Here is a 51447-nt window from a genome sequence, read left to right as displayed (position 1 = left end):
CTGCCAGGACCACCTGGTAAGCCTAAATACTTCCTGATGACCGATAGTGAACGAGTACCGTGAGGGAAAGGTGAAAAGCGCCCCGGTGAGGGGTCGTGAAATAGTACCTGAAACCGTGTGCCTACAAGCCGTAGGAGCGTAGTCGTCTTCGGGCGGCTGTGATGTGACTGCGTGCCTTTTGAAGAATGAGCCTGCGAGTTATGGTGTGTGGCGAGGTTAACCCGTGTGGGGGAGCCGTAGCGAAAGCGAGTCTGAATAGGGCGCCTGGAGTCGCATGCTGTAGACCCGAAGCGGGGTGATCTACGCATGGGCAGGTTGAAGCGTGGGTAAGACTGCGTGGAGGACCGAACCCACCAGGGTTGAAAACCTGGGGGATGACCTGTGTGTAGGGGTGAAAGGCCAATCAAACTCCGTGATAGCTGGTTCTCCCCGAAATGCATTTAGGTGCAGCGTTACGTGTTGCTTGCCGGAGGTAGGGCTCTGGATGGCTGATGGGCCCGACAAGGTTACTGACGTCAGCCAAACTTCGAATGCCGGTAAGTTGAGCGTGGCAGTGAGACTGCGGGGGATAAGCTCCGTGGTCGAGAGGGAAACAGCCCAGATCACCGACTAAGGCCCCTAAGCGTGTGCTAAGTGGGAAAGGATGTGGAGTCGCAGTGACAACCAGGAGGTTGGCTTAGAAGCAGCCACCCTTGAAAGAGTGCGTAATAGCTCACTGGTCAAGTGATTCTGCGCCGACAATGTAGCGGGGCTCAAGTACACCGCCGAAGTCGTGGCACTACCAGTTCTGCTGGTGGTGGGTAGGGGAGCGTCGTGCGAGCCGGTGAAGCCGCCGAGTGATCGTGTGGTGGAGGTCGTGCGAGTGAGAATGCAGGCATGAGTAGCGAGTCAGAAGTGAGAATCTTCTGCGCCGGATGACCAAGGGTTCCTGGGGCAGGTTCGTCCGCCCAGGGTAAGTCGGGACCTAAGGCGAGGCCGACAGGCGTAGTCGATGGACAACGGGTTGATATTCCCGTACCCGCTGTGATGCGCCCATATCGAATCCAGTGATACTAAGGGTCCTTAGCCCGGTTGGCTCTTCGGAGCCGGCGTCAGGGTGAACGCCTGGCCTGATCTGGTAGTAGGTAAGCGATGGGGTGACGCAGGAAGGTAGCCCAGCCCGGGCGGTGGTTGTCCCGGGGTAAGCATGTAGGGCGAGAGATAGGCAAATCCGTCTCTCATTAAGCCTGAGGTGTGATGCCGAGCCGATTGTGGCGAAGTGGGTGATCCTATGCTGCCGAGAAAAGCCTCTAGTGAGTGTCGCGGCGGCCCGTACCCGAAACCGACTCAGGTGGTCAGGTAGAGAATACCAAGGCGGTCGGGTGAACTGTGGTTAAGGAACTCGGCAAATTGCCCCCGTAACTTCGGGAGAAGGGGGACCTTTACTGGTGATGAGACTTGCTCTTTGAGCTGGTGGGGGTCGCAGTGGCCAGGGGGAAGCGACTGTTTACTAAAAACACAGGTCCGTGCGAAGTCGTAAGACGATGTATACGGACTGACGCCTGCCCGGTGCCGGAACGTTAAGGGGACCGCTTAGCACTCTTCGGGGTGCGAAGGTGAGAACTTAAGCGCCGGTAAACGGCGGTGGTAACTATAACCATCCTAAGGTAGCGAAATTCCTTGTCGGGTAAGTTCCGACCTGCACGAATGGCGTAACGACTTCCCCGCTGTCTCAACCACAGGCCCGGTGAAATTGCAGTACGAGTAAAGATGCTCGTTTCGCGCAGCAGGACGGAAAGACCCCGGGACCTTCACTACAGCTTGACATTGGCGTTTGGAGCGTCTTGTGTAGGATAGGTGGGAGACTGGGAAGCTCTGACGCTAGTCAGGGTGGAGTCATTGGTGAAATACCACTCTGGTCGTTTTGGACGTCTAACCCGCGCCCGTGTATCCGGGTGGGGGACAGTGTCTGGTGGGTAGTTTAACTGGGGCGGTTGCCTCCTAAAAGGTAACGGAGGCGCCCAAAGGTTCCCTCAGCCTGGTTGGCAATCAGGTGTCGAGTGTAAGTGCACAAGGGAGCTTGACTGTGAGACTGACGGGTCGAGCAGGAGCGAAAGCTGGGACTAGTGATCCGGCATCGGCGTGTGGAAGCGGTGTCGCTCAACGGCTAAAAGGTACCCCGGGGATAACAGGCTGATCTTCCCCAAGAGTCCATATCGACGGGATGGTTTGGCACCTCGATGTCGGCTCGTCGCATCCTGGGGCTGGAGTAGGTCCCAAGGGTTGGGCTGTTCGCCCATTAAAGCGGTACGCGAGCTGGGTTTAGAACGTCGCGAGACAGTTCGGTCCCTATCCGCTGCGCGCGCAGGAGACTTGCGAGGGGCTGTCCCTAGTACGAGAGGACCGGGACGGACGAACCTCTGGTGTGCCAGTTGTTCCGCCAGGAGCACGGCTGGTTGGCTACGTTCGGTAGGGATAACCGCTGAAAGCATCTAAGCGGGAAGCTCGCCTCAAGATGAGGTCTCCCACCACGAGAGTGGGTAAGGCCCCCTAGAGATGATGGGGTTGATAGGCCGGAAGTGGAAGCGCAGTAATGTGTGGAGCTGACCGGTACTAATAGGCCGAGGACTTGACCATATTATGCTCGCGTTCACTATGTGATCTCAGAGACAGCAGCCAGGTTGGTTGTGTGTTTCATGGGGTTACGGCGGTTATAGCGGCAGGGAAACACCCGGTTACATTCCGAACCCGGAAGTTAAGCCTGTCAGCGCCGATGGTACTGCACCGGGGACGGTGTGGGAGAGTAGGACGCCGCCGGACAATTTTGTGGAAGGGCCATCCCGTTTGGGATGGCCCTTCTTTTTTGTCCCCAGCCAATCGGCCTGATCGGTCGCTAGGGTTACGGGAGTGACCGAGCGACTCATCCGTGCGCTGGCCCGCCACCTGCCCGGCTACGTGGTCGGCAGCGTCGTACGGCTGGGCGAGGGACAGGACAACGCGGCGTACGAGGTCAACGGTGAGTTGGTCGTGCGACAGAGCAAGGTCGACGATTCGGTGCTGCGCGGGGAAGTCGTGCGGCGAGAGGCGGCGTTGCTCGCCGCCGTGAGCGAGTTGTCCCCGTTGCCGGTGCCGCGGACGGTCTTCGTCGACGAGGAGGCGGGGCTCCTCGCGTACGGCAAGTTGCCCGGTCGTCCGCTGCACCTTCACCCGGTGAGGGACCCCGTGCGCCTGGCGGCTCCTCTGGGCGGTTTCCTCAGCCGGCTCCACACGGCGCCGGTGGAGCGCATGAACGCCTTCGTGCCGCACGACGCCTTTCCATTGAGCGATCTGCTGGAGGAGGCCGAAGGCCACTACCGCGAGATCGTGGCCCACGTGCCGACGGCCGCGCGACGGCTGGTCGAGGGGTTTCTCGGCACCGCGGCCCCCGCGGAGCCCGGTGTGCTGACGTTCTGTCACAACGACCTGGGCAGTGAGCACGTGCTGGCGGACGCCGAAACGAGCACCGTGACGGGGATCATCGACTGGACGGACGCGGCCATCGCCGATCCCGCCTACGACCTCGCACTGGTCTACCGGGATCTCGGTTCCGAGGTCTTCGAGCGGACGCTGGCGCATTACCAGGGGCGCCTCGACGACGCCGGCCACGAGCGGGTCGTCTTCTACGCGCGGTGCGCGCTGCTGGAGGACGTGGCATACGGCCTGCACACGAACGCCCGGTCCTACGCGGATGCCGGCCTGGCCCACCTCGCTCGGGTCTTCTCCCGGAACGAGGACGGTCTCACCCGCTGACCAGCCGGTAGCCGACTCCCCGCACGGTCTGGATCATCGCGTCCTCCACGTCGCCCAGCCGGGCGCGCAGGCGCTTCACGTGGACGGCGATGGTGTTGGTCGACATGCCGTCGGTGGAGTGCCAGACGTTGCGCATGATCTGTTCGCGGGTGACCGTTCTGTCGGCGTTGCGCATCAGGTAGTGCAGCAGCTCGAACTCGCGCAATGGCAGGTGCACGACGCGCCCGCCGACCTTCACCTGGTACGCCGTCACATCGAGTTCCACGTCGCCGATCGTCAGCACGCTCCGCTGGCCGTCCTGGCGCCGGAAGGCGGCCTGGACGAGGGGGAGCAGCTCGGGCACGCGGTACGGCCTGGCCACGCAGGCCGTCGCGCCCGCCTCCAAGGCCTGAAACGCCTGCCCGGCATCGCCCCCGAGGTCGACGCCGAGCAGGACGGGCACGGACCGCATGAGCCGTACGGCGCGGACGAAGTCGACGGGGCCGACGATGGGGAGGGAGGCGCAGATCAGCACCGCGTCGGGCCGGAGCGCCCCGGCCTGCAGCAGCGCCTGGGCGCCGTCAGAAACGCCGGTCACGTCGACGCCCTCGGCCTGCATGGCGGCCGAGAGCTGCCGCACGAGTCCCGCGTCCGGATCGGCCACCAGGAGCATGGGCGCCGTCCGCGTGTCCCCCTCCACTGCGGGTGCCGTCACCCGGGTCCCTCCAATGCTGTCAGCCGGATGCGGTGGTCGGCCGAAAAGGCGGTCGTCAGCCGAAGCGGCCCGTGATGTAGTCCTCGGTCGCCTTCTCGGCCGGATTCGTGAAGATCTTCGAGGTCTCGTCCATCTCGACCAGCTTGCCGGGCTGCCCCTGCGCGGCCAGGTTGAAGAACGCGGTCTTGTCGCTGACCCGGGCGGCCTGCTGCATGTTGTGGGTCACGATCACGATCGTGTAGTCCTGCTTGAGCTGGGAGATCAGGTCCTCGATCGCCAGCGTCGAGATGGGGTCGAGGGCCGAGCACGGCTCGTCCATCAGCAGCACCTGCGGGCGTACGGCGATCGCGCGGGCGATGCACAGGCGCTGCTGCTGGCCGCCGGACAGGCCCGCGCCCGGCTTGTTCAGCCGGTCCTTGACCTCGTTCCAGAGGTTGGCGCCCTTGAGCGACTCCTCGACGATGCCCTCCAGCTGGGAGCGCGAGTGGCGGCCGTTGAGCCTCAGACCCGCCGCGACGTTGTCGAAGATGGACATCGTGGGGAAGGGGTTCGGCCGCTGGAACACCATGCCGATGGTCCGGCGGACCGACACCGGGTCGACGTCCGCGCCGTACAGGTCCTGCTCCTCGAGGCGGACCTTGCCCTCGACCCGGGCGCCGGGAATGACCTCGTGCATCCGGTTGAGGGTCCGCAGGAACGTGGACTTCCCGCAGCCCGAGGGGCCGATGAAGGCCGTGACCGACCGCGGCTCGATCGTCATCGAGATGCCCTCGATCGCCTTGTGCGAGCCGTAGTAGGCGTCGAGTCCCGCGACTTCGATCTGCTTGGCCATTTCTTACCTCCTCCTCGCGGGCGAACGCCACCAGGTGATGAGGCGTGCGACCAGGTTGAGCAGCATGACGATCAGGATCAGCGTGAGCGCGCCCGTCCAGGCCCGGTCGATCGCGGTGTCCGTGGGACGGCCGGCCTGATCGAAGACGTACAACGGAAGCCCCATCTGGGGCCCGTTGAACGGGTCGTTGTTGATGGAGTCGGTGATGAAGACGGTCAGCAGCAGCGGCGCGGTCTCGCCGGCGACGCGGGCGACGGCCAGCATGACGCCGGTCACGATGCCGGTGAACGCCGTGGGCAGCACGACCTTGACGATCGTGCGCCACTTGGGCACACCCAGTGCGTACGACGCCTCGCGCAGCTCGCGGGGGACCAGGCGGAGCATCTCCTCGGCGGACCTGACCACGACCGGCATCATCAGGATCGACAGGGCGAGCGCGCCGGCGAAGCCGGAGAACGGCATGCCGAGCACGAGGATCCAGAAGGCCAGGACGAACAGTCCGGAAACGACGGAAGGGACGCCGGTCATGACGTCCACGAAGAAGCTGATCGTGCGCGACAGCCGCCCGCCCTCGCCGTACTCGACGAGGTAGACGGCGGTGAGCAGGCCGATCGGGACCGCGATGAGCGACGCGAGCAGGACCTGTTCGAGCGTGCCGATGATGGCGTGGTAGGCGCCGCCGCCGGCGTCACGCGCCCCGATGTTGCGCATCGAGTGGGTGAGGAACTCCATGTCGAAACGGCCGATGCCGTTCTTGACGACGAGCCACAGCACCGACAGCAGCGGGATGACCGCGAGCGCGAACGCCAGGTAGACGAGCACCTGGACGATGCGGTCCTTGGCCCGCCGGGCCGCGGAGATGGGCTGGATTCCGGTCCGTATCCGGATTTCGGTCTGTGCGGTCACGCTGCGGCCCTCGCGTACTCCTTGCGGCGGGCGATGACGAAACGGGCGGCCATGTTCACCAGCAGGGTGATGAGGAACAGGACGAGACCCGAGGCGATCAGCGCGCCGCGGCCCACCTCGGTCGCCTCGCCGAAGCCGTTGGCGATGTTGGCGGCGATGCTGTTGCCGTACGGGCCGAGGATCCGGAACGAGATCGTGAACGTCGCCGGGAAGATCAGCGCGACCGCGATCGTCTCGCCCATCGCGCGGCCGAGGCCGAGCATGGCGGCGCTGATGACGCCGGGCCGGCCGAACGGCAGGACCGACATCCTGATCATCTCCCAGCGCGTCGCGCCGAGTGCGAGCGCGGCCTCTTCCTGCATCTTGGGGGCCTGCAGGAAGACTTCGCGGGAGATCGCGGCGATGATCGGCAGGATCATGATCGCGAGCACGAGCGACGCGGTGAGCATGCTCTTGCCGACCACGGTGTCCCCGCCGAACAGCGGGATCCAGCCGAGGTAGTCGTTGAGGAACTTCGACGGGCCGAGCATGAACGGCACGAGGAAGGTGACGCCCCACAGGCCGTACACCACGCTGGGGACCGCCGCGAGGAGGTCCACCACATAGCCCAGGACGGAGGCGAGCCGCCGGGGCGCGTAGTGCGAGATGAACAGCGCGACCCCGACCGCCACCGGGGTGGCGATGACCAGCGCGAGCAGCGAGCTCAGCACGGTGCCGAAGGCGAGCGCCCCGATGCCGAAGACGGGCTCGGTGGCGTTCGGCTGCCAGGTCGGCTCGGTGGCGAAGTGGGAGGTGTTCGCCTGGAGGGCGGGGACGGCCTTGACGACCAGGAACACCCCGATGGCGGCCATGATCGCCAGAAGGACGACCCCGGCCCCGGTCGAGGCGAAGCGGAACGGGCCGTCGCCGCGGCTGCGCCGGAAGGCGGACCGGCGCATGGCCGGCCCGCTCTCCCTGGTTCTGGTTGACGTCGCCATCTGGTTAGGCGATCGCCTCGACCGCGCCGCGGACCTTCGTGAGCAGGCTCGACGGCAGCGGGGCGTAGCCGAGGCTGGTCAGCGCCTGCTGGCCCTCGTCGCTCGAGGTGTAGCCCAGGAACGACTTGACCAGCTTCGCGTCCTCGGCCGTCAGGCCCTTCTCACAGGTGATCTCGTACGTCACGAGCACGATCGGGTAGGCGCCCGCGGCCTTGGTGGCGTAGTCGATCTTCAGCTTGAGGTCGTTGCCGGTGCCCGCGATCTCCGCGGCCTCGACGGTCTTGCCCGCGCTCTCCGGCGTGAGCTCGACGTACTCGCCCGCGCCGTTGGCGACCTTGGCCTTCTGCAGCTGGGAGTTCTCGGCGAAGGAGAGCTCCACGTAGCTGACCGCGCCCTCGGTGCTCTTGACGCTGGAGGCGATGCCGTCCGAGCCCTTGGCGCCCTGGCCCTGGGCCTCGGCGGGCCACGCCTTGGCCGGCTCGTACGGCCAGTCGGCGTCCGCTGTGGCCTTCAGGAACTTGGTGAAGTTGTCGCTGGTGCCCGACTCGTCCGAGCGGTGGAACGCCTGGATGGCGGTCGAGGGAAGCTTCGCGTCGGGGTTGTCCGCCTTGATGGCCGGGTCGTCCCACTTGGTGATCTTGCTGTTGAAGATGCCGGCGATGGTCTTCGGCGACAGCTGGAGGCCGTCCACGCCAGGCAGGTTGTAGACGACGGCCACCGGGCCGGTCACCATCGGCAGGTTGATCGCCTTGCCGGTCTTGCAACGGGCGTCGGCCTGGGCGGGCTCGCCCTTCTCGTCGTTCAGCGCCGAGTCGGAGCCGGCGAAGGCCACCGTGCCCTGGATGAACGCCTGCACGCCGGCGCCGGAGCCGCTCGGGTTGTAGTTGATGCTGACGCCGGGGTTCGACGACTGGAAGTTCTTCTTCCACTCCGCGATGGCGTTCGCCTGGGCCGAGGAGCCGGCGGCGTTGATGGTGCCCTTCACGGTGTCGTCGCCCTGCACGGGAGCGGCGGCGCTGGAGGTGCCCCCCGCGGTGCTCGTATTGTCATCGGTCCCGCATGCGGCGAGCGAGAGCACGCCGGCGATGGTGGCGGCGGCGAGCCGGCCTGCATACTTCACGGTTGTTCCTCCCCATGTCTTCTCAACAGCAGGGACGGTAAGGAGCCAAGGTGACGCAAAGCCCTGGTAAAGGTGAACGGGTAATGAACGCCCCCAGTCGCTCTTGTGCGACCCCAGAAGAGATAACGGCCAGGTCACGGGCGTTATGGGAGAGGATTGAGTTCATGAAGCGTGTATGTCTGGTCTGCATGGGCAACATCTGCCGCTCGCCGATGGCCGAGGTCGTGCTGCGCCGTACGCTGGCCGAACGCGGGCTCGACGCCGAGGTGGACAGCGCCGGCACCGGAGGCTGGCACGCGGGGGAGCCGATGGACGAGCGGGCCCTGGCCACCCTGGCCGACCACGGCTACGACGGCTCGTCCCACCGGGCGCGCCAGTTCGACCGGGCGTGGTTCGCCGAGCGCGACCTCATCCTCGTGATGGACCGCGACAACCTGCGCGCCGTACGCGCCATCGCGCCGCCGGACGCCGACGTGCGGCTGCTGCGGTCGTTCGACCCGGCGGCACCCGAGGGCGCCGAGGTGCCCGATCCCTACTACGGAGGACGCGAGGGGTTCGTCGAGGTGCTGCGCATGGTCGAGGCCGCCTGCGAGGGGGTGGCGAAGTACCTTGAGGATCACTAGGGACCTCGGCGGCGGACACGCCTGGACGCTGCATGAGGGCGTGCTCGGCGACGGCCGCAGGGTCTTCGTCAAAAAGTGCGGGGCCGCGTCGGCCGTGTTGGAGAGTGAGGCGGCGGGGCTGCGCTGGCTGGCCGAGCCGGGAGCGGTGACCGTCCCCGAGGTGGTCGCCGCGGACGGCGGCACGCTGGTGCTGGAGTGGATCGACACCGTCCCCGCGACGGCCGATGCCGCCGAGCGGTTCGGCCGGGCGCTCGCGGCGCTGCACGCCGCCGGGGCCCCGGGTTTCGGCGCCCCGTGGCCCGGTTACATCGCCGAGCTTCCGATGGGCAACGAGCCCGCGCCGGACTGGCCGTCGTTCTACGTGTCCCGCCGGGTGCTCCCGTTCGTACGGCTCGCGCGTGACCGCGGCGCGCTGTCGGCCGCCGATGCGGAGCTGGTCGAGGATGCGTGCGAACGGGTGGCGGAGATCGCCGGGCCGGCCGAGCCGCCGAGCCGGATCCACGGCGACCTGTGGAGTGGGAACCTGTTGTGGTCGGCGGACGGGGTCGTGCTGGTCGACCCGGCCGCCCACGGCGGCCACAGGGAGACCGATCTCGCGATGCTGGCGCTGTTCGGGGCGCCGCACCTCAACACGATCCTCGCCGCCTACCGCGAGGCGGCGCCCCTCGCGGACGGCTGGCGTGAGCGCGTGCCTCTGCACCAGCTCCATCCGCTGGCCGTGCACGTCTGCCTGTTCGGCGAGGCGTACCGCGGCAGCCTCCGCACGGCCGCCGCAGACGTGCTGGCGTTGTAGGGCTCAGCGGGGGGACAGGCGCTTGAGGACCTCGTCGTGGAGCAGGCCGTTGGTGCACACCAGGTTGCCGCCGTCGAGCGGCGGGGTGCCGTCGAGCGCCGTGCAGGAACCGCCGGCCTCCTCCACGATGATCGTCAGCGCGGCCATGTCCCAGGGGGACAGTTCGGGCTCGGCGGAGATGTCGGCCGATCCCTCGGCGACCAACATGTGCGACCAGAAGTCGCCGTAGCCGCGGGTGCGCCAGCACTCCCGGGTGAGGTCGAGGAACGGGTCGAGCCGCCCGGCCTTCTCCCATTCCTCCAGGTCGGAGAAGGAGAAGGAGGCGTCGTCGAGGCGGCCGACCGAGGAGACCTCGCAGCGCGTGGCCTTGCTCATGCTGCGCCCGGTCCACGCGCCGCTCTCCTTGGCGGCCCACCAGCGGCGGCCGAGCGCCGGGGCCGAGACCACGCCGACGACGACCTTGCCGTGCTCCATCAGCGCGATCAGCGTGGCCCACACGGGGACTCCGCGGACGTAGTTCTTCGTGCCGTCGATCGGGTCGACGATCCAGGAGCGCATGCCGTAGCCGGTCATCCCGAACTCCTCGCCCACGACGGCGTCGCGGGGGCGGGCGCGGCGCAGCGTGCCGCGGATCGCCTCCTCCACGGCCCGGTCGGCATCGCTGACCGGGGTGAGGTCGGGCTTGGTGTCGACCTTGAGGTCCACGGCCTTGAAACGGCGCATCGTGATGTCGTCGGCGGCGTCCGCCAGCAGATGCGCGAGGTGCAGGTCGTCGCGGTACTCCGTCACAGGCCCAACGTATCGTGCCGCGACCTGCTCACATCAGAGGATGGATCGCCCCGGACCATACCAGCCGGTAACATCCCGGCCATGGACATCGGCGCCTTCATGCTCGACAGCGTCCCGTTCGCGCGACTGCTCGGCATCACGTTCGACTCGATCGGCCCCGGCACGGCGGTCGCCCGCCTGGCCGACCGGGCGGATCTGCACAACCACGTGGGCGGCCCGCACGCCGGTGCCCTGTTTACCCTGGCCGAGACCGCCTCGGGCGCGGCCATGCTGTCGGCCTTCGGCGACCAGTTGTCCCGGGCCGTGCCGCTGGCCGTCGAGGCGGGGATCCGCTATCTCAAGCTCGCGAAGGGCGAGGTCACGGCCGCCGCCGCGGTGCGTGCCGAGCGGGAGACGGTCGTCGCCCGGCTGGACGCGGGGGAGCGGCCCGAGTTCGAGGTCGGCGTCGAGATCCGCGACGCCGAAGGAGTGATCGTCTCCGAGATGACGGTCTCCTGGACCCTGCGGCCCAACCGCTGACCGCGCCGTGGGGCGGTCAGCGGGCCCCGCGTACGGGGTGATGCCGGGTTTCGGGACGTTGCTCCCCGAACGAGCCATAGTCGTGTAACTGATCGGATAGGCTGATGCACCCCTCGTGGGCCGGCCATGCCGGCTGCGCGAGGAGCGGTCCGCGCACCGCCGGGTGCACGAACAGTGGAGACCACATAGACGAAGCGTGACCGACGCGGGTAACGATCAACAGGGAGAAGCGGAATGCCGTCGTTCCCTCCGCACAACGCCCGCCCTCCTCTGCAGGGGACGCAGGGAGGCGAGCCCAAATATCAGGCGATCTACCGGGACCTGCTCGCGCAGATGAACCGCGGCGAGCTCGCGCCCGGGCAGCCTCTCCCGTCGCAGCGCGAGCTCAGCCAGCACTACGGGGTCAGCCTGATGACGGTACGGCAGGCACTGCAGCGGCTCAGTTCCGAGGGCCGTGTCGAGCAGCGGCACGGCCTCGGCACGTTCGTCGCGGAGAACGTGATCCCTCACGAGATGAACAGCCTGCGCAGCCTGGCCGAGGACCTCGCCCTGCGGGGCGTCGACCTCAAGACGAGGCTCCTCGGCGTGCACCACGTGGAGGCTCCCGCCTCCGTCCAGGTGGACCTCGGCCTCTCTCCGCGCGCCGACATCGTGCTCGTCGAGCGCCTGCGGGTGATAGCCGGTCGCCCGGTAATCCTGCAGCGCTCCTACCTGCCCGCGGAGCTGGCCCGCCGGCTGGCGGACGAGGAATTCGAGCGCAGGCCCCTCTATCGGCTCATCGAGGACCGATGCGGACTGGTGCTCGGGTCGGCGAAGGAGTCCATCAAGCCGATCGTGCTGACGCAGGAACAGGCTGAGTTGCTGGGACAGTCCGCGGGTGGCGCCGCCCTGATGAGCGACCGTGTCACCTTCGACGTCGAGGACAAGCCGGTGCTGGTGGACCGGGCGGTGATGTGGGCCTCCCACATCGTCTACACCGCACGGCGGCAGACCCCGGGTGCGGCCCCGGACCCTGCCGTGCTGCTGCACCTCGAGATGTGACAGCCCGCGAGATGTGACAGCTTGCGAGACGTGACAGTCCGCCGGGAAGCGGGAAAAGCGGGGCGCGGGGGTTGACCGCGCGGCATCCCTCTGTGAGAGTTCTAGAAGACTAGAACTCCACATCGGCGTGTGCGGATTCCGATGCGCGCGGAGGTGGCGCCCGGGCGAGGGTGCTCGACATCGTCGCCCGGCCGGATGAGTCGCACCTGACCTTTTCCGGCCGGCTGGGCATCGTCACCGAAGCCCCGAGCTTCGCGCATCATATTCGGACTCGTCGGCAGATCCCCCGTAAGTGCATCGGCGGCCGGGCGATCGAGTTTTCCACTTCCGATACACCCACGGGATGGAACCGAAATTGACTGGTGTATTGACTGCGTGTGAGGCGATCTGTCTAATACAAAGGGCGCCTGACGTGCGAGGTGATCGCCAAGCGCCGGAAGGGGTCGTCCCTCATCGATGCGGGACGACCTTCGGGAAAATTTGAAAGCAGCGTACGGTCGTTGCCGAGGTGATCGCCGGAAGGCGGATCGCGAGGGCGTCGATCCCACCCGGTAACCGTATCCGCCGTAGCCGAGCGGCGAATTCCGCGGCACTCACGCGTCTTCCCGTGGGCGTCCGAACGTGCTGTCGTGTTCGACGGAGAATTCGACGAATAATGTGATGGGTGAGGTGGTGGTGGGTGCGCGAAACAAGGTTTGACTGATTTGTTTACACGACTTAGCATACTTCGTGAGAGCACTCGGGAACGAGTGAGAAAATAGGCCCGGGTCCGCGTCGGGCAGTGAACGGCTGAAAAACGATTCGCAGCCCGATCGTTCGATGAAAAATGGCCGGCGCTCTTTCGCCGGCTCATGGCGTGGCGTGTGGCCCGTGATAGGGCATGTCATTGCAGGGCGATTTCGCCTGCCGTCGGCGCGGCACATCCTGTCAACGGTGTGCCGGTCGTTCGCTGCGCGCGAATCATGCCCATGTTCCGATTCCGGGCGGCGGGAACGCCCGCCCAGCCCTTCGCAAGCAGGGTTCGTCGATTCGTCGTTGGAGCACATGTGTTCAGGGGGTGTCGCCTGTGTCAGGCACGGCTGTGGTGACCGGCGCGAGCAGTGGCATAGGCGCGGCGACCGTCCGCCGCCTGGTGAAGGACGGATTCGACGTCGTGGGAGTGGCCAGGCGCGCGGACCGGTTGCGGGTCCTCCAGGAGGAGACCGGCGCCCGGGTGCACGCGCTGGACGTCACCGACGACGACGCGGTCCGGCGTTTCGCGGCCGGATTGCCCGGCTGCGACGTACTCGTGAACAACGCGGGCGGCGCGTTCGGCGCGGACCACGTGGCCGCGGCGTCCCTGGACGACTGGCGGCACATGTACGAGGTCAACGTCATGGGGACGTTGCACGTGACGCAGGCGCTGCTGCCGCTGCTGCGTGCCGGCGGCGGGACGATCGTGACCATCACCTCCACCGCCGCGTTCGTCAACTACGAGGGCGGCGGCGGATACAGCGCGGCCAAACACGCCGAACACGCGCTCGTGGAGACCCTGCGCCTGGAACTGAACGGCGAGCCGGTCCGCGTGATCGAGGTGGCGCCCGGGATGGTGCGGACCGGCGAGTTCGCGCTCAACCGCGTGCGCGGCGACGTGGAGAAGGCGGCCGCGGTGTACGCCGGCGTCGACCGCCCGCTGACCGCCGAGGACGTGGCCGAATGCGTCGCCCTGGTCGTCGGGCTTCCGCCGCACGTCAACGTCGACCGGCTCGTCGTCCGTCCGCTGGCGCAGGCCGCCCAGCACAAGGTCCACCGCGGCTCGCTGTTCGAGCGGCCCTGAGTCAGTCACGACACGCTAGGAACCGAGGAGATCCGTGAAACTGCACCGCGAAGCGCTGACCCCGCAGATGCAGGAGTACGACAGATTCTTCGATCACGGAGACATGAACTACCAGCCGTATCTGATGTACTTCCACCAGCAGGGCTTCCGGTCGCCGACGGTCAACAGCGACCGCTCCGGGTTCCGCCTGTCGGTCGGGCCGGACGGCGAACGGGCGTCGGTCGCGGGACACGTGCCGCCGGGCCCGGTCCGGCTGATCACCGGCGGCTCCACCGCGCTCGGGATCGGCGCGACCGGCGACGAGCACACCCTGGCGTCCCTGCTGTGGAGGCGTTACGCGCCGTCCGGGCCCTGGCTCAACTTCGCCGGCCGGTGCTACAACTCGACCCAGGAACTGCTGCTCTTCACGCTCTACCGCCATCTGCTGCCGGAGATCGACGAGATCGTCATCTTCAGCGGGCTCAACAACCTGACCGTCGGCAGGCTGCCCGAATGGCAGCAGGGCGACCACGGAGCCTTCTGGTTCTGCGGAGAGTACTTCACGGCGATGGACGAGCTGCGGGAACGCAACCGGAAGACCTCGAAGGTCTTCGGCAGGCGATCCGACCGGGCGCGGACCAGCCGCGTCGCCACCTTCGACGACGTGCGGCGCGACATCGGGCAGGTCATCGACTCCGCGGCCGAGCTCACGCTGCGCCACCTCGAGACCTGGCGTCGCCTGGCCGGGCCGAACACCCGGATCTCCTACGTCCTGCAGCCCATGTTCCTGTGGATGGGCAAGTCCTGCTCGCCCGAGGAGAAGCTCCTGTTCGAGGAGATCGACCGCATCTCCAAGCTCGGCACGTGGGAGGAGCTCTACGGGGACATCTCCACGCCGGACGTGGCCCGGCGCTTCGCCGAGGCGCTCCAGGCCGGATGCGAGAAGAGGGACGTGCGGTTCCACGACCTCAACCCGGTGGCCGCCGCCACGATGACCGGGAACGACTGGATCTTCGTGGACCGGGCGCACTACACCGACAAGGGCTACGACGTGGTCGCCGGCCTCCTGGCCGAGACCCTCGGGCTCTCCTGACCTTCCGTCCGATCAATCCGACCGGCGGTTCCGTTTCCTTCGAGGAGTCATTCGGCATGTCTTTCCTGCGCAAGATCGTGAACAGGGTGTTCGGGCGGAAGAAGCGCGCGAAGCGGAAGAACGACGCGTCCATCTATCCCATGTTCTGAGGACCGGAAAGGAACGTTCCGATGCGATCCAGATCTGGTTCCGAAGGCGAGGGAGACGATGGCGGCCAACGCGACGACCAACACCGCGACTGGCACCGCGACTGGCACCGCGGCCGGCGCCGCACCGGCGACCTCGGCACCTTTGGACGACGGCTCGGCCGCCCGGTGGCTGTACGCCTACGCGGCCAATCCTGAGGCCCGCGTTCCCGGGGGCGAACTCGTCGAAGAGGTCCGCGCGGAGCTGCACCGCCGGGTCTCAGGCCGTCCGGCGCCGCCGGCCGAGCTCGTACGGCAGGCCGGCGACTGGGCGGCCGCCGAGGGTGGGAGGTTCCGGGACCTGGGCGACCGGGCGGACGACGACGACCGCCGCGTCCTGGTCCGCAGGGCCGTGCTCGGATGCGCGCCGCTGTCCCTGGCGTCCGGGGCGTGGCTGCAGTGGCTGAGCGCTCCGGGCAACGCCGACGACGCGCTCGTGTTGCGCATCCTCGCGCTGTACGCCTCCGACACGGGGGTCGGGCACCCGGGCGCCTCCCGGGGCGACGCCTATCTGCACCTGCTCCGGAGGCTGCGCCTGTCCGAGAACGCCGTACCGCTCGCGCGTCTCACCGGCGACCCCCGCATCCCCGACGGCGCCTACACCCTGCCGGGCCTGCTGCTGGTGATGAGCAGGCGTCCCGACGACTTCCGGGGCGAACTGCTCGGCGCCGACCTGTGCCTGAGAACCGTGGGGCTGCCGCCGCCGCTCACCCTGGTCAGGCAGGCGCTGCCGGCGATCGCGGACTGGGCCGTCATCGATCCCTCGGCGGCCCGGCGGGACGAGGATCCCTCTCCCGCCGAGGAGTGCCGCACGGTGGTTGAGGAGCTGATCGCGCGGGAGGGGCCGCGGGCCGAGGCGGCCGTCGGCCTCGGTTTCTCCTGGGCTCTCGCCGCCCTGCGCGAACAGACGGACGCCCTGTACGCCGAGCTGACGGCGGCCTTCGACCCGGCGTACGACATGGCCGAGCTGATGAGGCTGCGCGCGAGAGAGGGCTCGGTCTATCACCACCAGTTCCAGCTGGAGGGCAGGCCGCTGGCGGACTGGCTGAAGGAGTCCCGCACGGATCCCTCGGGCCTGCTGGGGGCGCTGGCGCGCAGCAGGCTGGTCAAGCCGGGGCGTTCCGCGGCCAGCGCGCTCGTCAAGGGGCTGGTCAGCGAGCGCGGTCCGATGTTCCGGGTGTTCTCGCCGGACGACCTCACGATCATCGGCCGCTGGATCGACTCGCTCCCGCCGCGCTCTCCCGGAAGCGCGGAGCAGGAGACGGCCGCCGCCCGCGCCGTCCCGGCACCGCGGCCGCCGGTGGCGGTGGCACGGGCGCTCAGCGCCGGTCCCCGGACCGAGGGCAGGGCGCCGGCCGATCTGCGGGAGGCCTACCACCTCCTGATGGTCCGCACCGACACCCCGGCGTTGCGTCGATGGAGCCTGGACTACGTGACCGGCTGGCTGGCGAGGTCCCGGTACGGGATGGACCACGAGCCGATCCCGCTTCCGCGCAGTTGGGGACGCGAAGGGCTGCGGCCCTGGCTCCAGGTCCAGCACGACCGCCACGGGGCCGAGTTCGAGGAGAACGCCGACGTCCCGCTGCCCTCACGGGACGCCGTCATCGACGACACGCTGCAGACGGCGCCGCTGACGCTGATCGACGGCAGCTGGCTCCAGGGGTTCACCGACCACGAGCTGGCGTCGTCGGACATCGGTCACGCCCTCTTCCAGACGTACTGGGACGAGCTGGGCAACGGCATCGCCAAGCTCAACCACCCGCTCATCTACCGTGAAGTGCTCAAGGAGATGGACATCGACCTGCCGCCCACCGCGTCGCCGGAGTTCGCGCGCTGGCCGGGTTTCAGGGACGCCTCCTTCGAACTGCCCGTCTACTGGCTCTGCATCGGCCGCTTCCCCCGTACGTTCCAGCCGGAGGTGCTGGGGCTGAACCTGGCCATGGAGTTGTCGGGGGTGGGCGGCAGCTACCGCAGAGCCCGGCTGGCCCTGCAGAAGTACGGCTTCAACACGCGGTTCGTCGACATCCACAACACCATCGACAACGTCGCCACGGGTCACTCCGCCTGGGCCGCCGACGCGGTCGACACGTATCTCGCGGGCCTTCCCGACTCCTCCGGCGCCGGATCGCGGGCCGACGCGTGGGAGCGGGTCCGGGTGGGCTACAGGTCGCTCAATCCGCCCGGCGGTGCGGGCGCCCGCAGAGCCGCGCGCCGTGCCATACGTGGTGGCCGGATCGATCCCCTCTCCCTGTTCTCCAAACGTCGTTGATCCCTTTTCCCACGCGCAGTTGAGCGGTGCTCGACGTTCTCCGGCGCGCCGGACGTCGCACGCGCCCGCCCCGGGCGCGGCGTCGGCCGCGACGATCTCCAGCCCGGGGCGACCTCCAGCACCCAGAGGAGCACAGCCTTGTCTGACCTCGTTCTCGGCATCTCCGCCTTCTACCACGACAGCGCCGCCGCCCTCGTCGCGGACGGCGTGCCCGTCGCAGCGGCGCAGGAGGAGCGTTTCAGCAGGAAGCGGCACGACTCCTCGTTCCCTTCGCAGGCAGTGACGTACTGCCTGGACGAGGCGGGCGTGAGCTTCGACGACATCTCCGCGGTCGCGTACTACGAGGACCCCCGGCTCAAGTTCCGCAGGGTCATGGCCACCTTCGCGGGCGCGGCCCCGACGGCCTTCCCGTTCTTCCACGCCGCCCTGCCCTCGTGGCTGTCGGCGGACGGGAAGCGGCACACCGACCAGACCGTACGCAGGGAGCTCCAGGCCCTGGGCCGGGGACGGGTTCCGCGGGTGTCGGTGCGGCGCCACCACGAGTCGCACGCGGCCTCGGCCTTCTTCCCGAGCCCTTACGAGAGCGCCGCCGTCCTGTGCGTCGACGGAGTGGGGGAGTGGGCGACCACCACCCTGTGGCACGGTCGCGGGACCACGCTGGAAGCGGTGGCCGAACTGCGGTTCCCCCACTCGCTCGGCATGCTGTACTCCGCCTTCACCTACTTCTGCGGGTTCAAGGTGGACTCGGGCGAGTACAAGCTGATGGGCCTCGCGCCGTACGGGAGGCCGCGTTACGCCGATCTCATCCGTGACACGCTCATCGACGTCAAACCCGACGGCACCTTCCGCCTGGACATGCGCTTCTTCGAGTACCTGCGTGGTCAGACGATGACCGGGAAGGGCTTCGAGAGGCTTTTCGGAGGGCCCAGGCGCATGCCCGAGGGGCAGCTCACCGAGCGCGAGTTCGACCTCGCGGCCTCCGTGCAGGAGGTCACCGAGGAGGTGATGCTCAAGCTGGCCCGTACGGCGCGCGAGCGCACCGGGGAGTCGAAGCTCTGCCTGGCCGGCGGCGTGGCGCTCAACTGCGTGGCGAACGGGAAGATCACCGACGCGGGGATCTTCGACGAGATCTGGATCCAGCCCGCGGCGGGCGACGCCGGCGGCGCGCTGGGGGCCGCGCAGGCCGTCGCGATGGAGCGCGGCGCCTCCCGTGATCATCTCGGCACCGGGCGGGACGCGATGTCCGGGTCGCTGCTCGGCCCCGCGTACGACGACGACGAGATCGCGGCGTACCTGGCGGCCAACGGCATCCCGCACCGGCGCCTGGACGACGAGGAGCTGGTGAAGCAGGTGGCGGCGGGGCTGGCCGACGGAAAGATCGTCGGCTGGTTCCAGGGCCGCATGGAGTTCGGCCCCCGCGCGCTCGGCGCCCGCTCCATCCTCGGCGATCCCCGCGACCCCGCGATGCAGTCGGCGATGAACCTGAAAATCAAGTTCCGTGAGTCGTTCCGGCCCTTCGCGCCGGCGGTGCTGGCCGAGGACGCCAAGGACTACTTCGACCTGCGCCAGGAGAGTCCGTACATGCTCCTCGTCGCCCGGGTGGCGGCGGCGCAGCAGCTGGAGGCCCCGGAGTCCGGCGTCAGGGGCCTCGATCTGCTCCGCGTGCGGCGTTCCACCATCCCGGCGGTCACCCACGTCGACTACTCGGCCCGCGTCCAGACCGTCGACGAGCACAGCAACCCCCGCTACCACCATCTGCTCGGCGCGTTCAAGGCGCGTACGGGGTGCCCGGTGCTGGTCAACACCTCGTTCAACGTCCGCGGCGAACCGATCGTGAGAACGCCGCACGACGCCTACACCTGCTTCATGCGGACCAACATCGACATGCTCGCGCTCGGCGGCTTCCTGCTGGACAAGAGCGAGCAGCCCGCCTGGACGGAGAAGTCCGACTGGCGCGAAGAGATCCCCCTGGACTGAACCCGGCCCCGCGTCCTCCCGGCGCAGAACGGAAGCCCATGCGTGCGCTCCTGCTCTTCCTCTTCTACTACCTCGTGGTCACGCCCGCCGGACTGCTCGCCCGGCTGGTACGCGACCCCCTGTCGCGCCGGAGGAACCCGGACGCGGCGACCTATTGGATCCCGTCGGAGAAATCCTGACCCACTTCGACACCGGACCGGAGGAAATCGATGACGCATTTCCGTCGCATCGACCGCTATGAGATTGAGGACGGCGTCCGTGATCTCCTCGCCAAGGAGGTCGCGGAGCGCGTCTCCACGAGTCTGCTCGATTCCGACGTCGACGACACCATCCTCGGCGGCATCGGCGCGCACGCGCTGCGCCGCTACCTGCCCGGCGAGGTGCTGCACGGACTCGACGTGTTCAGCCACTCGGGCAGCCACGCGCTCGTCCTGGCGAACCTGCCCGTCCAGGAGGACCTGCCCGACACCCCCGTGACCGGGTTCGGCGACGAGCACGAGCTCGCGGCGCTGAACGCCCTGCACCTGGGGCTCATCAGGCTGATGCGCGCCATCCCGTTCGCGGTCAGCTTCGAAAACGACGGCCGCCTCATCCGCAACGTGGTGCCCAACCCCGCGGCCTCGGGGACGACCAGCTCCTGGGGCGCCGACTCGGAGTTCTTCTGGCACTCCGACAACCCCCATCAGCCGTTCGGGCTGCCCGGCTCGGACCCGCGCCCCTTCATGCCGCAATACCTGACGTTCATGGCCCTGCGCAACGAGGAGCGGGTGCCGACCGATCTCGCCGCGATCGAGGACGTGGTCCTGCGGCTCGACGCGGAGACCCTCGAACGGCTGCTGGCGCCGGAGTTCGACGTCGGGGCGCCGGCCTCCAACGAGGGCGGCAAGACGCAGCCGCTCACGAACACCCCCGTCCTGAGCCACGGCGCCGACGGCCGTTACCGGGTGCGTTTCGACCGCGGCACGACCACGGGCCGCACCCCGGCCGCCGCCGCGGCGCTCGAGCGCTGGTGCGAGGTCCTCCGCACCGTGCCGGCCGAGGAGCTGGTGCTGGAGCCGGGGGTGTTCCTGGTGTTCGACAACTACCGGGTGCTGCACCGCAGGCGCAGGTTCGAGCCGAAGCCCGCCGCGGCGGCGCGCTGGCTGCGCCGCTGCTACGCCGCCTGACACGTGCCGGGCGTACGGCGTCCGACGAAAGACACGAAGGAGAGAAAGATGCCGGGTAAGTACCGGGTAGCAGTGATCGGCGGCCGGCCCGCGCCCGTGGCGGGCGCCAAGGAACTGGGCATCGACGTCGTCCTGGTCCATGAGCAGGGGGCGTACGAGGAGTCCGTCCTGCGGCACTGCGAGCGGGTCGTGCACGCCCCGATCGCGGACGGGCAGGCCATTCTCGACGTGCTGAAGCCGTTGCACGAGGAGCGCCCGTTCGACCGGGTGCTCACCACGACCGAGCCCGCGGGCGAGTCGACCGGCTTCGTGGTCGACGCGCTGGGGCTTCCCGGCGTCACCGAGGCGACCGCCCGCGCGCTCAAGGACAAGGTGCTCACCCGGAAGCTGCTCGACCGCAACGGCCTGAGCCCGGTGCGGTACCGGCAGATCGAGAGCCTCGCCGACATCAAGCGGTTCTGGGCCGAGGTCGGCGACCGCATCGTCGTCAAGCCGGCCGACGGCGTGGCGAGCCTGCACATCCACCCGGTCGCCTGGGAGGACGACGCCGAGCGGGCCTGGCGCGCACTGCGGGACGCCGGCGTCGAATCGGTCATCGCCGAGGAGTATCTGGACGGTCCCGTCGTCAGCGTCGACTCCTTCTCCTACGGCGGACGTCACCTGCCGATCGGCTACTCCGAGTACCGCATGAACGACCGGTACGTCGAGTGGGAGGTGAGCACGCCCAGCCGCGTCGCGGCGCCGCACCGGGCCGAGTTGTTCGACCTGACCCGCAAGCTGCTCGACGCGGTCGGGCTGACCGAAGGGCCCTCGCACAGCGAGTTCGTGCTGACCCCGAAGGGCCCCCGGGTGCTGGAGTCGCACGCACGGCTCGCCGGCAGCGGCGCCCCCGAGCTGGTCCGCCGGGCTTTCGGGTTCGACCTGAACCGCATGTTCCTGACCGTCCCGCTCGGCATCGACGCACTGCCCGAGACCTCGCCCGAGCCGCTGGGCGGCGCCGCGGTCCGGTTCTTCACCCCCGAGCCCGGCACGGTGACGGCGGTCGAGGCCGACGACGACGCGGCGGACGCGATCAGGACGGTGCCGAAGGGAGAGGTCCCGCTGGTCTTCCTGCCGTACCTGGACGAGTTCAGGGACGTCGAGGTGGCCGCGGTGATCGCGAAGCACCCCGGGGACGTGGTGCCGCCGCTGCTGACCGTGGCCGACTGCGTCTCCGGTTACGTGATCGCCTCCGGAGCCGACGCCGCGGACGCCGTGGCCAAGTGCGACCGGGCGAACGACAAGATCCGCTTCAGGACGAGCTGAGGACCTCAGGAAAGGGAACAGCCCGTGACCATGTCCAGCACCGCCGAGTTGGCGGACTCCGTCACCCAGTTGAGGAGCGCGCGCAAGCTCGTCGCGGAGAGCTCCACCGCGGACGAGCAGCTCACCCAGGCGGCACTGCACCTGATCGACTGCGCCGCCGACGTGGTCAGCCGCCTGCCGGCCGGGGACCTGGAGTCGGCTCGCGAGGCACTCGGATCGGCACGTGCGGCCGTGGTCTCGGCGACCTACGCCGTACGGCGGATCCACGACCGCTCCCGGACGGAGCGCACATGAGCGAGCGAAGCGAGCGAATCAATGGGCACAGTGCGTTTCGCTCATGCGACTCCGAGCCGCTAGGCGAGGAGGTGGCATGAGCGAGCGAAGCGAGCGAATCAATGGGCACAGTGCGTTTCGCTCATGCGACTCCGAGCCGCTAGGCGAGGAGGTGGCATGAGCGAGCACATCCTGGTCATCCACCGATGGCGTGACCGGCACGCGCTCTACGACGAGTACATCGATCACGACGCGCACCGGGTCACGTACGTGACCACGGACCTGGGGGTGGTGTCCGTGCCGGGCACCGCCGCCGCGGTCCGGGTCGTGCCGGCCACCGACGACGTGACCGCGGTGACGGCCGCGGTGGACGGGCTGTCCGCGCGGTACGGCCCGCCGGACCGGGTCGTCGCGCTCAACGAGGGCGACCTGGACATCGCGGCCCTCGTCAGGGAACGGCTGGGCTGCGAGGGACAGGACACCGAGCGGCTCGCGCCGTTCCGCGACAAGCTGGTGATGGCCGAGGCGATCGCGGCCGCGGGCATCGCGGTGCCCGCGTTCGCGGACGCGCCCGACGAGGCGGCCGTACGGGCGTTCGCGGACGTCCACGGCTGGCCCGTCGTCGTCAAGCCCAGGAAGGGGACGGCAAGCCGGGGTGTGGTCCGCCTCGACACCGAGGCGGACCTGGCCCTGCTGCGGGGGTTGCCCGCCGAGCCGCGGATCGTGCAGAAGTTCTGCGGCGACGCCGTCTTCCACATCGACGGGCTGTGGACGGGCGACCGGCTGGGTCCCTGGCGGGCGTCCCGCTACGTCAACACCTGCGTGGACTTCACCAGAGGCGACGCGCTGGGGTCGGTCGAGGTCGACGATCCCGATCTCCTGCCGGCGCTGGGGGAGTTCACCGCTGCCGTGGCGGGCGCGCTGAGCGACGAGCCGTGGGTCTTCCACCTGGAGGCGTTCGTCGGATCCGCCCTCGGGCGCGTACCCCGGCTGACCTTCCTTGAGGCCGGTTACCGGGTCGGGGGCGCCGAGATCCCGTTCGTGTGGCGTGAGGTGCACGGCATCGACCTGATGCGCGCCGCCGTCGACATCCAGCTCGGCCGGCGTCCCGACCTGCCCGTGCCTGACGCCTGGCGGACGGGCGGATGGCTGCTGGTGCCGACGCCGGTGGCCGCTCCGTGCCGGGTGACGGGCTGGAGACTCCCCGAGCCGCCCGCGCCGGGCGAGGGGCCGTACGCCCATGTGATCCCGCCGGTGGGCGACCTGATCCCCAGGGTCGGCGGATACGAGCACGTGGGGGCACGGTTCCGCTTCCGGGGCGAGTGCAGCAGCGACGTCGAGAAGGCCGTGGTCAGGACGGCGGCGCAGTTCCGCCTCGAATGCGCGCCGCAGCGGCCGGTCGGCACCGGCGTCGTACGACACGGGGCGTGCGTGCGATGACGGCGACCGGCGCCGCCCCGCGCCCCCGTGTCCCGGCCGTGCTCGTGCTGGAGGACGGCCGTACGTTCCGCGGTTTCGCCTTCGGGGCCGTGGGCGAGACGTTCGGCGAGGCGGTCTTCTCGACGGGCATGACCGGCTACCAGGAGACCCTGACCGACCCCTCCTATCACCGGCAGGTCGTGGTGATGACGGCGCCCCACGTCGGCAACACCGGGATGAACGACGAGGACCAGGAGTCGGGGCGGATCTGGGTGTCCGGATACGTGGTGCGCGACCCCTCGCGGGTCGCGTCGAGCTGGCGCGCCCGGCGCGGTCTGGAGGAGGACCTGACGGCACAGGGCGTGGTGGGCATCGGCGGCGTCGACACGAGGGCGCTCACCCGGCATCTGCGCGAGCGCGGCGCGATGCGGGTGGGCATCTTCTCCGGCACGGCGATCGCGGGCGACGCCGCGATGCTCGCCCGGGTCCGCGCGACGCCCGGGATGGCCGGCGCCGATCTGGCGAACGAGGTCTCGTGCGCCCGGCCGTACGTGGTTCCCGCGGTCGGCCGGAGGCGCTTCACCGTGGCCGCCCTCGACCTCGGCATGAAGTCGATGACGCCCCGGCGCATGGCCGAGCGCGGCATCGAGGTGCACGTGCTGCCGGCGACCGCGACCGCCGAGCAGGTCGAGGCGCTGGAGCCGGACGGCGTCTTCCTGTCCAACGGTCCCGGGGACCCCGACACGGCAGACCTGAGCGTGGTGCGCGCCGCGCTGGACAGGGGAACGCCCGTCTTCGGCATCTGTTTCGGGCACGAGCTGCTGGGCCGTGCCCTCGGATTCCGCACCTACAAGCTCAAGTATGGCCATCGCGGGATCAACCAGCCCGTCCAGGACCGGGCGACGGGAAAGGTCGAGATCACCGCGCACAATCACGGCTTCGCCGTGGACGCGCCTCTGGACGGCACGGCCGTCACGCCGTACGGCCGGGCCGAGGTCTCGCACGTGTGCCTGAACGACGACGTGGTGGAGGGGCTCGTCCTGCTCGACCGGCCGGCGTTCAGCGTGCAGTACCACCCCGAGGCGGCGGCGGGCCCGCACGACGCGGGCCATCTGTTCGACCGCTTCGCCGCATTGATGGAGGGATAGCGTGCCCAAGCGCGCCGACATCCGATCCGTGCTGGTCATCGGCTCGGGGCCGATCGTCATCGGGCAGGCGGCGGAGTTCGACTACTCCGGCACCCAGGCCTGCCGCGTCCTGCGGGCCGAGGGCCTGCGGGTGATCCTGGTCAACCCCAACCCGGCCACGATCATGACCGATCCCGAGATCGCCGACGCGACGTACATCGAGCCGGCCACCCCCGAGTTCGTCGAGAAGATCATCGCCAGGGAGCGCCCGGACGCGCTGCTCCCGACCATGGGCGGCCAGACCGGGCTCAACACCGCCATCGCGCTGCACGAGACCGGCGTGCTGAAGACGTACGGCGTCGAGCTGATCGGCGCCGACGCGGACGCCATCCGCAAGGGCGAGAACAGGGAGCGGTTCAAGGCGGTCGTCGAGGCGGTCCGCGAGAAGATCGGTCACGGCGAGTCCGCCCGCTCGGTGATCTGCCACTCCATGGACGAGGTCCTGGCCGGGGTGGAACGGATCGGCGGCTACCCCGTCGTGGTGCGCCCGTCGTTCACGATGGGGGGCGCCGGTTCCGGCTTCGCCCACGACGAGGCCGAGCTGCGACGCATCGCCGAGGTCGCGCTGACGCTCTCGCCCACCTCCGAGGTGCTGCTGGAAGAGTCGATCATGGGCTGGAAGGAGTACGAGCTCGAGCTGATGCGCGACAGGAACGACAACGTCGTGGTCGTCTGCTCGATCGAGAACCTCGACCCGATGAGCGTGCACACCGGCGACTCCATCACCGTGGCGCCCGCCATGACCCTGACCGACCGCGAGTACCAGATCCTGCGCGACATCGGGATCGCGGTGATCCGGGAGGTCGGCGTGGACACGGGCGGGTGCAACATCCAGTTCGGGGTCGATCCCGCGACCGGCCGGGTCATCGTGATCGAGATGAACCCGCGCGTGTCGCGGTCGTCGGCGCTGGCGTCGAAGGCCACCGGCTTCCCGATCGCGAAGATCGCGGCCCGGCTGGCGATCGGCTACACCCTCGACGAGATCCCCAACGACATCACCGGGGAGACCCCGGCGTCGTTCGAGCCGACCCTCGACTACGTGGTGGTGAAGGCGCCCCGGTTCGCGTTCGAGAAGTTCCCCGACGCCGACCGGACCCTCACGACGACGATGAAGTCCGTCGGAGAGGCCATGGCGATCGGGCGCAACTTCCCGCAGGCGCTCAACAAGGCGCTGCGGTCGCTGGAGAAGAGGGACGCCCCGTTCGCCTTCGACGATGCCGGGGGCGGCCCGGGGGACAGGGACCGGCTGCTCGAGGCCGCGCGGCGCCCGGCCGAGGACCGGATCGCCGTCGTCATGCGCGCCATCCGCGCCGGCGCCGGACGGGAGGAGCTGTTCGAGGCGACGAAGATCGACCCCTGGTTCATCGATCAGCTCTTCCTCATCAAGGAGATCGCCGACGAACTGGCGGACGCGGCCGAGCTCGGCCCCGAACTGCTCGCGCACGCGAAACGGCACGGAATCTCCGACGCCCAGATCGCGGCCATCAGGTCGGTGAGCGAGGACGACGTGCGGCGGATGCGCCATGAGCTCGGCATCCGCCCGGTCTACAAGACCGTCGACACGTGCGCGGCCGAGTTCGCCGCCCGGACGCCGTACTTCTACTCCTCCTACGACGACGAGAGCGAGGTCGCCCCGCGGACCAGGCCCGCGGTGATCATCCTCGGCTCGGGCCCGAACCGCATCGGCCAGGGCGTCGAGTTCGACTACTCCTGCGTGCACGCCTCCTTCGCCCTGCACGACGCCGGCTACGAGACCGTGATGGTCAACTGCAACCCGGAGACGGTGTCGACGGACTACGACACCTCCGACCGGCTCTACTTCGAGCCGCTCACGCTGGAGGACGTGCTGGAGGTCGTCCACGCCGAGCAGCAGGCGGGGCCGGTCGCGGGCGTCGTGGTGCAACTGGGCGGGCAGACCCCGCTCGGGCTCGCCCAGGCGCTGAAGGACAACGGCGTCCCCGTGGTCGGCACCTCGCCCGAGGCGATCCACCTCGCCGAGGACCGCGGCGCCTTCGGCGGGGTGCTGGCGCGCACCGGGCTGACGGCCACCGAGCACGGCACCGCGACCTCCTTCACCGAGGCCAAGGCGGTCGCCGACGAGGTCGGCTACCCGGTCCTCGTCCGTCCCTCGTACGTGCTCGGCGGGCGCGGCATGGAGATCGTGTACGACGAGGAGCGGCTTTCCGCCTACATCGCCGAGTCCACCGAGATCGGCCCGGAGCGGCCCGTGCTGGTCGACCGCTTCCTGGACGACGCCATCGAGATCGACGTCGACGCCCTGTACGACGGCGCGGAAATCTACCTGGGCGGCGTGATGGAGCACATCGAGGAGGCCGGGATCCATTCCGGCGACTCGGCCTGCGTCCTTCCGCCGCTCACCCTCGGCGGGGAGACCGGCAGGCTCCGCGCGTCGGCGGAGGCCATCGCCCGCGACATCGGCGTACGCGGGCTCATCAACATCCAGTTCGCCCTGGCGGGAGACGTCCTGTACGTCCTGGAGGCCAACCCCCGTGCGTCGCGGACGGTGCCGTTCGTCTCCAAGGCGACGGCGGTGCCGCTGGCGAAGGCGGCAGCGCGGATCTCCCTCGGGGCGACCATCGCCCAGCTGCGGAGCGAGGGCCTCCTGCCGCCGCGCGGCGACGGCGGCACGCTGCCGCCGGACGCGCCGATATCCGTGAAGGAGGCGGTGCTGCCCTGGTCCCGGTTCCGTGACCCCTCCGGGCGCTGGACCGACACCCTCCTCGGCCCGGAGATGCGCTCCACCGGCGAGGTCATGGGCATCGACTCGATCTTCGGGACCGCCTTCGCCAAGTCGCAGGCCGCGGCGTACGGCGCGCTGCCGACCAAGGGGAGGGTGTTCCTGTCGGTGGCCAACCGCGACAAGCGGACCGTGGTCTTCCTGGCCCGGGCCCTGGCCGACCACGGCTTCTCGCTGCTGGCCACCGCCGGCACGGCCGAGGTGCTGCGCCGTCACGGGATCGAGGCCACCGTGGTGCGCAAGCACAGCGAGGGCCCGGGACCGGACGGCGAGCCGACGGTCGTCCGCCTCATCCACGAAGGGAGGATCGACCTGATCGTGAACACGCCTTACGGCGCGGACGGCCGCGTGGACGGCTACGAGATCCGCACCGCCGCCGTGGCCAGAGGCGTGCCATGCCTGACCACCGTCCAGGCGCTCGCGGCCGCGATCCAGGGGATCGACGCGCTGACGGGCGGTGAGGTGGAGGTCCGCTCGTTGCAGGAGCATTCACGGCGGCTCACGGCGGGCCGCTGAAATGCGGGCCGGTCGGTCACTCGGCCAGGAGGTCGTCGGGTGAGGACCGCGCGATCCCGGCCAGAGTGGTCAGGGCGCGTGCCAGCGTCTCGGCCGGGGGCGAGGCGAGACCGAGACGGACGGCGTTCGGCCTGCGGTGGTCGCCGACGGCGAAGGCCGCCGCCGGGGTGACGGCGATGCCGTACCGCGCGGCGGCGGCCACGAACGTGTCGGCCCGCCACGGGGGCGGCAGCTCCCACCAGCAGGAGTAGGAGCGCGGGTCGCCGCGCACCGCGAACTCGCCCAGGTGGCGAATCGCGATCTCCTGCCGGTCGGCGGCGTCCCGCTGCTTGCCGCGGGTCACCGCCGCGACGATCCCGTCGGTCGCCCACTGGACCGCCGTTTCGAGCGCGAACCGCATCGGCGCCGAGCCCGCGGAGTGCAGCGCCGCCGTCATGGCCGGGACGGTGGCCCGGGGAACGACGGCGAATCCGACGGTCAGGCCCGGCGCGAGCCGTTTGGAGAGACTGTCGACGAGGATCGTGTGCTCCGGCGCCATCGCGGCGAGCGGCGGCAGGTCGTCGCGGAGGAACGACCAGATGGTGTCCTCGATCGCGTGGACGCCCAGCCGTTCGAGTACGCCCGCGAGCTCGGCCCGGCGCTCGACCGGCATGCTGAGGGACAGCGGGTTGTGCAGCGTGGGCTGGAGGTAGATCGCCTTCAGCGGGGTCTTGCGCGCGGTGCTCTCCACGGCGTCGGGGACCAGCCCGGCCTCGTCGACCGTCAGGGGGACGAGCGTGACCCCGAGGCGGCCGGCGATCGCCTTCAGGACGGGATAGGTGAGTTCCTCGACGCCCAGCCGTCCGCCCGGAGGGACCAGTGCGGTGATGGCGGCCGCGATCGCCTGACGCCCGTTGCCGGCGAACAGCACGCGCGCCGGATCCGGGCGCCAGCCCGCGCGTGCGAGCAGGCCCGCGGCGACGTCGCGGGCGAAGGAGGTCCCGGCCGCGCCCACCGGCCGTACGGACGACTCCAGGACGTCCGGGCGCAGCAACTGCCTGATGCCGTCCCCCAGCAGGCGGGCCTGCCCGGGGACGGCGGGGTAGTTGAGCTCCAGGTCGACCCTGCTGTCGCTGGGCTCGGTGAGGGCCGGCCCGGGGCGCCGGTCGGACGCCCGTACGAAGGTGCCCCGGCCGACCTCGCCGACGGTGAGGCCGCGGCGGGTCAGCTCCGCGTAGACGCGCGCGGCCGTGGAGTTCGCGATGCCGCGCCGCCGGGCGAAGTCCCGTTGCGGAGGCAGCCGGTCGCCCGGCCGCAGCCGCCCGGCCGCGATCTCCGCGGCCACCTCGTCGGCCACCTGCCGGTAGCTCTCCACCGCCGTCTCCTCTCCACCTCGCCCGCCCAGTGCAATACCGCACCGATTGCATCCAAACACGTAATTGCTCCGAGAGCAATTCTGAACATTGCGCTCTCGATGGGACGTGGAATAGCCTGAGAAAGCCTTCCGGGCCGGCATGAGGGATCGCGGGCGAATGCCGTTGTCCTCGTTGATCGATACGAGAAAGAAGGCGCGTCAATGGTCGGACAAAGTGTGGCCGGGCAGGGTTTGGTCGCGCAGAGCGCGGTCGTGGGAGTCGTGTCCGTGGCGCTCGGAATGGTGCTGTCTCCGGGTCCGAACATGATGTACCTCGTGTCGCGGAGCATCAGTCAGGGGCGCCGGGCCGGAGTCATCTCACTGGGCGGAGTGGTCCTCGGATTCATCGTTTACCTGGTCGGCACGAATCTCGGCCTGGCGGTGCTGTTCGCCACGTTTCCGCAGATCCTGACGGCCATCCGGCTGGTCGGGGCCGCCTACCTGCTCTGGCTCGCCTGGAAGACCGTCAGGCCCGGCGGGGTGTCGGTGTTCACCGTGCAGGACGTGCCGCACGACCGGCCGCGCCGGCTTTTCGTCATGGGGCTGATGACGAACCTGCTCAATCCTAAAATCGCCATTCTGTACATTTCCGTGATTCCGCAGTTCATCGACCTCGACCGGGGAAACGTCCTGCTTCAGGGCATCGTTCTCGGTGGTTGCCAGATCGCGGTGGCGACAACCGTGAACCTGTCGATCGTGCTGGCCGCCGGTGGCATCGCGGGTTTCCTGGCGCACCGGCCGACCTGGCTGCGCGCGCAGCGGGTGGTCATGGGGAGCATGCTCGGGGTGCTGGCCGTCATGCTCGCCTTCGACCAGAGCACCAGCACGTCGAACGTCGCCGCCTCCGCACGGACGGGCTTCTCCCAGGGGCAGACCGTCTCGTCTCCCGCGCGCCCTCTGCCCGCGGCCGACCTTGTGTAGACTGCACGCTGCCTGCGCCACCGGGATGCCGGAAAACGATGGGAAATGGGCGAGGACGAGCAACAAGGAGAACAGTGTTCGCTCGCTCGCTCGCGCGCCTCGCCCTGGTCACCGTGAGCGCCTGTCAGCCGCGGAAGACGCGCTGCTTAGACACACCTCTCCGTGCATCGCCGGACTTGAACTTTCCTGACACAGTGCCCTGCTGGACCGCGCTTGTTGCAAATCCAGACGATTCTACATTTCTTTACCCAGTGACATGCTCGGGGTGGTTTTGGACGTGGCGTGGCTGCTGTTCCGGTCGCTCCCGCGTCAAGGGCGATCCCTTGCGTCGTGATCACAGCGAGTACGGCAGCAGATACGAGTTTCTTGATTCTCATGGAACCAACCCCCTAGAGAGTCCGCGCCAGTATCCGCACGTGAGGCTTACGAGGCCGTAAGCGAGTACGAGCGAACCGACTGCTCCAGACCTGCTCCAACCTCAGAGAACCGGACGGCGGCAGGTGGGTTCAACGACGTTCGAATCAAACTCCGGTAAACAACGGGCAGACCGTGTGGTAATCAACAGAATGCCACCCGCGAGGGTTTTGATCCGCTGTCACCGCGTCGACGACCCCGTTTCGAAGGCGCGTGCCGGGTGCGGGGCGCGCAGGGCTAGATTGCACTAGTCCTCGTCCGCGCCTTCGCGGCTGGCGAGCAGCCGCCGCAGGGACTCCAGGCGCGCGGGATCGGCGTGCCCCTCGGCGACGTACCGGTCGAGCGCGCAGTCGTCGCCGAGGTGGGTGCAGCCCTTGGGGCATTCGGTCGTGGCGTCCACCAGGTCGGGGAAGGCCGCGAGCACGGTCTCCACCGAGATGTGGGCGAGCCCGAAGCTGCGCACGCCGGGCGTGTCGATCATCCAGCCGCCCTCCGGCAACTCCAGGGCGACCGCGGACGTGGAGGTGTGCCTGCCCCGGCCGGTGACGGCGTTCACGTGGGACACGGCCCGGCGGGCATGCGGCACCAGCGCGTTGACCAGGGTCGACTTGCCGACCCCCGAATGGCCGACGAGCACGCTGATCCGGTCCGCGAGCGCCTCGCCCAGATCGTCGAGCGGGCCGCCCCTGTGCACCACGACGAACGGCACGCCGAGGGGTTCGTACAGCGCCACGAGGTCGTCGGCGGGGGCCAGGTCGGCCTTGGTGAGGCACAGCAGGGGCTCGATGTCGGCGTCGTAGGCCGCGACGAGCATCCGGTCGATCATCCGGGGACGCGGCGGGGGATCGGCGAGCGCGGTGACGATGACCAGCTGGTCGGCGTTGGCGACGATGGGGCGCTCGATGTCGTCGACGTCGTCGGCGCTGCGCCGCAGCATCGAGGTGCGCTCCTCCACGCGGACGATGCGCGCCAGCGTGTCCGGCTGCCCGGTGACGTCGCCCACCAGTGCCACGCGGTCGCCCACGACGATGCCCTTGCGGCCGAGCTCGCGGGCCTTCATCGCCACGACGAGCGTACGCTCGCCCCGCCGTCTCCTCGGTGTCGCGGAGCGGGGGACGCCCTCGCCCACCAGACAGGTGTAACGCCCGCGGTCGACGGCCACCACGAAGCCCTCGACGGCCTCACTGTGGGCAGGCCGGATCCGCGTCCTGGGCCGCGAGCCCTTGCCCGGCCTGACCCTGACGTCGTCCTCGTCGTACTGCCGTTTTCTCAGTGCCCCTGTCCTTCGCCGTGCCCGTGCCGACCTCCGTTGCCCAGCATCGCGGCCCACATGCGCGGGAACTCGGGCAGGGTCTTGCCGGTCGTCGCGATGTCCTCGACCTCGACGCCCGGCACGACCAGGCCGATGACCGCGCCCGCCGTGGCCATGCGGTGGTCGGCGTACGAGTGGAAGACGCCGCCGGTCAGCGGCCGGGGGTGGATCTCCAGGCCGTCGTCGGTCTCCCTGGCGTCGCCGCCCAGCCGGTTGATCTCCGTGGCCAGGGCGGTGATCCGGTCGGTCTCGTGCCCCCGGATGTGCGCCACGCCCCGGATGCGGGACGGCGCGTCGGCCAGCGCGGCCAGCGCGGCGATCGTGGGCGTGAGCTCGCTGACGTCGCGCAGGTCGGCGTCGATGCCGCCCACCCGGCCTTCTCCGGTCACCCGCAGGCCCTCCGGCACCCGCTCGACCCGCGCGCCCATTTCGGCGAGCAGCCCGCGCAGCGCGTCGCCGCCCTGCGTCGTCTCCTCCGGCCAGTCCGGCACGACGACGGAGCCCCCGGTGACCAGGGCCGCCGCCAGGAAGGGAGCGGCGTTGGACAGGTCGGGCTCGACCGTGACGTCCCCGGCCAGGATCGGGCCGGGCTGCACCCGCCACACGTCGCGCTCGGAGGCGTCCACCTCGACCCCCGCCTGGCGCAGCATCTGCACGGTCATCTCGATGTGCGGCATCGACGGGACGGGCGGGCCGTCGTGCCGCACCGTCACGCCCTTCTCGAACCGCGCGGCGGCCAGCAGCAGACCGGAGACCATCTGCGAGGAGACCGAGGCGTCGAGCACCACCTCGCCGCCCGGGATCGGCCCGCGGATCGTGAACGGCAGCGCGTCGTTGTCCACCGACGCGCCGAGCGCGCGCAGCGCGCCCAGGATCGGGCCCATCGGCCGCTTGCGCGCGTGCGGATCGCCGTCGAAGAAGACCGGCCCGTCGGCCAGCGCGGCGACCGGGGGTACGAACCGCATGACGGTCCCGGCCAGCCCGACGTCGATGGACACCCCGCCGCGTACGGGATGCGGGATGACCGACCAGTCCACGCTGTCGGCACTCTCGTTGGACGGCGTCATCTCGGCGCCGAGCGAGCGCAGCGCCGCCGCCATCAGGTCGGCGTCGCGGCTGCGCAGCGCGAGCCGTACGGCGCCGGGGGCGTCGGCCAGTGCGGCGAGCAGCAACGCGCGGTTGGTCACCGACTTGGAGCCGGGCAGGCGGACCGTCGCACGGACCGGCTCGGCGGCCACCGGGGCGGGCCAGAGCGGTGTGGCGGCGTTCCGGCCGACGCCGGTCTGATCGGTGGCGTGCGGCTCGGCGCCGCCGGACGCGGACTGCGGAGAGGCCATGCCCGCAAGCTTAGTGCGCCCACGTTCGTCCGTACCGTCGCGAGAGCGCGTGCGGCCCGCGTGAGTGGCAGTCTTGGTGGCATGTGCGGGAGGTACGCGTCGGCGCGCAAGAAGCAGGAGTTGCTGGAGGAGTTCCAGGTCGAGCTGGACGGGGTGCCCGACCAGCTGCCCGGCGGCGAGCTCCGGCCCGACTACAACGTCGCGCCCACCAAGAACGTCTACGCGGTCATGTGCCGTGTGCCGAAGGACGACGGCGGCGAGAGCCGGGCCGACGAGCAGCCCGTCAGACAGCTGCGGGTGGTCCGGTGGGGGCTCGTGCCGAGCTGGGCCAAGGACCCGTCGGTCGGGTCGCGGATGATCAACGCCAGGGTGGAGACGGTGGCGGAGAAGCCGTCCTACCGCAGGGCGCTGAAGTCCCGGCGCTGCCTGATCCCGGCGGACGGCTACTACGAGTGGATGCCGCTGGAGGGCAGGAAGAAGCAGCCGTTCTTCATCCACCCCGCGGACGGCGGCGTGCTCGCGATGGCCGGCCTGTACGAGTTCTGGAAGGACCCCACCCGCGCGGACGACGACCCGCTGAAGTGGCTGTGCACCTGCACGGTGATCACCACCACGGCGACCGACACGCTGGGCCGCATCCACGACCGGATGCCGATGATGGTCGAGCGCGACCGCTGGACTGAGTGGCTCGACCCGCGGCTGACCGACCCCACCGGCCTGCTCGTCCCGGCCGGTCCCGACCGGCTGGAGGCGTACGCGGTGGCGGACGCCGTCAACAACGTCCGGCACAACGGCCCCGAGCTCATCGAGCCCCTGGAAGGCGACGACGTCCCGCGGCTCTTCTAGGTCGCGGCTCGTCTACAGGCGGGTCGCGGCCCGGACCAGCCCGGCGAGGGCCAGGGACCGGCTGTGCGGCGGCCACGCGATCACCGTCGTCACGGCCGGCGCGTCGAGCACCGGCACGGCGGCGAGGTCGCGGCGCAGGTGGACCCGGCACGACTCCGGCAGGATCGCCGACGCCCGGCCGAGCGCGATCAGCTGAAGCAGTTGCGCGTGGTCCCGGACCTGCGGCCCGGGACCGTCCGGGTAGGTGCCGTCGGACAAGGGCCAGCGCGGCATCGGCAGGCCGGGCAGCGCGGCGACCTCGGCCATCCGCAGGTGGGCCCGGCGGGCGAGAGGGTGCCCGGCCGGCAGGACCACGACCTGCCCCTCCGTGCACAGTTCCTCGGTGTCGAGCCCCGTCGTCGAATCGAACGGCAGGTGGAGCAGCGCCACGTCCGCCCGTCCGTCGCGCAGCAGCCGCTCCTGCTCGCCGACCCCGCACAGGAGCACGTCGACGGTGACCGCTCCGGGTTCGGCGGCGTACGCGTCGAGCAGCTTCGGCAGCAGCTCTCCGGCCGCTCCGGCCTTCGTGACGAGGACCAGCGCGGGACGACCGGTCGAGGCGAGGGCGGCGCGGCGGGTTCTGCGGTCGGCGGCGTCGACCGCGTCGAGAGCCGCCCTGCCCTCGACCAGCAGCACCGACCCGGCCTCGGTCAGCGTGACGCTGCGGCTGGTGCGCTCCAGCAGCGTCACCCCGAGCCGCCGTTCGAGCTGCCGGATCGCCCGCGACAGCGGTGGCTGCGCGATGCCGAGCCGCTGCGCGGCCCGCCCGAAGTGCAACTCCTCCGCGACGGCGACGAAATACCGCAGCTCCCGCGTCTCCATGCCCGTCAGCGTACGACGCGACGGCCGTGCGCGGGGACGAGAGCCGGCGGCGGGGCGAGGGCTCGGTGAGAACGCCGATGACCTGGACCGATATCCGGGAGGTATCGCCGCCCACCCAGACGGTGTTGGAAGCCTCGCCGGGCGCGCGCACAGGATGAGCGCATGAACGAACAGACGACCGCACTGGTCACCGGTGGGAACAAGGGAATCGGATACGAGATCGCGGCGGGTCTGGGCGCCCTCGGCTGGAGCGTCGGCGTCGGCGCCCGGGACGAGGAGCGCCGGGAGGCCGCGGTGGAGAAGCTGCGCGCGGCAGGCGTCGACGCGTTCGGCGTGCCGCTCGACGTGACGGACGACGCGAGCGTGGCCGCCGCCGCAGGGCTGATCGAGGAGCGCGCCGGACGCCTCGACGTGCTCGTGAACAATGCCGGGATAACCGGCGGCGCGGCACAGATGCCCACCACGGCCGACCTCGATGCGGTGCGGGCGGCCGTGGAGACCAACGTGATCGGCGTCATCCGCGTCACCAACGCGATGCTGCCGTTGCTGCGCCGCTCGGCGTCGCCGCGGATCGTGAACATGTCCAGCACCGTGGGCTCTCTCACCCGGCAGACCACTCCCGGCGGCGAGACGGGCCCGATCGCCGTCGCCTACGCGCCGTCGAAGACGTTCCTCAACGCCGTCACCGTGCAGTACGCCAAGGAGCTGCGCGACACGAACATCCTGATCAACGTCGGCTGTCCCGGTTTCTGCGCGACCGACCTCAACGGGTTCCGGGGCGTCCGTACGCCCGAACAGGGCGCGGCGATCGCGATCCGGCTGGCGACCCTGCCCGACGACGGCCCGACCGGCGGATTCTTCGAGGACGCCGGAGTGGTGCCCTGGTGACGCGGGCGCTGCCCGCTCCAGGCGGGACGCGCCGCCGCGCGGAGGTGTCGACGGTGGATCGGCGGCGGATCGACGGAGGGCCGGACGCACCGGCGTGCCCGCCACGCGCCTCGTCGGAACCGGTGTAAGCGGCGCGCGAAGTGGGCATTCGTTCGGAAAAGCGGTCGCACGGACGGTGCAGGACCGCTGACCGACCAGGAGACCGGGGGCTTCTGGCCGGATGACTCCCCCACTCCCGGAGGTGCGGATCCGTGGACGTCGCGACCGCGCGTATGCGCCTGGAAAGCATGCTCGCAGAGCTCGACCGGTCGATCAGAGTGCTGCGGGGGGATCCGGTCGACGGGCACGACGGGTCCCTCGCCGACGCGGGCGCCCATCTCACCGACGCCGACCGGACCCGCGCCATGCTCGACGCGGCCTCGCGGCAGCGTACGGCCGTGCTGGCGGCGCTGAAGCGGCTGGACGACGGCGGGTACGGCCGCTGCGTCGACTGCGGCACGCTCGTTCCCGAGGGAAGGCTGGAGGCCCGCCCCGAGGCGGCTCGCTGCGTGCAGTGCCAGTCGCGGGCCGAGCGCCGCCGCTGAGGACCCCCCCGGGCGGCGTTCGAGAGAGCGTTCACAACGGCTTGCGGGCGCTCGCCACCAGGTGGATGCCGACGGTGTCGTCGCCGTCGGCCTCGCTCTCGAGCTCGGTGCGGACCAGCCAGGACAACGACTTGCTCTCCGTGCTGAGCACGTGGTCGACGGTGGAGGGGGACAGCACCGTACGCGGGCGCACCCACTCCACCTCCAGGCCGGCGCCGGTGATCAGCTCGCGTACCTGCTGACTGGTGAAGCAGCGGGTGATGCTGCCGTCCGGCCAGGGGATGAGCATGACCTCGCCCGTCTGGCACAGGTGCGCCCAGTAGTTCTGCTCGGCCAGGATCGCCATCCCGAGGACCAGCGAGTCGACGCACAGCAGCGCCCGCCCGCCGGGCCGCAGCACCCGGGCCACGTCCTCCACGACGGACTCGGCCATGATCTCGACCGACAGCACGCGCTCCTCGGCGATGACGCCGTCCACGGAGCCGTCGGGCAGGAACGCGAGGTTGTCGGCGCGCACCTTCTGTATGCGGTCGGAGGCGTCGCGCAACCACGGTTCCGTCGGCCTGCGGAAGTCCATGACCTCGATCACGCGGTGGCCGGCGCGCGCCGCCTGGGCCGGCCACCGCCCCCGTCCGCCGGACAGGTCCAGCAGCAGGGAAGGGCGGGCGGGCAGCCACTGACGCAGCTGTTCGGCGACGACCGCGTGATAGAAGGTCCAGTACGGCCCGAGTGTGCCCGAGCCGTTGAGTTCGTTGGCCGGTATAGGCAGCACGAGCGGCTCCTGGACTCTGGCTGCCCCACGTATGGGTGTGAGACAGCGAAACTCGGTTTCCGGGCTACCAAGCCGGTGCTTGCTTTTTTCCCCGCACCGGGTCGTTCGTCACCTCAATCTGCACCGGGAACAGACTCTACGCCCGCCCTGTTGCAGTTGGGCATGAAGACGTTGGTGCTGCCAGAAGGCCTCGACGGGCTGGACGTTGCCGGGCCGGTATCCTCGGCTGGGTACGGTGTCCTTAAGGGGGTGGGTCCGGTCTCCAAGACAGCCGAGGAGACTCTGGAGCAGCGCAGCCAGCGGTTCGAGCGCGACGTCATGCCGTTTCTCGACCAGCTGTACTCGGCCGCGCTCCGGATGACCCGAAACGCAGCGGATGCGGAGGATCTCCTTCAGGAGACCTTCGCCAAGGCCTTCGCTTCCTTCCACCAGTTCCAGGAGGGGACGAACCTCAAGGCCTGGCTCTACCGCATTCTCACCAACACCTTCATCAACAGCTACCGGAAGAAGCAACGGGAGCCCAAGCAGGCGGGCACCGAGGAGATCGAGGACTGGCAGCTCGCGCGGGCGGAGTCGCACACGTCCAGCGGGCTGAAGTCGGCCGAGATCGAGGCACTCGAGCACCTTCCCGACAGCGACGTGAAGGACGCTCTCGCCGCGCTCCCCGAGGAGTTCCGCATCGCCGTCTATCTGGCCGATGTGGAGGGCTTCCCGTACAAGGAGATCGCCGACATCATGGGCACGCCCATCGGGACCGTGATGTCGCGCCTTCACCGTGGCCGCCGGCAGCTGCGCAACCAGCTCGAGGACTACGCGCGCGAGCGCGGTCTCGTGCGGCCCGACTCCCGCGGCGCGGGTCTCGGCGGGACGCTTGGCGAGGAGGAGCGATGAGCTGCGGGCAACACCACGACACCCCGTGTGACGAGGTGCTCGAACGGGTGTACACCTACCTGGACGGCGAGCTGGACAACGACCGCATCGCCAAGATCAGGAAGCACCTCGACGAGTGCGGCCCCTGCCTGGAGGAGTACGGCCTCGAGGAGGCCGTCAAGCGGCTCGTGGCCAAACACTGCGGATGCGACCCCGTCCCGCAGGACCTGCGCGCCAAGGTGCTCAGCCGGATCGAGCAGGTACGCGCGGAGATGGCCGACTAGGGAGTATCCCCGGGGGATGACGGCCGGGGCGGTCCGGGCCCTCGCCGCGCTCCGTCCCCGTGCTCCGCGCCCCTGCTTCGTGCCCGTGCTCTGTGCCCGCGGCGGGGTGCGGCGCCCCACGTGCCGAGACGTGATCGGGCCGGACCGGGGCGACGCTCGTTAGGATCTTCCGTTACAGGCCGGGAAGGGCGGGGACATGCGGGCACTGGTCACGGGCGGGGCGGGGTTCATCGGATCCACCCTCGTCGAGCGGCTGTTGGCGGACGGCCACGAGGTCGCGGTGGTGGACGACCTGTCGTCCGGGCACGTGCGCGACCCCGAGGTCCCCCTGCACGTCATGGATGTGCGTGACCCCGCCCTCGCGGATCTCGCCAGGCGCTGGCGTCCGGAGGTCGTCTGTCACCTCGCCGCGCAGATCAGCGTGCGCAGGAGCGTCGCCGACCCGTTGACCGACGCCAGGATCAACGTCGAGGGCACGGTGAACGTCCTCGAGGCCGCCCGCCGCGCCGGGGCACGCAAGGTCGTCTACGCGTCCTCCGTGGCCGTCTACGGCAGGCCGGCCGTGATCCCGGTCCCGGGTGACGCCCCCACCGATCCCCGCTCGCCGTACGCCGCATCCAAGCTCGGCGGCGAGCTGTACCTCGCCACCTATCGGGCGCTGTACGGGCTCGAATACACCACGCTCGTGCTGTCGAACGTCTACGGGCCGCGCCAGTCGCCGGAGGGCGAGGCCGGGGTGGTCGCCATCTTCACCGACGCCCTGCTGACCGGAAAGCCCACGGTCGTGTACGGCGACGGCGCCCACACGCGTGACTACGTCTTCGTCGAGGACGTGGTGGACGGCTTCGCCCGCGCCTGCGGGCCGCAGGGCGACGGCCGCCGATTCAACCTCGGCACCGGCGTGCAGACCACCGACCGTGAGCTGCACACCCTGGTCGCCGCCGCGGCCGGAGCGCCCGACGAGCCGCGCTTCGAGCCCCCTCGCATGGGCGACCTCCCCGCGATGGCCGTCGACCCCGCTCCGGCGTACGAGGCCCTCGGCTGGCGCCCGCGGCACGACCTGCCCACCGGCCTCAAGGCCACGGTCGAATGGGCCCGCCGGGCGCTCGTCTGACCGGTTCCGCTGAACCGGACGGCCGGGTCCGCACGTCTCAGTGATGTGACACGTTCGCAGTGGGCCCTCGCCGCCGTCGTCGCCGTCGTCATGGCCGTGGCCGTCTACGGGGGAGTCGCACTGGCCCGGCACGCGGGCCGGTCGAGCGCGGTACCGGACGCCTGCCCGCGGCACTGGGAGGACGAGGGCATCGGCGGGTGGGTGCCGGCCGGCCCGGACGTGGACGGCGCGGACAAGTCGCTGGTGCCCGGCTCGCCGGTACGGGCGCTGATCTGCGCCTACCCCGGCGTCAACACGGATCCGGGCGGCGAGCGGCTGGGCGGGTCGCGGACGCTGACGGACCAGGCGGCGGCGATGGCCCGCGACCTCGCGTACCTGCCGGTCACCACCGGCGAGGTCGAGCACATCTGCACCCTGGCGGGCGGGCCGATGACGAACTACCTAGTGCGCTTCGCGTACGCCGACGGCTCGGCGCTGTGGGTGGGCAGCGCCGAGGAGGTGAACTCCTGCGTCACGACGACGAACGGCGAGGCCCGGACCAGCTCGTACGTCGGGACGGCCCTGACCGCCGCCTATCGGGGAGGCACGTGGAGGATGCCGCGGCCGGACGACCCCTGCCGGGGCGGAGGGGACCGGCGGGGGCAGGAGGACGCCATGGTGCCGGAGGAGCCGGAGTGGGTTCTCGTGTGCCTGGACGGGGGCGAGAAGTGGCCGCCCAGGCGCGAGCACGGCGCGGCGGCGGCCCGAAGGCTCGCCGCGGTGCTCGACGACCTCGACACCGTGCCGAGCGGGCACGGGTGCCAGGGGGGAGGCCCGGAGGCGGACGACCGCGAGTACCGGCTCGTCTTCGGGTACGCCGAGGGACCACCCGCCGGCGTTCGGGTCGCGTACGGCTGCACGCCGGGCGTCGACAACGGGATGCTCCAGGCCGACGTGGGCGACGACGTCCGCCGGCTGATGGCACGGCTCACGCCGTGAGAAGGCCGTCGGATCGACGTCACGGCCGTCACGAGGCGGGGAGAAGGCGCCGACAAACCGGTGCAATTGCACGCGGCGTGATTGCTTGGTTACGGTTTGGCTGCGATGGCCGCGACATCCCGGAGGGCGCGCCGGCCCTTCTGTAGCCTGAGTGCGACATCGACGTGGAGGCGGCGCAATGCTAGGGAAGACCGTCGTCAGGCTGATAGTGGCGCTGGCGCTGCTCACTCCGGTGGTCGCTCTGGCCGGTCTCGCGGCCGGTACCCCGGGGATCTCCTGGACGTAGTCACTGCCCGTGGGCCGGTCCGGCAGGGCCGGCCCACGGGTCCGATCCGCATTCAAGGTGGCCGCAATGCGGGAACTTCCGTGGCCCGCCAGGGTCTACTTCGTCGCACTCGTCGGAACCGCCGGCTTCGTGATCGCGCGCGGTCTGCTCGCGCATCGCGGGCTCGCGGCGGAGGACTGGTCCACGCTTCTCGTCCTGGCGTTGCTCTTCCTGCTCTGCGAGTCGGTGCCGACGCTGCTCAACGTGCCGCACGTCGCCGTGTCGGTGAGTTTCTCCGCCGCGCTGGCCGCCGTGGTGCTCGTCGGCCCGGAGGGCGCCGCCCTGGTCGGACTGGCCGCGGTCGTCAGCGTGCGCCCCGGCCTGCCGGTGGTGAAGCGGCTGTTCAACGGCGCGCAGTACGCCCTGTGCGGCTACGCCGCGGGGTGGGCCTACCAGAGCGCCGGAGGACGGGCCGCGCTGCCCGAGCCGGCCGACTTCCCCGGCATCCTCGTGCCGTACGCCGCGGCGACCGTGGTCTTCGTGGCCGTCAACTTCGCGCTGACCGCGGTCATCCTGCGCCTCGCGTCCGCGGTGCACAGGGACGAGGTCTCGCTCCGCGCGATGGTGCAGTTCCTGAGCTCCTACGTCGGCTTCGCCACCTTCGGCCTGCTGATCGCGGCCCTGTGGTCGACGGTGCAGTCGATCTCGGCCGTGCTCGTGCTGCTGCCGCTGTTCGTGGCCCGGTGGGCGCTGGGGCATTACCACGCCGAGCAGCGCGCGTACGACGCGACCATCGCGGCGCTGTGCCAGGCGGTGGAAACGAAGGACTACTACACGCGCGGACACTGCACGCGGGTCTCCGCCGCATCCTCCATGATCGCCGAGGAGATCGGCATGGGCACCGAGCGGCTGCGTGCGATCCGGTACGCCGGGATGCTCCACGACGTGGGCAAACTCGGCGTGCCGACCAAGGTGCTGCAGAAGGACGGGCGCCTGACCGAGGAGGAGTACGCCGCGATCCAGCTCCACCCGATGCGCGGACTGGAAATCGTGCGGGGCATCGACTTCCTCGACGAGGCGTTCGCCGGGATCATGCACCACCACGAACGACACGACGGCAAGGGGTACCCGATGGGGCTGGCCGGGCCGGAGATCCCGGAGTTCGCCCGGATCATCGCGGTGGCCGACGCGTTCGACTCCATGACCTCCGACCGCTCCTACCGCAAGGCCAAGCCGATCGAGGTCGCGGTGGCCGAGCTGCGCAAGAACGCGGGCACGCAGTTCGACCCCGACATGGTCTGCGCGTTCGTCAAGGCGCTCGACCGGCACGGCTGGGACCTGGCCCAGCCGGTGCCCGTCCCGCCGGACGACGCGGCCGTGGAGACCACGGTCAAGGACCACGACGACCCGACGACGCCCATCCAGGTGGTGTCGGAGCGATGAGGGAGCGTCGGCTGACGGCCGGGCCGGTGGGGCTCGACTCGGGCCAGCTCCTGCTCATCTGCGCCGCCGGGATGCTGACCGTGGCGGGGATCGCCCACACCGCGGCCGTGGGGCTGACCGACCCGCGGGTCGCCATCGGGTTCGGCGCGCTCATCGCCGCCGGTGAGCTGGCCCGCCTCACGATGCCCGGCAACCGCGAGGTCGCCCCGATCTCCACCGCCGCCTCCCTCGGGTACGCCCTGCTGCTCGACGTGGGCGGACGGCCGGCGCACCATTCGGCCCTGCAGGTCGTGGCGGTCATGTCGGTCGGCATGATCGCCGGTGGGCTGCCCCACCTGGCGGTCGGCCGGCCGCCGCGTCTCGACGCGATGGCCCGGAGGTTGCTCGCCGGGTCGCTGCTCGCCTTCGCCTACCGGCCGCTCGCCGGTCCGCTCGGCGACATCGCGCGCGACGCGGGAGACCGGCACGGCAACTGGTGGCCGGCGCTCGGCGTCATGGCGGTGCTTGTCGCGATCATGCTCGCGGCCGACGTGGTGATCGCGGCCATGCTCCGGGCCGACCAGGTCAGGACCGCGTTCGGCGTCGCCGTGCGGGACGAGATCAGGATGGGCGCGCCGCTCGGCGCCGCCGTGGCGGCGTCGGGCATCCTGCTCACGCTCGCCTCGCACAGCATGGACATGACCGCACTGCCCGCGTTCGCCGCGCCGCTGCTCGTCACGCAGGTGGCGTTCCGCAAATACGCCGGCATCCGGGCGACCTACCTGCAGACCGTGCGCGCGCTGAGCCGGGTCACCGAGGTCGGCGGGTACGTCGAGCCCGGCCACTCGCGTCGCGTCAGCCAGTTGTCGGTCGCCATCGGCCGGGAGCTGGGCATGGCGGAGCCGCAGCTGCTTGAGCTGGAGTACGCCGCGCTCATGCACGACATCGGGCAGCTCTCGCTGCGCGATCCGATCCCCGGCGGCGCGACCGTGCTGGCCGCCCCCGCGCAGGCGCGGCGGATCGCGGAGCTGGGGGCCGAGGTGATCAGGAAGACCGGCGTCCTCCACGGCGTCGCCGAGATCGTCAGGCGGCAGTGCGACACGCTCGGCGACTCACCGCCGATGGCCAGCCGCATCATCAAGGCCGCCAACGCCTACGACGACCTCGTGGGCGGCTCGACCGACAGGGACCGGGTGGCGGCGGCCCTGGAGCGGCTGCGCCTCGACGGCGGCTCGGCCTACGATCCGGGAGTGGTGGAGGCGTTGGCGCGCGTCGTGGACCGCCTCGTGCTCGTCACACGCTTGTAGCAGACGTAGCATCACGACGTCTGTAACGCCACGCCGGAACAGCCGTTATTGTGGCGACCCTACAGATTCAGCCCCCGCGTTCAGTCGGAACGGTCGGCAGGCCGGAGCGGGGGATCACCTTAGAGTTGGCTGCGTGTTCGACTCAGTTCTCGTCGCCAATCGTGGTGAAATCGCCCGCCGGATCATCCGTACGGTGCGGAGCATGGGGCTGCGCGCGGTCGCGGTCCATTCGGAGGCGGACGCCGACCTGCCGTTCGTGTGCGAGGCCGACGACGCCGTGCTCCTCGGCCCCGCGAGCCCGGCCCAGAGCTATCTCGACATCGACAAGGTCCTTCAGGCCGCCCGGACGACGGGAGCCCGGGCGGTCCACCCCGGCTACGGCTTCCTCGCGGAGAACGCCGCGTTCGCCCGCGCGGTGATCGACGCCGGTCTCGTCTGGATCGGACCGGACCCCAAGGCCATCGAGCAGATGGGCGACAAGATCAACGCCCGCAACCTGATGGAGGCGGCGGGCGTGCCGGTCGCCGCCGGGACCAGGGAGCCGGTGTCCGACCTCGCTCAGGCGGAACGGGCCGCCAGGGAGATCGGATACCCCGTGATGGTGAAGGCGGCCGGCGGGGGCGGCGGCATCGGCATGGGCGTGGCGCGCGACGACGCGTCGCTGGCCAAGGCGTTCGAGCAGGCGTGCCGGGCGGCCGCCCGATTCGGCGGCGAGCCGGCCATCCTGCTGGAGCGCTACATCGAGCGGGCCAGGCACGTCGAGGTGCAGATCCTCGGCCTCGCCGACGGCACCGTGGTCGCCCTGGGCGAGCGGGACTGCTCGGTCCAGCGGCGCCACCAGAAGGTCGTGGAGGAGAGCCCGTCTCCCGGCGTGACCCCGGAGTTGCGCGAGCGGATGCTAACCGCGGCAGTACGGGCCGGAGAGGCCGTGGCCTACCGCGGCGCGGGCACGGTGGAGTGCCTGGTGGACGCCGACGCCCAGGACTTCGTCTTCCTCGAGATGAACACCCGCCTCCAGGTGGAGCACCCCGTCACCGAGCTCGTCACCGGCCTCGACCTCGTGGAGCACCAGATCCGCATCGCCGCCGGTGAGACCTACACAGTCGAGCCGCGGGTGAGCGGGCACGCGATCGAGTTCCGTGTCTACGCCGAGGACCCCCGCAGGTTCCTGCCCGGGCCTGGCAAGATCGGTGTGTGGGAGGAGCCGGTGGGCGAGGGGGTGCGCATCGATTCGGGATACACGGCGGGCAACACGGTCACGCCGTTCTACGATCCCCTGATGGCCAAGCTCTGCGTCGTCGGCGCCACCCGCGAGGAGGCGTTGCAGCGGGGTCGCGAGGCCGTCGCGGCGTTCCGCGTCGAGGGCCCCAAGAACAACCTGCCGTTCTGCGCCGAGCTGCTTGACCACCCCGAGTTCGTGAGCGGGGACTACGACACCGGGCTGATCTCCCGGATGAGAACAGCCTGATTTGCTGGATTACGTTGAGGGGAGTTGCCGGGTGGCCGAGGTGCGCGCCGAAATGGTGGCGAACGTCTGGAAGATCGTCGTGAGCGAGGGTGATGTCGTCGACGAGGGCGACACGCTCGTGATCCTGGAGTCGATGAAGATGGAGATCCCGGTTCTCGCCGAGGATGCCGGAACCATCGCCAAGCTTCAGGTGAAGGAGGGCGACGTCGTCCAGGAGGGAGACGTCATCGCCGTCATCGAGTAGGGGCGCCGTCAGAGGAGGAAACCGCCGGTCGTCCGGCGGGGCGTTCAGAGACGGGACAGGAACCGGTCACGGTCGACGACGACCCGCTCGATCGTGCCCGTGGCGACCAGCGCGCCGGTCTTGTCGACGGCCCTGACGGAGAAAACCAGACGCCTGCCGTCCACCTCCGTGAGCTCGACGCGGATCTCGACGTGCATCCCGACTGGGCTGGGCAGGCGATGCTCGATCAGCACCCTGGTCCCCACCGTGGTCTGCCCGGGCTCCAGGTGCGGCTGGACGGCCTTGACCGTCGCTCCCTCGGCGAACGCCAGCAGCCGCGGCGTGCCGAGCACCGGCACGTCGCCGCTGCCGACCCGGATCGCCGTGTCCCCGCGCTCCACCATGATGAGGACCTCGGCGCGCAGACCTGGAGCAACACTCATGCGGGTCAGCCTATTGGGTGGCGATTCCCCGATACTCCCGGCCGACAGGCAACTAAAAGGGGCGTTGAAGCGTCTTAATCGGCAGCGGGGGCTTCCGTCATGCTTTCCGGGTGACGGAGGCGGGCAGCGGTTAGGGTGGTCATCTGTGGACTTCTACTGCGATCACTGCGGCCATTCGGCCGGAGACGGTGATCACGCGGCCTGCCTGGCCGCCAGGGTGATGGAGCCACCGCGTTACTGCCCGCACTGCCGCCGCCGAATGATCGTCCAGGTCACGCCCAGGCACTGGACGGCTCGGTGCTCGGTGCACGGTAGTACGGGCGGATAACAGGTAGGCTCGACGTCCGACCCCCGAGCCTGGATCCCTTGGTCTTACAGGGTTCCGTGATCTTGTCGTTATCTACCCGCGACACGAACCTGCTTTGTTGGACACCTTCGGGGGTCGAGTGACTTAGGGGGTACGGGGCGCAGATGGTGGCCCAAGGCATGACCCTGGCTGGGCGTTACCGGTTGGACGCCCGGCTCGGCGCCGGGGGCATGGGCGAGGTATGGCGAGGCGAGGACACCGTCCTCGCACGCACCGTCGCCGTGAAGGTGCTTCTTCCCGGTCGCCTCGACGACCCCGGATTCGCCGTCCGCTTCCAGGGCGAGGCCCGGGCGATGGCGACCGTCAACCACCCCGGCGTCGTCGACGTCTACGACTACGGGGTCACCGAGGTCCCCGGCGACGGCTCCACCGCGTACCTGGTCATGCGGTTCGTCGACGGAGAGCCCCTCGACCGCCTGCTGACCCGCCTCGGGCGCATCGGTGCCGAGCCCGCGATGGAGCTCATCGCGCAGGCCGCCTCCGCGCTCCAGGCCGTGCACGAGCGAGGCATCGTGCACCGGGACGTCAAGCCGGGCAACCTGCTGGTGCGTTCCGACGGCACGCTCGTGCTCACCGACTTCGGCATCGCCCGTGCCGACCAGGGCAGCCGTCTCACCGACGCGGGCATGGTGCTCGGCACCGCCGCCTACTGCGCGCCGGAGCAGGCCGAAGGCGCTCCGGTCACTCCCGCCGTCGACATCTACGCCCTGGGCGTGGTGGCGTACGAGTGCCTGGCCGGGCAGCGTCCTTTCGACGGCGACTCCCCGGTGACGATCGCGCTCAAGCACATCCGCGAGGAGCCGCCGCCGCTGCCGCCGGACGTGCCGCCCGCCGTCCGGGCCATCGTCGAGCGGGCCATGTCGAAAGACCCGGCGCGCCGCTGGCCGTCCGCCGCGGCGATGAGCCAGGCGGCCCGGCAGTCGGTGCTGCCCCACAGCGCCGGCATGCAGGGCGCCGGGATGCAGGGTGCCGGCATGCAGGGTGCCGGGATGCACGCCGCCGGTATGCAGGGCGCCGGGGTCCCGGATGCCATGCCCGTATACGGCCCGCAGGGCCTGGCGGCGGCCCCGGTCGCCGACATGGGCGCGGGGGCCCCGCAGCTTCCCGCCGGCCCGGCCACCCAGGCGGGTGGTCCCTACGCCGGCGTGCCGGAGGCCCTCCCGTCCACCGGCCACACCTACCGCGTCACCCGCGAGTCGTGGGACGACGCCCCCGCCGTGCCTCCGACGACCGTCGGCACGCCGCAGCAGGGCGCCCGTACGGCCCGGCGCGCGGCGCAGCGGGCCAAGAAGGGCCGGGGGGTGCCGGTCGTCGCGGCCGGGGTGGCGGGGGTCGCCGTCGTGGGCGGTCTGGCCGTGCTCGGCATCAACATGGCCTCCGCCGGGCCGACGGCTCCCGAGTCGCCCGCTCCGTCCCTGACGGTGGAGACCACCGACCCGCCGAGGCCGTCGCCGACGCGGACCGCCACACGGCACTCACCCAAGCCCACCACGCAGCTCCCCGTGGAACAACCCAGCCCGCCCAGGAAGAAGCCGAGCCCCACGCCGAGCCCGACTCCCAGCCCGACACCGAGCCCCTCCGCCTCCCCGACGCCCTCGCCCAGCTCGACCAAGGGCATGGTCAAGGTGCCGCAGCTGCAGGACCTTCCGGAGAGCTCCGCGCTGGCGCGGCTCAACATGCTGGGTCTCACCCCGAAACCCGTCTACGACGGCGAGGGACAGTGCAAGGGGACGGTCGTCAGCCAGAAACCGGCGTTCGACACGCTCGTGAAGGAGGGCACGACGGTCACGTTCACCGTGAAGAAGGACTGCCCGCCTCCCTCGCCCAGCCCGTCGCCCAGCTCTGTGGCGAGCCGCAGCCCCGCGGCAGGCTGAGGCCCGAGGAGCCCCGCGAGACGGACGTACGCGGGGCTCCGCCGGAGGTCACACTCCGGTCGTGGTACGCGGGTAGGCGATCGCCGGGTCGGTGGCGATGTTCACCAGGTAGGGCACGCCGGAGTCGAAGGCGCGCCGCAGCGCGGGGCCGATCTCGCCGGGCGACGTGACGAGCTCCCCGCCGCCGCCGAGCGCGGTGACGACCTGGTCGTAGCGGCACTGCGGCTGGAGCTCGGCCGCCACGTCGTAGCCGTACAGCATCTGCATGGGGTGTTTCTCCAGGCCCCACATGCCGTTGTTGCCACAGATCATGACGACCGGCAGACGGTGGCGGACCAGCGTGTCGACGTCCATCAGCGAAAAGCCCGCCGCGCCGTCGCCGAGCAACAGCACGACCTGGGACGACGGCCTCGCCAGCCGTGCCGCGATGGAGTAGCCGAGCCCGGTGCCGAGGCAGCCGTACGGGCCGGGGTCGAGCCAGCTGCCCGGCCGGCGCGGCTCGACGTACTTGCCGGCGTAGGAGACGAAGTCGCCGCCGTCGCCGATGACGACCGCGTCGTCGGCCAGCACCTTGTTGAGCTCGCCGTAGATGCGCATCGGGTGGATCGGGTCGGCGTCCGACTCCAGCAGGGCCGCGTCCTGCGCGATCGCCGCCGTCGTGGCCTCGCTCAGCCTGCTGACCCACGGCTCGTACGCCTTGGGGTTCACCCCGGCGGTCCCGCACGCCGCCGACAGGCCCCAGAAGACGACCGACAGGTCGCCGGCGGTCGAGCCGGACAGGCCGGTGTGGGTGGCGAGCTGGGAGGGCGCGTCGGCGATGTGGACGACCCTGGCGAGGGGCGCGCCCTCCTTGCCGCCGAACCAGCCGTACGCGAGCCGGAAGTCGAGCGGGGTGCCGACCACGATGACGAGGTCGGCCTGACTGAAGGCGACGCCCCGGGCACGGGTGACGAGCAGCTCGTGCCCGGCGGGCAGGATGCCCCGGCCCTGGCCGTTGGGAACGACGGGCAGGCGCCACTCCTCGGCGAAGTCCCGCGCGGCCTCCTCGGCGCGCTCCATCCAGACGTCCGAGCCCAGCACCAGCACCGGGCGCTCGGCCTCGGCGAGCAGCCGCGCGATGCCGGCGAGGGCCTCGGGATCGGGCTCCAGCGGTGACGGGGTCAGCGTCTCCGAGACGTACTCGGGCGACGGGGAGAACAGATCGTCCATGTAGACGTCGAGGAACACCGGGCCGCGATGCGGAGCCAGGGCGGTCCTGAAGGCCATCTCGACGTCCTGCCCGATGGAGTCCGCGCCCGAACCGGTGAAGGCGAGTTTGGTGATGGGCTCGAACAGCGGCGGATGGTCCATCTCCTGCAGGGCGCCGGAGCCCCAGCGTGAGCGCGGAGCGCGCCCGCCGAGCACGACGACCGGGGAACCGTTGAAGTGGGCGGTGGCGACCCCCGAGACGCCGTTGGTGACGCCGGGACCGGCGGTGAGCACGGCGAGGCCGGGCCTGCGGGTCAGCCGGGCCGTCGCCTCGGCCGCGAACACCGCGCTCTGCTCGTGGCGCACGTCCAGGATGCGCATGTTCTGATGGACGGCTCCGTCGTACAGGGGGAAGACGTGCCCACCGGAGAGCGTGAACATGGTGTCCACGCCGTAGGCCTGGGAGACGGCGACCGCGATGTCGCCTGCGTGTTTGGGGGACTCCATAGGGTGAAACCTACCAGTCGGTCAGTAACCGGAACAGATGGGCGGCCAATGCCCTCCAGCCACAGGAGAACGTCGGTCACCTCCGCTGATGCCCGATGTCGTCGCGGCTACTCCGCCCCCGCGGACTGGGATTCCAGCCGACCGCCCGTCGGCGGCCTCAGAGGGTCTGCGAGAGCGCCTTGATGGGCATCTTGAGGTCGGCCAGCAGCTCCAGGTCGCGCTCGGGCGCCCGGCCCAGGGTGGTCAGGTAGTTGCCGACGATGATGGCGTTGACGCCGCCCAGCATGCCGTCCCTCGTGCCGAGGTCGCCCAGGGTCAGCTCGCGGCCCCCGGCGTACCGCAGGATCGTCCGCGGCAGGGCGAGGCGGAACGCGGCGATCGTCTTCAGCGCCTCGGCGCCCTCGACGAGCGGCCGGCCGGCGAACGGAGTGCCCGGGCGGGGGTTGAGGAAGTTGAGCGGCACCTCGTCCGGCTCCAGCTCGCCCAGCTGGGCGGCGAACTCGGCCCGCTGCTCCGGGGTCTCGCCCATGCCGACGATGCCGCCGCAGCACAGCTCCATGCCCGCCTCCCGGACCATGAGGCAGGTGTCCCAGCGTTCCTCCCAGGTGTGCGTGGTGACGACGCGGGGGAAGTGCGACCGGGCGGTCTCCAGGTTGTGGTTGTAGCGGTGGACCCCCATCTCGGCCAGTTCGTCCACCTGCGTCTGCGTGAGCATGCCGAGCGAGCAGGCCACGTTGATCCCGACCGCCTCCCGGATCGCCCGCACGCCCTCGCGGACCTGGTCCATCAGCCGCCGGTCCGGCCCGCGTACGGCCGCCACGATGCAGAACTCCGTCGCCCCGGTCGCCGCCGTCTCGGCGGCCGCCCGGACGAGCGAGGGGATGTCGAGCCAGGCCGCCCGGACCGGGGAGGAGAACTGCCCGGACTGTGAGCAGAAGTGGCAGTCCTCCGGGCAGCCGCCGGTCTTGAGCGAGACGATCCCCTCCACCTCGACCTCGGGACCGCACCACCTCATCCGCACCTCGTGCGCCAGGGCGAGCAGGCCGGGCAGCCGCTCGTCCGGCAGGGTCAGGCACTCCAGCACCTGGGCCGCGTCGAGCCCCGTCCCCTCATCCAGGACCTGAACGCGGGCGATATCCAGGATGTCGGTCGTCATTCGGCACCTTCCGTGTTCTCTCACTTGCGGTCCGTTACAAGGGCAGCCTAAGGGTGGTGCGGAATCTCGCCGGGTCGAACATGCCGCCGAGCGTGGGAGCGAGCCCGGCGCGGGCGGCGCGGGCGAACGCGTCCCTGCGGAGCGCCCCGGCGCCCTCGGGGAGCGCGCCCGACAGCGGCCGCGCGGCCAGCATCTCCAGGTCGCCGACGTTCGACCGCTCCGCGAGCCCGGGATCGGCCGGCCAGGAGCCGATCACCACGCCCGCCAGGTCGAGGCCCCGGCCCGCCGCGGCTTCGAGCGTCAGCGCCGTGTGGTTGAGCGTCCCCAGCGCGGCGCGCGCGACCACGAGGACCGGGGCGTGCAGCCGCCGTGCCAGGTCCGCGAGCGTGCCGCCCTCCTCGTCGTAGCGGACCAGCAGGCCTCCGGCCCCCTCGACGAGCACCAGCCGGTGCGACTCGGCCAGCTCCCCGATCCGGGCCGCCGCCGACGCGAGCGACAGCGGCGGCATGCCGGAGACACGGGCCGCGGCGGCGGGGGAGAGAGGGTCGGGATACCGCGTCATCTCGAAGGTCGTCGTCACCCCCGACAGGCGGATCACCTCGTCGAGGTCCCCGCGCTCTCCCACGGCCACTCCGGTCTGCGCGGGCT

45 protein-coding genes and 2 rRNA genes (2 of these 47 cut by a window edge) are annotated in these 51447 nt (G+C 70.2%); 32 read left to right on the top strand and 15 right to left on the bottom strand.

All coding sequences use genetic code 11. From position 1 onward, the window contains the following. The 3 genes from ACQPZZ_RS34310 to ACQPZZ_RS34300 form a co-directional block, all read left to right on the top strand. Positions 1–2616 (top strand): 23S ribosomal RNA (locus ACQPZZ_RS34310); it begins 490 nt to the left of the window's first position. Positions 2617–2682: 66 nt separating this feature from the next. Continuing rightward, positions 2683–2799 (top strand): 5S ribosomal RNA (gene rrf, locus ACQPZZ_RS34305). Between the two features lie 87 nt (positions 2800–2886). After that, positions 2887–3768 carry a phosphotransferase family protein gene (locus ACQPZZ_RS34300; protein ID WP_432925949.1) on the top strand — a complete coding sequence of 294 codons (882 nt, stop codon included), beginning with the start codon at positions 2887–2889 and terminating at the stop codon, positions 3766–3768. On the opposite strand, the gene ACQPZZ_RS34295 is transcribed toward ACQPZZ_RS34300, so the two are convergent. The 5 genes from ACQPZZ_RS34295 to pstS are packed head-to-tail and all read right to left on the bottom strand — an operon-like array spanning position 3758 to position 8297. Beyond that, a complete protein-coding gene (locus tag ACQPZZ_RS34295) occupies positions 3758–4462 on the bottom strand; it encodes a response regulator transcription factor (protein WP_432925948.1) in 705 nt (234 codons plus the stop codon). The genes ACQPZZ_RS34300 and ACQPZZ_RS34295 overlap by 11 nt on opposite strands. Positions 4463–4517: 55 nt before the next feature. Then, positions 4518–5294, bottom strand: a complete 777-nt coding sequence (gene pstB, locus ACQPZZ_RS34290) for a phosphate ABC transporter ATP-binding protein PstB (RefSeq protein ID WP_432925946.1) — start codon at positions 5292–5294, stop codon at positions 4518–4520. A 3-nt stretch (positions 5295–5297) separates the two neighbouring features. Further along, positions 5298–6200 carry a phosphate ABC transporter permease PstA gene (pstA, locus tag ACQPZZ_RS34285; RefSeq protein ID WP_363646993.1) on the bottom strand — a complete coding sequence of 301 codons (903 nt, stop codon included), beginning with the start codon at positions 6198–6200 and terminating at the stop codon, positions 5298–5300. Further along, positions 6197–7177 carry a phosphate ABC transporter permease subunit PstC gene (pstC, locus tag ACQPZZ_RS34280; protein WP_363646994.1) on the bottom strand — a complete coding sequence of 327 codons (981 nt, stop codon included), beginning with the start codon at positions 7175–7177 and terminating at the stop codon, positions 6197–6199. Before pstC ends, pstA begins: the two co-directional genes overlap by 4 nt. A 4-nt stretch (positions 7178–7181) precedes the next feature. Beyond that, positions 7182–8297, bottom strand: a complete 1116-nt coding sequence (pstS, locus tag ACQPZZ_RS34275) for a phosphate ABC transporter substrate-binding protein PstS (protein WP_432925943.1) — start codon at positions 8295–8297, stop codon at positions 7182–7184. A 164-nt stretch (positions 8298–8461) separates the two neighbouring features. Here pstS and ACQPZZ_RS34270 point away from each other — a divergent pair, with 164 nt between their 5' ends. Continuing rightward, complete coding sequence (locus ACQPZZ_RS34270; RefSeq protein WP_363646996.1) at positions 8462–8920, top strand: low molecular weight protein-tyrosine-phosphatase; 459 nt, start codon at positions 8462–8464, stop codon at positions 8918–8920. After that, positions 8907–9713, top strand: coding sequence for a fructosamine kinase family protein (locus ACQPZZ_RS34265; RefSeq protein WP_432925940.1), 807 nt, complete (start codon positions 8907–8909; stop codon positions 9711–9713). Before ACQPZZ_RS34270 ends, ACQPZZ_RS34265 begins: the two co-directional genes overlap by 14 nt. A 3-nt stretch (positions 9714–9716) precedes the next feature. On the opposite strand, the gene hisN is transcribed toward ACQPZZ_RS34265, so the two are convergent. Next, a complete protein-coding gene (gene hisN, locus ACQPZZ_RS34260) occupies positions 9717–10502 on the bottom strand; it encodes a histidinol-phosphatase (protein WP_363646998.1) in 786 nt (261 codons plus the stop codon). 81 nt (positions 10503–10583) lie between these two features. Here hisN and ACQPZZ_RS34255 point away from each other — a divergent pair, with 81 nt between their 5' ends. The 14 genes from ACQPZZ_RS34255 (at position 10584) to carB (ending at position 28005) form a co-directional block, all read left to right on the top strand. After that, a complete protein-coding gene (locus tag ACQPZZ_RS34255) occupies positions 10584–11021 on the top strand; it encodes a DUF4442 domain-containing protein (RefSeq protein ID WP_432925937.1) in 438 nt (145 codons plus the stop codon). A gap of 234 nt (positions 11022–11255) precedes the next feature. Next, positions 11256–12062, top strand: a complete 807-nt coding sequence (locus tag ACQPZZ_RS34250; protein WP_432925935.1) for a GntR family transcriptional regulator — start codon at positions 11256–11258, stop codon at positions 12060–12062. 170 nt (positions 12063–12232) lie between these two features. After that, a complete protein-coding gene (locus ACQPZZ_RS34245) occupies positions 12233–12421 on the top strand; it encodes a hypothetical protein (protein ID WP_432925933.1) in 189 nt (62 codons plus the stop codon). Positions 12422–13128: 707 nt separating this feature from the next. Continuing rightward, positions 13129–13878, top strand: coding sequence for an SDR family oxidoreductase (locus tag ACQPZZ_RS34240; RefSeq protein WP_363647001.1), 750 nt, complete (start codon positions 13129–13131; stop codon positions 13876–13878). A 34-nt stretch (positions 13879–13912) separates the two neighbouring features. Further along, positions 13913–14950 carry a hypothetical protein gene (locus tag ACQPZZ_RS34235; protein WP_432925931.1) on the top strand — a complete coding sequence of 346 codons (1038 nt, stop codon included), beginning with the start codon at positions 13913–13915 and terminating at the stop codon, positions 14948–14950. A gap of 207 nt (positions 14951–15157) precedes the next feature. Continuing rightward, complete coding sequence (locus ACQPZZ_RS34230; RefSeq protein WP_432925929.1) at positions 15158–17404, top strand: iron-containing redox enzyme family protein; 2247 nt, start codon at positions 15158–15160, stop codon at positions 17402–17404. Positions 17405–17542: 138 nt separating this feature from the next. Further along, on the top strand, positions 17543–19381 hold the full coding sequence (locus ACQPZZ_RS34225; protein WP_432925927.1) for a carbamoyltransferase family protein: 1839 nt from the start codon (positions 17543–17545) through the stop codon (positions 19379–19381). Between the two features lie 38 nt (positions 19382–19419). Then, entirely contained in the window at positions 19420–19560 is a 141-nt protein-coding gene (locus tag ACQPZZ_RS34220; protein WP_363647005.1) for a hypothetical protein, read from the top strand. A 30-nt stretch (positions 19561–19590) separates the two neighbouring features. Then, a complete protein-coding gene (locus tag ACQPZZ_RS34215; RefSeq protein WP_432925925.1) occupies positions 19591–20547 on the top strand; it encodes a TauD/TfdA family dioxygenase in 957 nt (318 codons plus the stop codon). Between the two features lie 48 nt (positions 20548–20595). Then, positions 20596–21852: an ATP-grasp domain-containing protein gene (locus tag ACQPZZ_RS34210; RefSeq protein WP_432925923.1), complete on the top strand. Its 1257-nt coding sequence runs from the start codon at positions 20596–20598 to the stop codon at positions 21850–21852. Positions 21853–21876: 24 nt separating this feature from the next. Further along, positions 21877–22146 (top strand): hypothetical protein, encoded by a 270-nt coding sequence (locus tag ACQPZZ_RS34205; protein ID WP_432925921.1) that lies wholly within the window; start codon positions 21877–21879, stop codon positions 22144–22146. Positions 22147–22302: 156 nt separating this feature from the next. After that, the gene (locus ACQPZZ_RS34200; protein WP_432925919.1) at positions 22303–23565 is read left to right on the top strand and encodes an ATP-grasp domain-containing protein; all 1263 of its coding nucleotides are present in this window, start codon (positions 22303–22305) and stop codon (positions 23563–23565) included. Further along, a complete protein-coding gene (carA, locus tag ACQPZZ_RS34195) occupies positions 23562–24692 on the top strand; it encodes a glutamine-hydrolyzing carbamoyl-phosphate synthase small subunit (protein ID WP_432934640.1) in 1131 nt (376 codons plus the stop codon). The genes ACQPZZ_RS34200 and carA overlap by 4 nt, the downstream gene beginning before the upstream one ends. A gap of 1 nt (position 24693) precedes the next feature. Further along, positions 24694–28005: a carbamoyl-phosphate synthase large subunit gene (gene carB / locus ACQPZZ_RS34190; protein ID WP_432925917.1), complete on the top strand. Its 3312-nt coding sequence runs from the start codon at positions 24694–24696 to the stop codon at positions 28003–28005. Between the two features lie 16 nt (positions 28006–28021). Here carB and ACQPZZ_RS34185 read toward each other — a convergent pair whose 3' ends face one another. Then, positions 28022–29359: a PLP-dependent aminotransferase family protein gene (locus ACQPZZ_RS34185; protein WP_432925915.1), complete on the bottom strand. Its 1338-nt coding sequence runs from the start codon at positions 29357–29359 to the stop codon at positions 28022–28024. Between the two features lie 201 nt (positions 29360–29560). Between ACQPZZ_RS34185 and ACQPZZ_RS34180 the strand changes: the two genes are divergently transcribed. After that, entirely contained in the window at positions 29561–30319 is a 759-nt protein-coding gene (locus tag ACQPZZ_RS34180) for a LysE family translocator (RefSeq protein ID WP_432925913.1), read from the top strand. A gap of 661 nt (positions 30320–30980) precedes the next feature. On the opposite strand, the gene rsgA is transcribed toward ACQPZZ_RS34180, so the two are convergent. Both rsgA and aroA read right to left on the bottom strand, forming a co-directional pair. Continuing rightward, positions 30981–32006 carry a ribosome small subunit-dependent GTPase A gene (gene rsgA, locus ACQPZZ_RS34175; protein WP_432934638.1) on the bottom strand — a complete coding sequence of 342 codons (1026 nt, stop codon included), beginning with the start codon at positions 32004–32006 and terminating at the stop codon, positions 30981–30983. After that, positions 32003–33382, bottom strand: coding sequence for a 3-phosphoshikimate 1-carboxyvinyltransferase (gene aroA, locus ACQPZZ_RS34170; protein ID WP_432925911.1), 1380 nt, complete (start codon positions 33380–33382; stop codon positions 32003–32005). The genes rsgA and aroA overlap by 4 nt, the downstream gene beginning before the upstream one ends. 81 nt (positions 33383–33463) lie before the next feature. On the opposite strand from aroA, the gene ACQPZZ_RS34165 reads away from it, so the two are divergent. Then, positions 33464–34228, top strand: coding sequence for an SOS response-associated peptidase (locus tag ACQPZZ_RS34165; protein WP_432925909.1), 765 nt, complete (start codon positions 33464–33466; stop codon positions 34226–34228). Between the two features lie 12 nt (positions 34229–34240). On the opposite strand, the gene ACQPZZ_RS34160 is transcribed toward ACQPZZ_RS34165, so the two are convergent. Then, positions 34241–35089 (bottom strand): LysR family transcriptional regulator, encoded by an 849-nt coding sequence (locus tag ACQPZZ_RS34160; RefSeq protein ID WP_432925907.1) that lies wholly within the window; start codon positions 35087–35089, stop codon positions 34241–34243. A gap of 162 nt (positions 35090–35251) precedes the next feature. On the opposite strand from ACQPZZ_RS34160, the gene ACQPZZ_RS34155 reads away from it, so the two are divergent. Then, on the top strand, positions 35252–35977 hold the full coding sequence (locus ACQPZZ_RS34155; RefSeq protein ID WP_432925905.1) for an SDR family oxidoreductase: 726 nt from the start codon (positions 35252–35254) through the stop codon (positions 35975–35977). Between the two features lie 251 nt (positions 35978–36228). Beyond that, entirely contained in the window at positions 36229–36561 is a 333-nt protein-coding gene (locus ACQPZZ_RS34150; protein ID WP_363647017.1) for a TraR/DksA family transcriptional regulator, read from the top strand. Positions 36562–36592: 31 nt separating this feature from the next. Here the strand turns inward: ACQPZZ_RS34150 and ACQPZZ_RS34145 are convergent, their stop codons facing one another. Continuing rightward, on the bottom strand, positions 36593–37333 hold the full coding sequence (locus ACQPZZ_RS34145) for a class I SAM-dependent methyltransferase (protein WP_432925903.1): 741 nt from the start codon (positions 37331–37333) through the stop codon (positions 36593–36595). A 249-nt stretch (positions 37334–37582) separates the two neighbouring features. Here ACQPZZ_RS34145 and ACQPZZ_RS34140 point away from each other — a divergent pair, with 249 nt between their 5' ends. From ACQPZZ_RS34140 to ACQPZZ_RS34105, 8 genes are all read left to right on the top strand, one after another. Continuing rightward, positions 37583–38224, top strand: a complete 642-nt coding sequence (locus ACQPZZ_RS34140; protein ID WP_432925901.1) for a sigma-70 family RNA polymerase sigma factor — start codon at positions 37583–37585, stop codon at positions 38222–38224. Continuing rightward, positions 38221–38487 (top strand): mycothiol system anti-sigma-R factor, encoded by a 267-nt coding sequence (gene rsrA / locus ACQPZZ_RS34135; protein WP_432925899.1) that lies wholly within the window; start codon positions 38221–38223, stop codon positions 38485–38487. The genes ACQPZZ_RS34140 and rsrA overlap by 4 nt, the downstream gene beginning before the upstream one ends. Before the next feature lie 196 nt (positions 38488–38683). Then, complete coding sequence (locus tag ACQPZZ_RS34130) at positions 38684–39601, top strand: NAD-dependent epimerase/dehydratase family protein (protein ID WP_432925897.1); 918 nt, start codon at positions 38684–38686, stop codon at positions 39599–39601. Between the two features lie 45 nt (positions 39602–39646). Beyond that, the gene (locus tag ACQPZZ_RS34125; RefSeq protein WP_432925895.1) at positions 39647–40579 is read left to right on the top strand and encodes a hypothetical protein; all 933 of its coding nucleotides are present in this window, start codon (positions 39647–39649) and stop codon (positions 40577–40579) included. 352 nt (positions 40580–40931) lie between these two features. Continuing rightward, complete coding sequence (locus ACQPZZ_RS34120; RefSeq protein WP_432925893.1) at positions 40932–42287, top strand: HD-GYP domain-containing protein; 1356 nt, start codon at positions 40932–40934, stop codon at positions 42285–42287. Continuing rightward, positions 42284–43573: an HD-GYP domain-containing protein gene (locus ACQPZZ_RS34115; protein ID WP_432925891.1), complete on the top strand. Its 1290-nt coding sequence runs from the start codon at positions 42284–42286 to the stop codon at positions 43571–43573. Before ACQPZZ_RS34120 ends, ACQPZZ_RS34115 begins: the two co-directional genes overlap by 4 nt. 133 nt (positions 43574–43706) lie before the next feature. Continuing rightward, positions 43707–45041: an acetyl-CoA carboxylase biotin carboxylase subunit gene (locus ACQPZZ_RS34110; RefSeq protein ID WP_363647024.1), complete on the top strand. Its 1335-nt coding sequence runs from the start codon at positions 43707–43709 to the stop codon at positions 45039–45041. Between the two features lie 31 nt (positions 45042–45072). Continuing rightward, positions 45073–45285, top strand: coding sequence for a biotin/lipoyl-binding carrier protein (locus ACQPZZ_RS34105; RefSeq protein WP_363647025.1), 213 nt, complete (start codon positions 45073–45075; stop codon positions 45283–45285). Between the two features lie 44 nt (positions 45286–45329). Here ACQPZZ_RS34105 and ACQPZZ_RS34100 read toward each other — a convergent pair whose 3' ends face one another. Next, a complete protein-coding gene (locus ACQPZZ_RS34100) occupies positions 45330–45707 on the bottom strand; it encodes a thioesterase family protein (protein WP_363647026.1) in 378 nt (125 codons plus the stop codon). A 486-nt stretch (positions 45708–46193) separates the two neighbouring features. Here ACQPZZ_RS34100 and ACQPZZ_RS34095 point away from each other — a divergent pair, with 486 nt between their 5' ends. Continuing rightward, entirely contained in the window at positions 46194–47948 is a 1755-nt protein-coding gene (locus tag ACQPZZ_RS34095; protein WP_432925888.1) for a serine/threonine-protein kinase, read from the top strand. Positions 47949–47996: 48 nt separating this feature from the next. Here the strand turns inward: ACQPZZ_RS34095 and ACQPZZ_RS34090 are convergent, their stop codons facing one another. From ACQPZZ_RS34090 to bioD, 3 genes are all read right to left on the bottom strand, one after another. After that, positions 47997–49643 (bottom strand): acetolactate synthase, encoded by a 1647-nt coding sequence (locus ACQPZZ_RS34090; protein WP_432925886.1) that lies wholly within the window; start codon positions 49641–49643, stop codon positions 47997–47999. A 157-nt stretch (positions 49644–49800) separates the two neighbouring features. Next, complete coding sequence (gene bioB, locus ACQPZZ_RS34085; RefSeq protein ID WP_432925884.1) at positions 49801–50799, bottom strand: biotin synthase BioB; 999 nt, start codon at positions 50797–50799, stop codon at positions 49801–49803. 34 nt (positions 50800–50833) lie between these two features. Then, on the bottom strand, positions 50834–51447 hold the 3' portion of the coding sequence (bioD, locus tag ACQPZZ_RS34080; RefSeq protein ID WP_432925882.1) for a dethiobiotin synthase. 109 nt of this gene lie beyond the right edge of the window; 614 of the gene's 723 nt are visible here — the last part of the coding sequence; its start codon lies beyond the right edge, outside the window; it ends in the stop codon at positions 50834–50836.

Origin of the sequence: Microbispora sp. CA-135349 (assembly GCF_050947365.1) — a bacterium.
GTDB lineage: Bacteria > Actinomycetota > Actinomycetes > Streptosporangiales > Streptosporangiaceae > Microbispora.
This window is presented reverse-complemented; position numbering and strand designations above follow the sequence as displayed.

Excerpts from the sequence above, each read along its gene's own strand:
- ACQPZZ_RS34100 (WP_363647026.1), bottom strand. The coding sequence starts at position 45,707 with ATGAGTGTTGCTCCAGGTCTGCGCGCCGAGGTCCTCATCATGGTGGAG.
- bioB (WP_432925884.1), bottom strand. The coding sequence starts at position 50,799 with ATGACGACCGACATCCTGGATATCGCCCGCGTTCAGGTCCTGGATGAG.
- ACQPZZ_RS34230 (WP_432925929.1), top strand. The coding sequence starts at position 15,158 with ATGGCGGCCAACGCGACGACCAACACCGCGACTGGCACCGCGACTGGC.
- ACQPZZ_RS34215 (WP_432925925.1), top strand. The coding sequence starts at position 19,591 with ATGACGCATTTCCGTCGCATCGACCGCTATGAGATTGAGGACGGCGTC.
- ACQPZZ_RS34210 (WP_432925923.1), top strand. The coding sequence starts at position 20,596 with ATGCCGGGTAAGTACCGGGTAGCAGTGATCGGCGGCCGGCCCGCGCCC.
- ACQPZZ_RS34155 (WP_432925905.1), top strand. The coding sequence starts at position 35,252 with ATGAACGAACAGACGACCGCACTGGTCACCGGTGGGAACAAGGGAATC.
- ACQPZZ_RS34095 (WP_432925888.1), top strand. The coding sequence starts at position 46,194 with ATGACCCTGGCTGGGCGTTACCGGTTGGACGCCCGGCTCGGCGCCGGG.
- ACQPZZ_RS34255 (WP_432925937.1), top strand. The coding sequence starts at position 10,584 with ATGGACATCGGCGCCTTCATGCTCGACAGCGTCCCGTTCGCGCGACTG.
- ACQPZZ_RS34115 (WP_432925891.1), top strand. The coding sequence starts at position 42,284 with ATGAGGGAGCGTCGGCTGACGGCCGGGCCGGTGGGGCTCGACTCGGGC.
- ACQPZZ_RS34160 (WP_432925907.1), bottom strand. The coding sequence starts at position 35,089 with ATGGAGACGCGGGAGCTGCGGTATTTCGTCGCCGTCGCGGAGGAGTTG.
- ACQPZZ_RS34090 (WP_432925886.1), bottom strand. The coding sequence starts at position 49,643 with ATGGAGTCCCCCAAACACGCAGGCGACATCGCGGTCGCCGTCTCCCAG.
- ACQPZZ_RS34165 (WP_432925909.1), top strand. The coding sequence starts at position 33,464 with ATGTGCGGGAGGTACGCGTCGGCGCGCAAGAAGCAGGAGTTGCTGGAG.
- pstC (WP_363646994.1), bottom strand. The coding sequence starts at position 7,177 with ATGGCGACGTCAACCAGAACCAGGGAGAGCGGGCCGGCCATGCGCCGG.
- ACQPZZ_RS34200 (WP_432925919.1), top strand. The coding sequence starts at position 22,303 with ATGAGCGAGCACATCCTGGTCATCCACCGATGGCGTGACCGGCACGCG.
- pstB (WP_432925946.1), bottom strand. The coding sequence starts at position 5,294 with ATGGCCAAGCAGATCGAAGTCGCGGGACTCGACGCCTACTACGGCTCG.
- carA (WP_432934640.1), top strand. The coding sequence starts at position 23,562 with ATGACGGCGACCGGCGCCGCCCCGCGCCCCCGTGTCCCGGCCGTGCTC.
- ACQPZZ_RS34120 (WP_432925893.1), top strand. The coding sequence starts at position 40,932 with ATGCGGGAACTTCCGTGGCCCGCCAGGGTCTACTTCGTCGCACTCGTC.
- ACQPZZ_RS34180 (WP_432925913.1), top strand. The coding sequence starts at position 29,561 with ATGGTCGGACAAAGTGTGGCCGGGCAGGGTTTGGTCGCGCAGAGCGCG.
- rsrA (WP_432925899.1), top strand. The coding sequence starts at position 38,221 with ATGAGCTGCGGGCAACACCACGACACCCCGTGTGACGAGGTGCTCGAA.
- ACQPZZ_RS34130 (WP_432925897.1), top strand. The coding sequence starts at position 38,684 with ATGCGGGCACTGGTCACGGGCGGGGCGGGGTTCATCGGATCCACCCTC.
- ACQPZZ_RS34270 (WP_363646996.1), top strand. The coding sequence starts at position 8,462 with ATGAAGCGTGTATGTCTGGTCTGCATGGGCAACATCTGCCGCTCGCCG.
- ACQPZZ_RS34220 (WP_363647005.1), top strand. The coding sequence starts at position 19,420 with ATGCGTGCGCTCCTGCTCTTCCTCTTCTACTACCTCGTGGTCACGCCC.
- ACQPZZ_RS34250 (WP_432925935.1), top strand. The coding sequence starts at position 11,256 with ATGCCGTCGTTCCCTCCGCACAACGCCCGCCCTCCTCTGCAGGGGACG.
- aroA (WP_432925911.1), bottom strand. The coding sequence starts at position 33,382 with ATGGCCTCTCCGCAGTCCGCGTCCGGCGGCGCCGAGCCGCACGCCACC.